General features: G+C 40.1%; 58 protein-coding genes (2 of these 58 only partly in view). 21 read left to right on the top strand and 37 right to left on the bottom strand.

The genetic code is table 11. From position 1 onward, the window contains the following. The 6 genes from argJ to M3600_RS08040 form a co-directional block, all read right to left on the bottom strand. Window positions 1-1,135 carry the 5' portion of a bifunctional ornithine acetyltransferase/N-acetylglutamate synthase gene (argJ, locus tag M3600_RS08065; RefSeq protein WP_251645312.1) on the bottom strand. Its footprint begins 107 nt before the window's first position, so only the first 1,135 of its 1,242 coding nucleotides appear in the window; it begins with the start codon at window positions 1,133-1,135; its stop codon lies off the left edge, out of view. 12 nt (window positions 1,136-1,147) lie between these two features. After that, window positions 1,148-2,182, bottom strand: coding sequence for an N-acetyl-gamma-glutamyl-phosphate reductase (gene argC, locus M3600_RS08060; protein WP_233316806.1), 1,035 nt, complete (start codon window positions 2,180-2,182; stop codon window positions 1,148-1,150). 238 nt (window positions 2,183-2,420) lie between these two features. Continuing rightward, entirely contained in the window at window positions 2,421-3,671 is a 1,251-nt protein-coding gene (locus M3600_RS08055; RefSeq protein ID WP_233316694.1) for a molybdopterin molybdotransferase MoeA, read from the bottom strand. A gap of 16 nt (window positions 3,672-3,687) precedes the next feature. Further along, window positions 3,688-4,689 (bottom strand): GTP 3',8-cyclase MoaA, encoded by a 1,002-nt coding sequence (gene moaA, locus M3600_RS08050; protein ID WP_237940929.1) that lies wholly within the window; start codon window positions 4,687-4,689, stop codon window positions 3,688-3,690. 91 nt (window positions 4,690-4,780) lie between these two features. Continuing rightward, window positions 4,781-5,089 carry a metal-sulfur cluster assembly factor gene (locus tag M3600_RS08045; RefSeq protein WP_233316692.1) on the bottom strand — a complete coding sequence of 103 codons (309 nt, stop codon included), beginning with the start codon at window positions 5,087-5,089 and terminating at the stop codon, window positions 4,781-4,783. Window positions 5,090-5,235: 146 nt separating this feature from the next. Beyond that, window positions 5,236-6,021, bottom strand: a complete 786-nt coding sequence (locus tag M3600_RS08040; RefSeq protein WP_233316691.1) for an alpha/beta fold hydrolase — start codon at window positions 6,019-6,021, stop codon at window positions 5,236-5,238. 302 nt (window positions 6,022-6,323) lie between these two features. Between M3600_RS08040 and M3600_RS08035 the strand changes: the two genes are divergently transcribed. From M3600_RS08035 to M3600_RS08025, 3 genes are all read left to right on the top strand, one after another. Then, window positions 6,324-7,142: a Cof-type HAD-IIB family hydrolase gene (locus M3600_RS08035; protein WP_285854747.1), complete on the top strand. Its 819-nt coding sequence runs from the start codon at window positions 6,324-6,326 to the stop codon at window positions 7,140-7,142. 164 nt (window positions 7,143-7,306) lie between these two features. Further along, the gene (locus tag M3600_RS08030) at window positions 7,307-7,459 is read left to right on the top strand and encodes a hypothetical protein (RefSeq protein WP_233316690.1); all 153 of its coding nucleotides are present in this window, start codon (window positions 7,307-7,309) and stop codon (window positions 7,457-7,459) included. Beyond that, window positions 7,460-7,645 (top strand): DUF3813 domain-containing protein, encoded by a 186-nt coding sequence (locus M3600_RS08025; RefSeq protein ID WP_233316689.1) that lies wholly within the window; start codon window positions 7,460-7,462, stop codon window positions 7,643-7,645. 42 nt (window positions 7,646-7,687) lie between these two features. On the opposite strand, the gene M3600_RS08020 is transcribed toward M3600_RS08025, so the two are convergent. Beyond that, window positions 7,688-8,404, bottom strand: coding sequence for a BsuPI-related putative proteinase inhibitor (locus M3600_RS08020; RefSeq protein WP_251645309.1), 717 nt, complete (start codon window positions 8,402-8,404; stop codon window positions 7,688-7,690). Window positions 8,405-8,421: 17 nt separating this feature from the next. Then, complete coding sequence (locus tag M3600_RS08015) at window positions 8,422-9,246, bottom strand: YitT family protein (RefSeq protein ID WP_233316687.1); 825 nt, start codon at window positions 9,244-9,246, stop codon at window positions 8,422-8,424. 190 nt (window positions 9,247-9,436) lie between these two features. Here M3600_RS08015 and M3600_RS08010 point away from each other — a divergent pair, with 190 nt between their 5' ends. Beyond that, window positions 9,437-10,291, top strand: a complete 855-nt coding sequence (locus M3600_RS08010; RefSeq protein WP_251645299.1) for a DegV family protein — start codon at window positions 9,437-9,439, stop codon at window positions 10,289-10,291. Between the two features lie 102 nt (window positions 10,292-10,393). Then, window positions 10,394-10,525: a DUF3941 domain-containing protein gene (locus M3600_RS08005; protein ID WP_233316685.1), complete on the top strand. Its 132-nt coding sequence runs from the start codon at window positions 10,394-10,396 to the stop codon at window positions 10,523-10,525. A gap of 30 nt (window positions 10,526-10,555) precedes the next feature. On the opposite strand, the gene M3600_RS08000 is transcribed toward M3600_RS08005, so the two are convergent. Then, window positions 10,556-11,431, bottom strand: coding sequence for a CvfB family protein (locus M3600_RS08000; protein WP_233316684.1), 876 nt, complete (start codon window positions 11,429-11,431; stop codon window positions 10,556-10,558). 134 nt (window positions 11,432-11,565) lie between these two features. Between M3600_RS08000 and M3600_RS07995 the strand changes: the two genes are divergently transcribed. The 5 genes from M3600_RS07995 to M3600_RS07975 all read left to right on the top strand — a co-directional run bounded on the left by M3600_RS07995 (window position 11,566) and on the right by M3600_RS07975 (window position 17,592). Next, entirely contained in the window at window positions 11,566-12,057 is a 492-nt protein-coding gene (locus M3600_RS07995) for a YajQ family cyclic di-GMP-binding protein (protein ID WP_233316683.1), read from the top strand. 120 nt (window positions 12,058-12,177) lie between these two features. Next, the gene (locus tag M3600_RS07990; RefSeq protein ID WP_233316804.1) at window positions 12,178-13,047 is read left to right on the top strand and encodes an SDR family oxidoreductase; all 870 of its coding nucleotides are present in this window, start codon (window positions 12,178-12,180) and stop codon (window positions 13,045-13,047) included. A gap of 239 nt (window positions 13,048-13,286) precedes the next feature. Continuing rightward, the gene (locus M3600_RS07985; protein ID WP_233316682.1) at window positions 13,287-14,690 is read left to right on the top strand and encodes an L-cystine transporter; all 1,404 of its coding nucleotides are present in this window, start codon (window positions 13,287-13,289) and stop codon (window positions 14,688-14,690) included. 126 nt (window positions 14,691-14,816) lie between these two features. Then, complete coding sequence (locus tag M3600_RS07980) at window positions 14,817-16,577, top strand: glycoside hydrolase family 13 protein (RefSeq protein ID WP_251645297.1); 1,761 nt, start codon at window positions 14,817-14,819, stop codon at window positions 16,575-16,577. A 112-nt stretch (window positions 16,578-16,689) separates the two neighbouring features. Then, window positions 16,690-17,592, top strand: coding sequence for a DMT family transporter (locus M3600_RS07975; protein ID WP_233316680.1), 903 nt, complete (start codon window positions 16,690-16,692; stop codon window positions 17,590-17,592). A gap of 39 nt (window positions 17,593-17,631) precedes the next feature. Here M3600_RS07975 and M3600_RS07970 read toward each other — a convergent pair whose 3' ends face one another. Further along, window positions 17,632-18,717 carry a DNA alkylation repair protein gene (locus M3600_RS07970; RefSeq protein ID WP_233316679.1) on the bottom strand — a complete coding sequence of 362 codons (1,086 nt, stop codon included), beginning with the start codon at window positions 18,715-18,717 and terminating at the stop codon, window positions 17,632-17,634. A gap of 70 nt (window positions 18,718-18,787) precedes the next feature. Then, on the bottom strand, window positions 18,788-20,782 hold the full coding sequence (locus tag M3600_RS07965) for a glycoside hydrolase family 127 protein (protein ID WP_251645295.1): 1,995 nt from the start codon (window positions 20,780-20,782) through the stop codon (window positions 18,788-18,790). 276 nt (window positions 20,783-21,058) lie between these two features. Between M3600_RS07965 and M3600_RS07960 the strand changes: the two genes are divergently transcribed. Continuing rightward, on the top strand, window positions 21,059-22,015 hold the full coding sequence (locus M3600_RS07960; RefSeq protein ID WP_237940917.1) for an AraC family transcriptional regulator: 957 nt from the start codon (window positions 21,059-21,061) through the stop codon (window positions 22,013-22,015). Between the two features lie 27 nt (window positions 22,016-22,042). Here M3600_RS07960 and asnB read toward each other — a convergent pair whose 3' ends face one another. Further along, window positions 22,043-23,890, bottom strand: coding sequence for an asparagine synthase (glutamine-hydrolyzing) (gene asnB, locus M3600_RS07955; RefSeq protein ID WP_233316676.1), 1,848 nt, complete (start codon window positions 23,888-23,890; stop codon window positions 22,043-22,045). Window positions 23,891-24,142: 252 nt separating this feature from the next. Between asnB and M3600_RS07950 the strand changes: the two genes are divergently transcribed. After that, a complete protein-coding gene (locus M3600_RS07950; protein WP_233316675.1) occupies window positions 24,143-24,706 on the top strand; it encodes a DUF2777 domain-containing protein in 564 nt (187 codons plus the stop codon). 42 nt (window positions 24,707-24,748) lie between these two features. On the opposite strand, the gene M3600_RS07945 is transcribed toward M3600_RS07950, so the two are convergent. Both M3600_RS07945 and M3600_RS07940 read right to left on the bottom strand, forming a co-directional pair. After that, window positions 24,749-25,246 (bottom strand): GNAT family N-acetyltransferase, encoded by a 498-nt coding sequence (locus M3600_RS07945; RefSeq protein WP_251645294.1) that lies wholly within the window; start codon window positions 25,244-25,246, stop codon window positions 24,749-24,751. Continuing rightward, the gene (locus tag M3600_RS07940; protein WP_237942245.1) at window positions 25,243-25,731 is read right to left on the bottom strand and encodes an NUDIX hydrolase; all 489 of its coding nucleotides are present in this window, start codon (window positions 25,729-25,731) and stop codon (window positions 25,243-25,245) included. The genes M3600_RS07945 and M3600_RS07940 overlap by 4 nt, the downstream gene beginning before the upstream one ends. Before the next feature lie 250 nt (window positions 25,732-25,981). Here M3600_RS07940 and M3600_RS07935 point away from each other — a divergent pair, with 250 nt between their 5' ends. Then, a complete protein-coding gene (locus M3600_RS07935; RefSeq protein ID WP_233316673.1) occupies window positions 25,982-26,884 on the top strand; it encodes an ArsR/SmtB family transcription factor in 903 nt (300 codons plus the stop codon). Window positions 26,885-26,916: 32 nt separating this feature from the next. On the opposite strand, the gene M3600_RS07930 is transcribed toward M3600_RS07935, so the two are convergent. The 12 genes from M3600_RS07930 to M3600_RS07875 all read right to left on the bottom strand — a co-directional run bounded on the left by M3600_RS07930 (window position 26,917) and on the right by M3600_RS07875 (window position 36,589). Continuing rightward, window positions 26,917-27,222: a DUF3243 domain-containing protein gene (locus M3600_RS07930; protein ID WP_233316672.1), complete on the bottom strand. Its 306-nt coding sequence runs from the start codon at window positions 27,220-27,222 to the stop codon at window positions 26,917-26,919. 100 nt (window positions 27,223-27,322) lie between these two features. After that, window positions 27,323-28,174, bottom strand: a complete 852-nt coding sequence (locus tag M3600_RS07925; protein WP_251645286.1) for a pentapeptide repeat-containing protein — start codon at window positions 28,172-28,174, stop codon at window positions 27,323-27,325. A 46-nt stretch (window positions 28,175-28,220) separates the two neighbouring features. Continuing rightward, a complete protein-coding gene (locus tag M3600_RS07920; protein ID WP_251645284.1) occupies window positions 28,221-28,691 on the bottom strand; it encodes a DinB family protein in 471 nt (156 codons plus the stop codon). Window positions 28,692-28,706: 15 nt separating this feature from the next. Next, window positions 28,707-29,297 carry a DJ-1/PfpI family protein gene (locus tag M3600_RS07915; RefSeq protein ID WP_251645276.1) on the bottom strand — a complete coding sequence of 197 codons (591 nt, stop codon included), beginning with the start codon at window positions 29,295-29,297 and terminating at the stop codon, window positions 28,707-28,709. A 117-nt stretch (window positions 29,298-29,414) separates the two neighbouring features. After that, a complete protein-coding gene (locus tag M3600_RS07910; RefSeq protein WP_233316668.1) occupies window positions 29,415-30,503 on the bottom strand; it encodes an ABC transporter permease in 1,089 nt (362 codons plus the stop codon). Beyond that, window positions 30,500-31,765 (bottom strand): ABC transporter permease, encoded by a 1,266-nt coding sequence (locus M3600_RS07905; RefSeq protein WP_251645274.1) that lies wholly within the window; start codon window positions 31,763-31,765, stop codon window positions 30,500-30,502. Before M3600_RS07905 ends, M3600_RS07910 begins: the two co-directional genes overlap by 4 nt. 11 nt (window positions 31,766-31,776) lie before the next feature. Further along, a complete protein-coding gene (locus M3600_RS07900; protein ID WP_233316666.1) occupies window positions 31,777-32,709 on the bottom strand; it encodes an ABC transporter ATP-binding protein in 933 nt (310 codons plus the stop codon). 153 nt (window positions 32,710-32,862) lie between these two features. Further along, window positions 32,863-33,342 (bottom strand): DinB family protein, encoded by a 480-nt coding sequence (locus M3600_RS07895; protein WP_251645272.1) that lies wholly within the window; start codon window positions 33,340-33,342, stop codon window positions 32,863-32,865. A 76-nt stretch (window positions 33,343-33,418) separates the two neighbouring features. Next, window positions 33,419-34,063, bottom strand: a complete 645-nt coding sequence (locus tag M3600_RS07890) for a response regulator transcription factor (RefSeq protein ID WP_233316664.1) — start codon at window positions 34,061-34,063, stop codon at window positions 33,419-33,421. Next, window positions 34,060-35,166 (bottom strand): sensor histidine kinase, encoded by a 1,107-nt coding sequence (locus M3600_RS07885; protein ID WP_233316663.1) that lies wholly within the window; start codon window positions 35,164-35,166, stop codon window positions 34,060-34,062. The genes M3600_RS07890 and M3600_RS07885 overlap by 4 nt, the downstream gene beginning before the upstream one ends. Before the next feature lie 118 nt (window positions 35,167-35,284). Continuing rightward, window positions 35,285-35,626: a YisL family protein gene (locus M3600_RS07880; RefSeq protein WP_233316662.1), complete on the bottom strand. Its 342-nt coding sequence runs from the start codon at window positions 35,624-35,626 to the stop codon at window positions 35,285-35,287. Between the two features lie 66 nt (window positions 35,627-35,692). Continuing rightward, complete coding sequence (locus M3600_RS07875) at window positions 35,693-36,589, bottom strand: fumarylacetoacetate hydrolase family protein (protein WP_237940907.1); 897 nt, start codon at window positions 36,587-36,589, stop codon at window positions 35,693-35,695. A 230-nt stretch (window positions 36,590-36,819) separates the two neighbouring features. On the opposite strand from M3600_RS07875, the gene M3600_RS07870 reads away from it, so the two are divergent. Genes M3600_RS07870 through M3600_RS07845 form a run of 6 tightly spaced genes read left to right on the top strand, consistent with a single transcriptional unit; the run spans window position 36,820 to window position 38,866 of the window. After that, window positions 36,820-37,041: a spore germination protein gene (locus M3600_RS07870; protein ID WP_144451981.1), complete on the top strand. Its 222-nt coding sequence runs from the start codon at window positions 36,820-36,822 to the stop codon at window positions 37,039-37,041. Window positions 37,042-37,074: 33 nt separating this feature from the next. Further along, window positions 37,075-37,317: a spore germination protein GerPB gene (locus M3600_RS07865; protein ID WP_233316803.1), complete on the top strand. Its 243-nt coding sequence runs from the start codon at window positions 37,075-37,077 to the stop codon at window positions 37,315-37,317. Between the two features lie 24 nt (window positions 37,318-37,341). After that, window positions 37,342-37,974 (top strand): spore germination protein GerPC, encoded by a 633-nt coding sequence (gerPC, locus tag M3600_RS07860; protein ID WP_233316660.1) that lies wholly within the window; start codon window positions 37,342-37,344, stop codon window positions 37,972-37,974. Continuing rightward, window positions 37,971-38,150, top strand: a complete 180-nt coding sequence (locus M3600_RS07855; RefSeq protein ID WP_233316659.1) for a lipocalin/fatty acid-binding family protein — start codon at window positions 37,971-37,973, stop codon at window positions 38,148-38,150. The genes gerPC and M3600_RS07855 overlap by 4 nt, the downstream gene beginning before the upstream one ends. 2 nt (window positions 38,151-38,152) lie before the next feature. Beyond that, window positions 38,153-38,602 carry a spore germination protein GerPE gene (locus tag M3600_RS07850; RefSeq protein WP_233316658.1) on the top strand — a complete coding sequence of 150 codons (450 nt, stop codon included), beginning with the start codon at window positions 38,153-38,155 and terminating at the stop codon, window positions 38,600-38,602. 45 nt (window positions 38,603-38,647) lie between these two features. Then, entirely contained in the window at window positions 38,648-38,866 is a 219-nt protein-coding gene (locus tag M3600_RS07845) for a spore germination protein (protein WP_233316657.1), read from the top strand. Window positions 38,867-38,885: 19 nt separating this feature from the next. Here the strand turns inward: M3600_RS07845 and M3600_RS07840 are convergent, their stop codons facing one another. The 7 genes from M3600_RS07840 to M3600_RS07810 all read right to left on the bottom strand — a co-directional run bounded on the left by M3600_RS07840 (window position 38,886) and on the right by M3600_RS07810 (window position 51,221). Next, window positions 38,886-39,194, bottom strand: a complete 309-nt coding sequence (locus tag M3600_RS07840; RefSeq protein ID WP_233316656.1) for an HNH endonuclease — start codon at window positions 39,192-39,194, stop codon at window positions 38,886-38,888. A 111-nt stretch (window positions 39,195-39,305) separates the two neighbouring features. Continuing rightward, window positions 39,306-43,031, bottom strand: a complete 3,726-nt coding sequence (gene addA, locus M3600_RS07835) for a helicase-exonuclease AddAB subunit AddA (protein ID WP_251645270.1) — start codon at window positions 43,029-43,031, stop codon at window positions 39,306-39,308. Further along, window positions 43,018-46,515 (bottom strand): helicase-exonuclease AddAB subunit AddB, encoded by a 3,498-nt coding sequence (gene addB, locus M3600_RS07830; RefSeq protein WP_251645267.1) that lies wholly within the window; start codon window positions 46,513-46,515, stop codon window positions 43,018-43,020. Before addB ends, addA begins: the two co-directional genes overlap by 14 nt. A 137-nt stretch (window positions 46,516-46,652) precedes the next feature. Then, window positions 46,653-47,207: a signal peptidase I gene (gene lepB / locus M3600_RS07825; protein ID WP_233316653.1), complete on the bottom strand. Its 555-nt coding sequence runs from the start codon at window positions 47,205-47,207 to the stop codon at window positions 46,653-46,655. Between the two features lie 31 nt (window positions 47,208-47,238). Further along, window positions 47,239-47,865 carry a TVP38/TMEM64 family protein gene (locus M3600_RS07820; protein ID WP_233316652.1) on the bottom strand — a complete coding sequence of 209 codons (627 nt, stop codon included), beginning with the start codon at window positions 47,863-47,865 and terminating at the stop codon, window positions 47,239-47,241. A gap of 141 nt (window positions 47,866-48,006) precedes the next feature. Beyond that, the gene (locus M3600_RS07815; protein ID WP_233316651.1) at window positions 48,007-48,951 is read right to left on the bottom strand and encodes an LCP family protein; all 945 of its coding nucleotides are present in this window, start codon (window positions 48,949-48,951) and stop codon (window positions 48,007-48,009) included. Between the two features lie 284 nt (window positions 48,952-49,235). Next, complete coding sequence (locus M3600_RS07810) at window positions 49,236-51,221, bottom strand: alpha/beta hydrolase family protein (RefSeq protein WP_251645265.1); 1,986 nt, start codon at window positions 51,219-51,221, stop codon at window positions 49,236-49,238. Window positions 51,222-51,442: 221 nt separating this feature from the next. Between M3600_RS07810 and M3600_RS07805 the strand changes: the two genes are divergently transcribed. Continuing rightward, window positions 51,443-51,805 carry a YhjD family protein gene (locus tag M3600_RS07805; RefSeq protein WP_233316649.1) on the top strand — a complete coding sequence of 121 codons (363 nt, stop codon included), beginning with the start codon at window positions 51,443-51,445 and terminating at the stop codon, window positions 51,803-51,805. 38 nt (window positions 51,806-51,843) lie between these two features. On the opposite strand, the gene M3600_RS07800 is transcribed toward M3600_RS07805, so the two are convergent. Beyond that, window positions 51,844-52,341 carry a competence protein ComK gene (locus M3600_RS07800; RefSeq protein WP_233316648.1) on the bottom strand — a complete coding sequence of 166 codons (498 nt, stop codon included), beginning with the start codon at window positions 52,339-52,341 and terminating at the stop codon, window positions 51,844-51,846. 209 nt (window positions 52,342-52,550) lie between these two features. Between M3600_RS07800 and M3600_RS07795 the strand changes: the two genes are divergently transcribed. Beyond that, window positions 52,551-52,787, top strand: coding sequence for an IDEAL domain-containing protein (locus tag M3600_RS07795; RefSeq protein WP_233316647.1), 237 nt, complete (start codon window positions 52,551-52,553; stop codon window positions 52,785-52,787). A gap of 120 nt (window positions 52,788-52,907) precedes the next feature. Here the strand turns inward: M3600_RS07795 and M3600_RS07790 are convergent, their stop codons facing one another. From M3600_RS07790 to M3600_RS07780, 3 genes are all read right to left on the bottom strand, one after another. Continuing rightward, window positions 52,908-54,185 (bottom strand): M48 family metallopeptidase, encoded by a 1,278-nt coding sequence (locus M3600_RS07790; protein ID WP_237940897.1) that lies wholly within the window; start codon window positions 54,183-54,185, stop codon window positions 52,908-52,910. Between the two features lie 139 nt (window positions 54,186-54,324). Then, complete coding sequence (gene lplA / locus M3600_RS07785; RefSeq protein ID WP_233316645.1) at window positions 54,325-55,314, bottom strand: lipoate--protein ligase; 990 nt, start codon at window positions 55,312-55,314, stop codon at window positions 54,325-54,327. A gap of 206 nt (window positions 55,315-55,520) precedes the next feature. After that, on the bottom strand, window positions 55,521-57,671 hold the 3' portion of the coding sequence (locus M3600_RS07780) for a YhgE/Pip domain-containing protein (RefSeq protein ID WP_251645263.1). It continues 57 nt past the right edge of the window; 2,151 of the gene's 2,208 nt are visible here — the last part of the coding sequence; its start codon lies off the right edge, out of view — the gene reads right to left on this strand; it ends in the stop codon at window positions 55,521-55,523.

The raw sequence follows: 57,671 nt of genomic DNA, 5'->3' as shown, positions 1-57,671 counted from the left end.
AGTCCTTGCTCAAATAGTCAATTGCTTCTTCTTCCGAAAAGCTTTGCGGCTCACTGTTCTTCAGCATAGTAATCGGTCCGATTGCAATATCTACAGAAGCTGGGTTTACATCCGTTTTCGTTTGGCCGATAGCTGTAATGATTCTGCCCCAGTTTGCATCAGATCCATACATCGCTGTTTTCACGAGGTTGGAACCGACAATCTGTTTAGAAATAACTCTTGCTTCTTCCTCTGTCTTACAGCCCTTCACATTTACTTCGATTAATTTCGTAGCACCCTCGCCATCTTTGGCAATTTGCTTTGCAAGACTTTCACATGAAGCAGATAACAAGTCAACAAATACAGGATAATCAGGGTGGTCTAAAGTAAGCTTTTCATTTTTTGCACATCCGTTTGCCATTACAAGCACTGTATCGTTTGTGGATGTATCTCCATCAACAGTGATTTGATTAAAGGATGTTGGAATCACTGTACTTAATGCTGTCTGCAGCACATCTGAAGATATATTCGCATCTGTTGTCAGGAAGCCAAGCATTGTCGCCATATTAGGATGAATCATGCCAGATCCTTTGGCAGCTCCGCCGATAGTAACTGTCTTGCCACCAATTTCAGCTGTAAAGCAGCATTTTTTCATGACTAAATCTGTTGTTAAAATAGCCTCTTGGAAACTGTCTGCATCCTCTTGTGTATTTCCAAAGATAAGCTGACTGATTCCTGCTTCGATTTTATCCATCTTCAAGTATTCGCCTATAACACCCGTTGAGGAAACAGCTACATACTCTTGTTTTGTTCCGAGATGATTTGCCAGCAATTCGCGCATTTTATAAGCATCAATTAAGCCTTTTTCACCAGTACAGGCATTTGCACAGGCGCTGTTAACAACAACTGCTTGAATGAGCTTTTCTGATTTAATAGACTCCTGTGTCACCTTTAGCGGCGCTGCTTGGAAATGACTCATTGTGTAAACTGCTGCACAGCTTGCAGGTACTTCGCTCACAATCGCTCCCAAATCTTTTTTATTGTAACGCAGCCCAGCGTGCAAACCTGCCGCTTTAAAACCAGCTGGTGTGACAATGCTGCCATTCACTAGTTCTTTTATTTGAGAGGTTTGCTCTCCATTTGATACAACCTGCATAAATACTCCTCCTTATGGATACATCGGCACAAAATTCAAGCCCGTACATTCATCCAAGCCGAACATAATGTTCGCGTTTTGTACTGCTTGCCCTGCAGCGCCTTTCATTAAATTGTCAATTACTGATATAATAGTTAGTCTTTTAGTTCTTTCATCAAGATGAATGCCGATATCGCAATAGTTGGAACCATTAACCTCTTTAATGGAAGGATAATTACCTATTGGCCTCACCCGCACGAAAGGTTTGTCTTTATATGCCTCCATAAACAGTTCATGTATTTGCTCTGCTGTATTTTCTTCCTTTAGAGAAGCATAAATAGTCGCCATAATTCCTCTGTTTACAGGAAGCAAATGTGTCGAAAAAGTAACAGGACGGATAGAGTCATTCCAGTCTGTCAGCTGCTGCTCTATTTCAGGAATATGCTGATGTTCATTCACTTTATATATCTTTAAATTTTCATTCATTTCTGCAAGCATAGTCCCCCTAGACGGTGTCCTGCCTGCACCAGAGATTCCTGATTTCGCATCAATTATGATGCTGTCCGGCTTAACAAGATTTTCTTTAATAACAGGTGCTAACCCAAGCAATGTTGCAGTCGGATAACAACCCGGATTAGATAACCAATCTGCCTTTGCGATTTTTTCTTTATTCCACTCAGACAAACCATAGACAAACTTGCTGACCACTTCACTAGAAGCCGGCTGTTTTTTATACCAGTTCTGATAATCATCTAAATTTCGAAGACGCATGTCACCAGATAAATCAACGATCTTGATTGGTTTATCTGCAAAATCACTAATAAGTTTGCTTGATACACCAGACGGCGTAGCAAAAAAGACAACATCACAATTCTCTGCAATAAGAGAGGAATCTACTTTTTCTAATTTATTTTCAACGATGCCATATAAATGGGGATATTCATTCCATACAGGGACTTCATCCCTTGTTGTATGGACAGAGTGAATAGAAAATTCAGGGTGATTAGCTAAAACCCTCATCAATTCAGCTCCGCCATATCCAGTTGTGCCGATAATTGCAGCTTTCATCATTTCCTCCTTCTACAGGAAACTCTGTATATTTAATCATTTTTATTTATAAATATTAATATTCGATTCTCTTATTATAAAAACTTAGCATTATAAAATCAACCGTTTTTCAAAAAAGAATTAATTTTCTATTTTCTTTACTAATGATATGTGCCATGGTGTTGTCTTGCCCTTTCTTTTTACATAAAAAAAGAAAAACACCTATTCTTAAAAAGAACAGGTGTTTTAACGTTATTTATCAATTAACATTTCCTTCTAACATTATCACTTGCACACGATCTCCGGCCTTGTAGCCAGTTTGTCCTCCTGGCAGGACAGTCAACGCATTAGCATGGCTAAGGCTGCTGACAATATTGGACTTATCTGTCCCGCTTGGTCCAGTATATAATACATCTTCATCCAGGAAGGTTCTGCTTCTAATAAATCTTGTGAACGCATTGGAAGTCAGGAAATCCGCTGTCAGTATGGCAGTCGCAGTTGGCAAATGCGGTTTTTCTGCAAACAGCATCGTTCTGACAATTGGCCGGGCAAAAAGCTCAAAGCCGACGAAACATGCAGATGGATTTCCAGAAAGGCCAAACAGAAGCTTGCCATCAAGGCTTGCCACTGTAGTCACACTGCCTGGGCGCATGGCAATCTTGTTAAAAAGCACTTCTGCTCCTAATTTCTGATAAATAACGGGCAGCAGATCAAAATCACCGACAGAAACGCCTCCCGTTGTCACTAGAATATCGACAGCATTTAAGCTCTCTTTAATAGCTTCATAGCTATCTTCCAATATATCTGCAAGCTTCCCAAAATATACAGCTTCAGCTCCAGCCTGCTTAATTTGTGCCATTACCATATAAGCATTGCTGTTCCTGATTTTGCCCTCCTCTAAAGGTTCATTAACCTCAAGCAGTTCACTTCCTGTTGCGAAAACGCCGATTTTTGGTTTTTTCGCAACAGGTACTTGCTCATAGCCGAATGTTGCCAACAGAGCAACAATACCAGGGTTAATTTTCGTTCCTTTTTGTACAAGGACTTCGCCCTCTTGTACATCCTCCCCTTTATAAGAGATGTTTTCCCCCATTTGCACTTGCTTAGTAACAGTAATATACGGTTTGCCGTCAACTGAAGATTCAGCCACATCCTCCAGCATGACAACAGCATCACAATCCTTAGGCAGCATTGCTCCTGTCATGATTCTGACAGCCTCGTTCTTGCCGATGTTTTTTTTGCATACATACCCTGCACCAATTTCGTCGATTACTTCCAAGATGAGTGGATTTTCCTCTGTACAGCAAGCACTAGCCTTTGATAGAAATGCATATCCATCATATGCGCTTCTATCAAACCTTGGAATATCGTGGTCGGCCTTTATGTCTTCTGCCAGAAATCGGTCACTGCTGTCAAAGATCGAAACATATTCCGTTTTCCCCGCCAGCTTACAATCCATTACTTTCTTTACTGCTTCCTCCACCGCTATCGGAGTTCTTCTTTCCACCATCTCATTTCCCTCTTCTCTAACCGCCAATATAGGACATTTCTATCTTACTGTTGCTTCCCTTTGCCTCAGCTGTTCGCAAATCAGAATATCTGTCTGCTCTTGCTTGCCATATACTTTTAATATAATTCAGCAGTTCCTCATCTGCAGCGCCGTTTCTTATGAAGGATTTTAAGTCATGACCATTACCATTAAACAGGCAAGTATATAATTTTCCGTCTGCTGATATCCGTGATCTTGTGCAGCTTGAACAAAAAGATTCTGTCACAGAAGTAATGAATCCGACATATGTACTGCTTCCTTTATATAAATACTTTTTTGCCACTTCCCCATAATAATCAGGCTCTGCTTCTATTAATTCAAACTCTGTTTTTAATATATCTATGATTTCCTTTTTTGAAACAACTTCATCCCATTTCCAGCCATTCGTGCTGCCAACATCCATATATTCAATGAAACGCAGCTCAATCTCCTCTTCTCGGCAAAACTTCGCCATCGGAATAATTTCTGACTCATTCAGTCCCTTTTTGACGACCATATTGATCTTAACTCCAAGCCCGGCTCCTTTAGCTGCTTCAATCCCCTTTTTAACAGGATTGGTACCAACATTTCTGCCATTAATACTCCCAAACAGCTCATCATTCAAACTGTCTAGGCTGATATTAACACGTTGTAAGCCCGCCTCTTTAAGTGCTTTAGCATGCCGCGGCAAAAAAATTCCATTTGTCGTTAAAGCAATATCCTTGAGTCCGTCAATCTGCATGAGTTTTTCGATGAACAAGTGGAGATCCTTCCGAAGCAAAGGCTCCCCTCCAGTCAGGCGGATTTTCTCCACACCAAGTGACACAAAAGTCTTGGCCAACCGCTCCAGCTCAGTGAATGAAAGCAGTTCTCCTTGCGGCAGAAAGGCATAATCCTTCCCAAATATTTCTGCAGGCATGCAATAACTGCAGCGCAAATTACAACGGTCAATCACACTTATTCTCAAATCTCTGAGCGGCCTATTAAGCAAATCCTTCATTTGATGACAGTCACCTCCGGATTATTATATTCGCCGAATATTCCAAAAAAATATAATAAAATAAGGGAGACATCTCTCCCTTACGACATTCTTATTGCACGCCTAATGCGATTTTTGCATATCTTGACATTCTGTCTTTCGTCCATGCTGGCGTCCAGACAATGTTTACTTCAGTTTCCTTTACTTCAGGTATGTCTGTCAATGCTGCTTTAACTTGATCAACAATTACTCCTGCAAGCGGACATCCCATTGCTGTAAGTGTCATCGTTACTGTGAGCACCCCTGATTCATTCAAGTCAAGGTCATATACTAGACCAAGATTAACAATATCCACACCTAATTCTGGGTCGATTACAAGCTCTAATGCACCCATAATATTATCTTTTAATGCTTCTTCCATTTTACACCCACTCCTTTATACTTCTTTATATAACAGACCCCATCTATTGGATCTTATTTCCTTCTTACATACTTCTATCTTATCATAACAGAGATTAACTATAGAGAAAAAGAATTCGCATAATCTAGAGCTAAAATAACCGTTTTTTACAAGGAGGCCTGATTTTGCAGGAACTCCTCAAACCATTCAATCGTTCTCAGCATCGCCTTTCTGCTCACCTTATGGCCTGTATGTTCTTCCGTAATATAAGATAGTTTCTCTGGTGTTTCTTCATATAATGGAAGAATTGTTTCATAAAACTGGCGGGAATACATATATGGCACCGTTTCATCCTTCTTTCCATGCCAGAACAGCAACGGTCTGTTTTCCAGCTTTTCAGGCTGTTTGCTTAAATCAAGTTCTCCAAGCCTTTTCAAAAGCCTATCAATTTCCTCTTCAGAAAGTGGAAGCTCATAACCCCGTTTCTTTACTTCCTGAATCGTGTAATTTGCGAACTTCTCATAATACGGCATCCCCATCAGACAAACAGCAGTATTAATCCATGGATAGCGGCTTAAGGCACCTAATGTAACAATTCCGCCCATGCTTGTTCCAACAAGACCAATTTTATCTTCTTGTATAAGTCCTTTTGCTTCAAAATAATGCTTAACATGCTCAATGTCTTCGATTGTTTGCAGCACAATATCCCAAAACTGCATATTCAGCTGCATTCCTGACAGATTTGCCTCTCTTTCGCCATGATAAAGGGCATCAGGCAGAACAATTCGAAATCCTTTTTCTGCTAGGTTATAAGCAAAATGGAGATTATGCTCCTTTGCACTCGTAAAGCCATGTATAAATTGGATAAAAGGAAGGGGCTGATCATAACTTTCTTTTGCGACAATATGCAGGATTGGTACGTCATTAATTTTTATTTTTTCGATAATAATCATTTATATGCCTTCCTTTGCTTATATTTTTTTGAAAATCCTTTTTTATTGCGTTAACATATAATTAAAAGCAAGCTAGCAAGCTTTTATGGTTAGCTATACAAGTTCTTTATTGATTCTTAACATTTGAGCATTACAATAAATGCATATATTCCAATCATCAACGATATGTATAAACTAAGACTTAGCATTATTAAGTTTATCACGAAGTCTTTCTATTTACTAAATATTGCTACTTAAAAAGCTGATGGTGACTCACCATTAACTTTTTATAAATAATATAAACAAACTTTTAAGGAGAAATTATGACAGAAAAACATCTAATTGCTTTAGACCTTGATGGAACATTACTTAAAAACAATAAGACGATTTCCCCTTTAACAAAAAAAGTAATCGCAAAAGCAAAAGAAGCCGGTCATATTGTAATGATTGCAACTGGAAGACCTTATCGGGCAAGTGAAGCTATCTATAAAGAATTGGATTTGGATACACCAATTGTCAATTTTAACGGTGCTTTCATCCACCATCCTCGCTCACAAGAATGGGGCGTTTATCATTCTCCATTAGATATCGCTACTGTGAAAGACATTGTAGAGGCTTGTGATAATTTTGACTATCATAATATCGTTGCAGAAGTAATCGATGATATATATTTTCATTATCATGATGATAAATTGCTTGATATCTTCTCATTAGGAAATCCGAAAACGACTACAGGCAATTTGTTGGAATTCTTAGAGGCACCGCCAACATGCTTGCTTATCCATGCCGAAGAAAAGGATGTAGTTAAAATACGTCAGCATTTAACTGATGTTCATGCCGATTTAATTGACCACCGTCGTTGGGGAGATCCTTACCATATAATCGAAATTGTCAGGACAGGCCTCAGCAAAGCTGTCGGACTGCAAAAGGTTTCTGATTATTACAATATTCCGCAGAAGAATATTATTGCTTTCGGTGATGAAGATAATGACTTTGAGATGATTGAATATGCAGGAGTCGGCGTAGCGATGGGAAATGGCTTGCAGGAATTAAAATCACGGGCTAACCATATAACATTGACAAACGAAGAAGACGGCATCGCTGTGTTTTTAAATGATTATTTAAATTTACAAGCACTATGATAAATACAAAGAGCCTGGTAACAGGCTCTTTTTTTTGGTTAACATTACCGCCTATTTAATTGCTGCTTTGACCAATACTATTTTATAGAAGCAGTTTGCAGCTGTTTCCACCATGAAATGATCGCGCTGTCTCTAAAAAACAACTTGCGGAGGGATTATCTGCTATGGGAAAACGAAATAAATCAAAACGCTTCGTACAACAGGGTGTAGACTCAGTATCTAAGCATGATCAACGTATTCCATATCATATGACATATGCAGAGGCCGAAAGCTATAAAATGGCTAATTCGAACGAATCTACTCACGGAGGACTTTAAATGGGAAACCGATTATTTCAAGAAGCACGACAAGCAGTAGAAATGGCGAAGTCTAGTGGCAGTGATAGTGAGATGATTGCTAAAGCCAAAAATGCATTAAGTTCCGCCTATGCCAATACGACGAGTGCTGAACAAGAGCAGCTGTCTGATTTGCAAAAGGAGCTTGAGCAGCTAGAATCCCGTTAAGCTAATAAGCTAGCCATCCACTAATGGAGGCTAGCTTATTAATTATGAAGGAAACCGTTCCAATATTACTGGATCGCTTTGTTTTCCATTTACTTCTTGAAAATAAAGAAGCAATGTCCCATTTTCCGGCAAATCTTCTGTTTTTATCTTCACATTCACCTTAAAACTCCCAACGTCTGTAACGGCAACAGGCTGCTTTGACAATAATTCTTTATGTCCATCTTCTACTGTAAATGTTAACCGCTCTTTCGTATGAGCAATTCCTTCTATTGTATATATTCCCTTTTGGCCGGTAGTCTTAATATCCGTAACGAAAGGAACAACTAAAGTTGTCTTGGCCGTTATGGTCTCTCCCTTGTTTTTCTTTCCTAACAAGGCTGCTTTAACAGCATATTCGCCACTCGGTACTAGCTCACCGTTATTTTTTCGGTAATTCCATTTCTCTACCCATGTATGTGACTCATTGGATTTGAGCTTTAGCTCCTGCAGTGCTTGGAGGAAGGACTTATCTGCTGAATAACGGTAAACTTCTTTTCCTCCCTTTGCTCTAATCGAAAATTCATATTTTTGCGAGGAGGAAAAAACAAGTTTAACGGCTTTATCCCCAGTGTTTAAAACAGTCATTCTGATTTCCGCATAGTCTTTATTCGGTTTTGCAGAAATCTCAAACTGCAGATTATTTCCCTCTGCATGTATTCGATCACCGCCAAAGGAAAAAAGGCTAAAAGCGAGTGCTGCTGCAATTATGACACGAAGCACTATACCGACTACCTCCTTTATTCTTTTCTGAAGAAGCCGAATATTTCTGTTGTTTGCACGATATTAGTAAATGCTTGCGGGTCTACCTCTTTAATGGTTTTTTCCAAGTCATATAATTCATACCGTGTAACAACTATCATCATCATATCCCTATCTTCATTGGAAAAGGCTCCTTTTGCTGGAACCATAGTAATCCCTCTTACTAGCTTCTCATGAATTGCCACTTTTAATTCATCGGATTTTTTTGTGACTATCATCGCTGTCAATTTTTGATGCCTTGTATGTATCGCATCAATCACCCTTGTGGATGCGTACAGTGTAACAAGGGTGTACAGAGCTTTTTCCCATCCATAAAGATACCCTGCTGTTATGATGATAATGCTGTTTAATGTAAAAAAATATGTGCCGACAGGCTTGTCCTGCATTCTCGAAAGAATCATTGCAACAATATCCATTCCGCCTGTGGATGCACCGATTTTCAACGTAATCCCGACACCGACAGCTGCAATAACACCGCCAAAGACAGCATTCAGCAGTATATCATCTGAATAGGAATAAACCGGAAGAAGTTCAAGAAATAAAGACATGAATGCAACACTTAGAAAGCTATAGCATGTAAATGATTTCCCAACCTTAATCCAGCCTAGTATGGCAATAGGCACATTGAGAATAAACAGCAATATTCCTGTCGTAATAGGTGTAATACTTGAAATAAGCTGTGCCACACCGGCAAACCCGCTTGCATAAACATCTGCAGGTATTAAGAAAAAGTTCATTGCAACAGCGTTCAAAAGAGCCCCAACAATTACTACAACTAACTTCTTCGTTAATGTCCAATACATAATAATCCCCCAGTACTATATTTGCTCCTAAGCTTTTTAGGATTCATTGTTTTTTTGAATAAGATTCTATAAACTAATAGTATGCAACACCTAAATAATGCATATGTATACATACCAGCAATCAATATACCATAATTTTCACTAAGTGAAAGTCATATAATGAAAAAAAACACAGAAAGAAGATGAGCTTATGACATATAAAATATTAGCGGACAGTGCTTGTGATCTGCCTCTTTCTTATTATGACGATAATGATGTCATTCTATTTCCATTAAAGGTAAATTTGGAAAACAAAGAGTATGAAGACTTAAAGACAATCCAGCCGAATGCTGTATATGACGCGATTAGAAACGGTGAAGTACCAAAGACCTCCCAGGTCTCTCCATCCCTTTTTGAGGATGTTTTTACGGAAATGGCTAAAAACGGCGAAAGCGGCATTTATGTTGCCTTTTCTTCGCAGCTTTCTGGCACCTTTCAAACAGCTAAGATGATTTATGAGCAAGTGAAAGAGAATTATCCTGACTTCCACCTCACTATCATTGACAGCAAATGTGCTTCTCTTGGAGCAGGGCTTGCTGTGCAAGAGTGCGTAAAACAGCGCAGTCTTGGCAAAACTCAAGAAGAGGCTGAAGCTCGAGCGCGCTTTTTTTGTGAACATATGGAGCATCTCTTTACTGTGGAGGATTTAGAGTACTTAGCTAAAGGCGGCCGCGTTTCTAAAGCATCTGCTTTTGTCGGAGGGTTGCTGCAAATCAAACCGCTTCTTCATGTGGAAGACGGCAAGCTTGTTCCGCTTGAAAAAATCCGCGGTAAAAAGAAGCTGCTTCGCCGCATGCTTGATGTGATGGAGGAGCGCGGAAATAGTCTTAACACACAGACAATTGCAATCAGCCATGCTGATGATTTAGCGACTGCAACCGAACTCAAAAATACCATTATGGAGCGTTTCCAGCCGAATGATGTGTACATATCCTCTATCGGAGCCGCTGTCGGCTCCCATACTGGTGCAGGAACGATTGCATTGTTCTTCCTAAACAGCAAGTAAGACAAATCAATCCAGTAAGGCTGTGCCTGCATACTCCCTTCTCCTTTCAGTCATACTAATAATGTTCTACAGAACAGCTAATGAATGGAGGAGTATACAGACATGCCAAATACTTCTGATAATAATAAAAAGCCAAAAGACAATAACGCCCGCTTAGAGCAAAAGAATTTGCTTCGCGAGAAAAATCGCAAATTGGGCAAACACCAATATAGCAAAAAGACAGATCATCTATAAGAAAAAGAGCAGCCCCATGGCTGCTCTTTTTTATTCGTCTTCTTTCTTCAAGTGTGTCCATCCATGTTCTTGGTAGATTTTATTTTCCTTCATCAATCTGCCAAGAGCCCTCTTGAAGGAGCCTTTGCTCATCCCAAATCTCTCTTGGATTTCCTCTGGCATACTTTTGTCTGTGTATGGCATCTGACCTTTTCTTTGCTCAAGATATGCAAGCACTGTTTTTGAGTCCTCATCAAGTGCTTCCTCTTTTCGTGGCAATAAGGACACATTGATTGTACCGTCTTCCTTCACATCAATGATACGGCCATTTACCTTTTCTCCAAGACGCGGCTCTACTTTACGCTCTGACTCATGGATAAAGCCTTTAAAGCCTTCAGCCGTGTAAATCCAGCTTCCAACCTTTGCTGTTCTGTAAATATGGCCGTGAATGTTTTTATTATAGTCTTTTCGTGTAGCCTTAGTCGAAATGCTCTCAATAACAGGATCTGTCGCAGGCTTAACATAAAGGAAATTATTGCGGTCTACCCTTAATGTAATATAGAGCAAATCCCCGACTTCCGGCCAAACTTCTTCATGAACAGGCAGATCATCCTCGCCAAGAAGCATGTCCTTTTTCAATCCAATATCAAAAAAGCAGCCAAGCCCTTCTTTAATATCCGTTACTTTCACCCAATCATATTCTCCAACTGAAATGGACGGTATATTTGTGCTTGAGCACGCTCTGCCTTGTGAATCCGTATAAATGAATACACGGACCTCATCCCCAATTTCAAATTTCTGATCTGTTTCACTAAAATGAAGCAGAACATCTTCACCTTCTTCTTCCAGTGTAAGAAAATATCCAAATGTTGCTTCCCTTGCGACCGTCAATATTTCTACTCGGCCTATGTAATCTCTTAAAGACACTATATTGTCCTCCTTGAATTATATCTATCGTAAACTGTTTTGTACCCTAAAGTTGTTACAACTGCTATATTTTACTATAATACAGACATAAAAGGAAATGGGTGAAAGCCCCATAATAACCAGGAGGTATTTCTATGTCTAAAGAAAGTTCATTCGACATTGTCTCAAAAGTAGATATGGCAGAGGTTTCGAATGCGGTACAAATCGCAATGAAGGAAATTCAAACACGCTATGACTTTAAAGGCAGCAAAAGCAATATTACATTAGAAAAGGAAGAGCTTGTTCTACTATCCGACGACGAATATAAGTTGGAGCAGCTAAAAGATGTGCTGATCAGCAAAATGTTCAAGCGCAACATTCCTATTAAAAACTTGGATTACGGAAAAATCGAAGGAGCATCTGGTGGCACGGTCCGTCAGAGAGCGAAATTGGTTCAAGGGATTGACAGAGACAATGCTAAAATTATCAACACTCTTATTAAAAACAGCGGCTTGAAAATTAAAAGCCAGCAGCAAGACGACCAAATCCGTGTAACAGCAAAAAGCCGCGATGATCTGCAAAAAATCATCGCAGCTGTTAAAGAAGCAAAACTTACAATTGACGTTCAATTTGTAAACTATCGCTAAAACACAGCCTGACCATTTTTTTGGTCAGGCTTTTTTTATCTCCTGAATTTTCCATGTTTATCCTTGTCTATAAGGGAAAAATAGACAACAAACAAAGAAATAAAAAAGGAGTTGTTTATGATGAGTTCAAACAGCCAACAAAACCAAACATTTCCACCACAGCATCAAAATCAGCAGCCAGGTATTCAAACTGAAATGAATCCATTACCAACGGATGTGAGCCCCAACTATAAAGGCTCTGGTAAGCTTAAAGGCAAGACGGCAATCATAACTGGCGGAGATAGCGGGATTGGTCGTTCTGTTGCCATCTATTATGCAAAAGAAGGAGCTAATGTTGCTGTTGTGTACTTAAATGAACATGACGACGCTGAAAAAACGAAGGAATTAGTCGAAGCAGAAGGTGTTAAATGCATCACCTTAGCAGGGGATGTCGGTGAAGAAGATTTCTGCCAAAAGGTTGTTGCAGAAACAATTAATGCATTCGGATCATTAAATATACTCGTTAATAATGCCGCTGAGCAGCATCCACAGGACAGTCTGCTGGACATAACAGCTAGCCAATTGGAGAAAACGTTCCGCACAAATATTTTCTCTATGTTCTTTTTAACAAAAGCAGCGTTGCCGCATTTAAACGCTGGCGACAGCATCATCAATACAACTTCCATCACAGCCTATAAAGGAAATGAAACACTGCTTGATTACTCATCAACTAAAGGTGCAATCACTTCCTTCACCCGTTCCTTATCCCAATCACTTGCAAAAGATGGCATTCGGGTGAATGGTGTCGCGCCAGGTCCAATCTGGACTCCGCTGATTCCATCAACATTTGACAGCGAAAAGGTTTCCCAATTCGGCGCAGATACACCATTTGGACGAGCTGGCCAGCCAAATGAACTCGCTCCAGCTTATGTTTATTTAGCAAGTGAAGACTCCTCTTACGTCAGCGGCCAAATCATGCACGTCAATGGCGGATATGTTGTAAACGGGTAAATGCAAGGAACACATCTGTGTTCCTTTTTTATATGGTTGTAAAAAATTTATTTATGGCAAGGTACTTTGGAAAACCTCTTCTTTCAAAATAAAAGTTTTCACTGTTTAGACATTTTAACTAAATTATTTAATTTTATTTATTTACTTTTACATATAATCATGTTATTGTACTTTTAGTAATTCCTATTTAACCGATAGGATTTAAATGAACTTATACATAATTATAGGGGGAAACTACAATGGACATATTTTTAACCGTTGTTAATATTGTCGTTTTACTAGTTTTGCTTGGCGTTTTATACTACATGCAAAAGAAACACGTATCCTTTTCAAAGCGTGTATTTACCGGCTTAGGTCTTGGTGTTTTATTTGGTATCATTCTTCAATTAATATATGAACCTACTTCAGAAGTAGTAATTCAATCAAATGACTGGTTCAGTCTTATTGGAAGCGGATATGTGAAGCTTCTGCAAATGATTGTTATGCCGCTAGTGTTCATCTCCATTATTTCTGCTTTTACTCGTTTGAAAAAAGCAAGCAATATTGGGAAAATCAGCGGTCTTGTTATCGGAACATTATTATTGACTACTGCAATTTCTGCAGGAATTGGGATTGCTTCTGCAGTCGGATTTGACTTAAAAGCAATTGACATTACTTCAGGTGATGCTGAAACTCTTCGTGGGCAGCAGCTTGAGGAAAGCTTGACACAAGTGGAAAGCACAACTATTCCACAAAAAGTTCTTGAATTCTTGCCAGCTAATCCATTCTCAGATTTAACTGGTGCTCGTCCTACTTCAACGATTGCTGTTGTAATCTTTGCAGCCTTTATAGGTGTGGCATTGCTTGGCATTAAACGTAAAAATCCAGAACAGGCAGCATTCTTCGAGAAAATGATCGAAGCTGTCTACACAATTATCATGCGTATCGTTACACTAGTATTGCGTTTAACTCCGTACGGAATTCTTGCCTTAATGGCAAAAACAATGGCAGGCAGCAATCTTGATGCTATCGTTAAACTTGGTAAATTTGTAATTGCATCATATGTTGCTTTAATAGCAATGTTTATCGTTCATTTGATTATCCTTGCTGCTTTAAAATTAAGTCCAGCAAAATATGTGAAAAAGGTGCTTCCTGTGCTTTCATTCGCCTTTACTTCACGCACGAGTGCAGGAACACTGCCTTTGAATATTGATGCTCAAAAATCTAAACTTGGTGTTTCTGAAGCAATCGCTAACTTCTCTGCTTCATTTGGTGTTTCTATCGGACAAAATGGCTGTGCAGGAATTTACCCTGCTATGGTGGCTGTTATGATTGCACCGACTGTAGGGATTGACCCGTTATCACCTGGTTTCATCACATCTTTAATCCTTGTTGTTATGCTTAGCTCCTTTGGTGTTGCCGGTGTCGGCGGCGGAGCGACATTCGCTACATTAATCGTTCTGTCTACATTAAATATGCCTGTTGCATTGGCTGGATTATTGATTTCTGTTGAACCGCTAATCGATATGGGACGTACTGCTTTAAATGTGAGCGGCTCAATGGTTTCTGGAGTTGTTGCAAGTAAAGCACTAGGTGAATTGGACACTGATACTTATAATAAAGATATTGATGTTAATACTCCTACAAGCAGCACAGCTGTTTAAAGAGTAAATTAACCAGACATTGAATGTTCAATGTCTGGTTTTTTTTTCGCCTTCTTTTCCCTTATAGGTTTTCAGCAAATTGGCTACACTGTTGAAAATGACTTGTAGGAAAGGGAGTGTGGGGAAATGATTGATTTTGCTTCCATTTATCATCGGACTGGAGATAATTTCTGCTATCTTTACAAGGAAGATATACTCCATATCCGCCTCCGGACAAAAAAAGACAACGTCCATGCTGTCACCTTGATTTATGGCGACCAATATAAAACCAGCAACTACAGATGGCAAAATTCATTGCTTGAGATGCAAAAGACAGGCTCTGATCAGCTTCATGATTACTGGCAAGCCTCTGTTACAGATTGTCTTAAACGGCTTCGCTACGGTTTCATTATCAAACAAGGAGATGAACAGATTACCTTTACAGAAAAGGGCTTCTTTCCTTTTTTGCCCGAAGATCCAGGCTATTACTTCTGCTTGCCTTATATACATGAAACAGAACTATTCACACCGCCAGATTGGGTGAGAGAAACAATCTGGTATCAAATATTTCCAGAACGATTCCGCAATGGCGATCCTGACAGAAACCCAATCGAAACCGCTGTTTGGGGGCAAGAGGCACCTGGCTTGACGAATTATTTCGGGGGAGATTTGCAAGGCATCATCGACTCATTAGATTATCTGCAGGATTTAGGAATTACAGGCATATACTTAACACCGATCTTCTATGCCAATTCCAATCATAAATATAATACAATTGACTACTTGCAGATTGATCCCCATTTCGGAGATGTCAGCATTTTAAAACAACTTGTGAGCGAGTGCCATATGCGGGGAATTCGCGTCATGCTTGATGCTGTATTTAATCATTGTGGTTATATGTTTCCGCCATTTCAGGATGTGCTGAATAATGGAGAGAGATCTCCTTATAAGGATTGGTTTCATGTCCATCAATATCCATTAAAGGACAGCTCTGGCTTTCATTACGAGACCTTCGGCTTCTATGAGGATATGCCAAAGTTCAATACAGCTAATAAAGCGGTAAGAGATTACTTGCTGCATGTTGCTGAATATTGGATCAAGGAATGTGATATTGACGGCTGGCGGCTAGATGTTGCCAATGAAGTCGATCATGCCTTTTGGCGGGAATTCAGGAAGCGTGTTAAGGTGGTAAAACCAGATTGTTTCATCTTAGGAGAAATTTGGCATGATTCCATGCCTTGGTTGAGAGGCGAACAATTTGATTCTGTTATGAACTATCCCTTGCTTTCCAAGTCTTTGCAGTTTTTTGCTTATGACATGATTTCTGCTAAAGGATTCGTCGAGGATATGACCTCCATTGTCCATGCATATCCAGACAATGTTAATAAAGTCCTCTTTAACATTATCGGCAGCCATGACACACCTCGGGTTATGCAGGAGTCCCATTATAGACCTGAACGAGTTAAGCAGCTGTTTACTTTTCTATTCACTTTTCCTGGCACACCATGTATTTATTACGGCGATGAAATTGGTCTTGATGGCGGAAGCGATCCTGGCTGCAGAAAATGCATGGAATGGGATAAAGAAAAACAGAACGTGGAAATAAAGGAATATTTAAAAAAACTGATTTCGATTCGAAAGTCTGCTGCTATCCTCTCGGGAAACGCAAGCTTTGCCTTCCTTCCTGTCCTAAATAATTGCATTGCTTATTGCCATAGGAACGAAAATGAAATATTTATGACTGTGATGAATAACAGTCCAGACCAAGTAAGTTATCCATTGCCTTTCTCACTAAAGGGAAAAAAGTTAACAATGCCACTAACATGTCAGGAATATGCTGCCGAATCAGAACATTTAAACGTGAATCTCGGTGCTTATGAAAATATTCTTCTCCATTTTTATATTTAGCTGGCTGAACTCATCGCCCTTTCATCCAGCTTCTTAAACTTGGAAAAAACCTCTTGTTTAACTGAATAGATAGTACTATCATTTACTTATTATGTAATGAAGGGGGTAAATTGTGGAACAGACAACAGGCACAAAATCAATTGCCATCCCATTGGCAATTTCCATTATAGCTATCTCCTTCTCTGCTATTTTTGTCAAATGGTCGGATGCTCCAGCAACAATACTGAGCATGTACCGCATGTGGCTCGCAGGAATTTTGATGCTTCCAATGGTCTATATAAACAGAAAAGAATTTAAGAAACTATCAAAAAAAGACTGGTGGTTCCTCCTGTTCTCAGGAGCTTTCCTTGCTCTCCATTTTGCACTGTGGTTCGGTTCTTTGAAGCTGACAACAGTAGCTAGCTCTACTATCATTCTTGCTCTTCAACCGCTCGTGTCATTGGCGGGAGGATTTCTCCTTTACCGTGAAAGGACAACGTCAAGCGCCATTATGACAATGGGGATTGCTATAATCGGCGCCATGATGATTGGCTGGGGCGATATTGGCTTAAGCAAGGCAAGCTTGCTTGGCGATTTACTTTCCTTCTTAAGCGTGATAGCAGTTGTCGGCTATTTGTTAATTGGCCAGTCTATTGTGAAAAAGGTGTCCCATTGGGTTTACACTTCCACTGTATTTTTATTTGCTGCCATGCTGCTGACTATTTTTAATCTATCTTCTGGGGAAGCATTTACAGGCTATCCGCCAAAGGAATGGGGCATCTTCTTGCTGCTTGCAATCGTCCCATCACTTAGTCATGTAATTAACAATTGGCTGTTAAACTATGTAAATGCGACAACTATTTCGATGAGTATTTTAGGAGAACCTGTCGGAGCAACCATTCTTGCTGTAATTCTTTTAAATGAAAGACTTTCCGGTTCACAAATTGCCGGCGGACTATTAGTGCTGGCAGGTGTTTTTTACTTCCTTCTGCAACAGCAGAAACCGAAGCCAGTTCAGCATGAAAAAACAATATAGCAGATTGAAATTAAAAAAACTGGAGGCTCTCCAGTTTTTTTACGTTTGTATAAGTTCAAACTCAAGGGCAGCCTTCTCTGTTCCATTGACAATAATGGCAATACGGTGAACACCAGGATAATGTCTTCTTGTCGTCAAGTCTTTAAAGGAATGGTTCTTTGCGAAGGTTTTCTTCATGCTGCCCCTCCACTCCAGCTCAGAAAGATGAAAAACCTTCCTGCTGCGAGTGCCGTTTGCTTTCACATAATCTATGGCATATTCTACTCTTACTTTATGTGGTGTTTCAATCCTCGATATTAAAGTGAATGAAAAAGCAATATTCTCACCCCATGCAAGCTTTTCAGGTGTTATCGTAAAGTCCGCCAAGCTTAAGCTGTCACTGCTCTCATATCCAAAGATTTGCAATACACGAGGATCACCCTTCTTGAGCAGCGACCTGCTTGCATGTTTCACAATCCAATCCGTTTTTTGACTGTTGCCATACCAGCTCTGTGCAATAGTTACTGCCAAATCAGGATTAATTCGCGAAATATCATTTAAATTATTGGCTACGCTCTTTCTGACATATAATGCTTCATCTTCTTTTAACTTCTCCAAAATAACCAAAACAGGAGTAGGATCTTTTTTTAGAGCAGGCACTGACAGTCCCCATGGCAGTCTCGGACGGCAGCCCTCACTTGCAAGCCTGCGAATATGCTCATTCTCGCTTTCAGCCCATTCTTCCATCTGTGCAAGCATTCTCGTCTGGTTCTTGATAAGAAAAGGCCTTACTGCAAACTCTGACGTAGAGAATTCTGTAAAGAAGGCAAGGGTTTCAACAGAAAGCTCCCATTCCTCCAGCCCGTATTGCTCCACAAAATCGGGGAAAATAATCCCGCCTAATCCAGTAAAGGACGGAGCGCATTTGCGCAAGATTTCGATTGCTTGCTTGTAATCCTGGGGCAAAAACGGAGCAAGCGACAAGGTAATCTGGCGCATCCTTTCCTTAAGTGCTAGCTCCTCCCAATCAGCCTCAAACAACTTGGTGCGGAACGCTTCCCTTTCGAATGCAGGGTAATTTAATGTAATAACATCCTCTAGTTTAGTGATAAACTGCAAATTATAAATATTTTTTAATGGCTCCATAAAGACCTCTTAAACTCTTTTTTCTAATCATATAAGTAAGCGGCCTAAATATCAAATTCTCAAGCTTCCTTCATTCTTTAGCAAGCCAAACCTGCATTTCCCCAACCGAGCGGTTTGCCCAAGCATAATAAGGAATCAGTGTAAGAGATGCTGCTTCATAAAGCTCCGCCATCCCTTGGCTGTACAACTGACTTTCCCATTCCTGCTCCACAACTCTTTTTTCTGCTGTAACATCAATGAGTCCCGCTCCACCAAACAGTTCTGAATCGTACCGATAATGATATTGTTTGTTCTTTGGCAGGCGGAAAAGATGAAGGCACTTCCCATTGTCTGCTTCCTCCATACAATAGACGATTGGGCCGCGCTGGATGGCAATCTTATTTAAATCTGCTTTAACATGAGGATTTGCTGACCATTCCTGGATGCTCATATCCAAGGTGACACAGATTTCATCTCCAGTTTTCCAAGTCCTTCGTATCACCATATAACCATTCATCAAGCTGTCACTTATTTCGATGCCATTAACAGTAACTTTATACGTTTTCGACCATGCTGGTATGCGCAGGCAAAAGCCGAATTCAGCTGGCTCTTCCAGCTGAAACTGAAACTTAGCCTCTCCCTCCCATGGATAGTTTGATTCTTGCGTAATCTCTATCTGCTTACCATTCCAATCGATTTCTGCCTTATTGGCAATATATAAATTTGCATAAAGACAATCGCCTTTTTGTGAGTACAAATACTTATGAATGGATGCAAGCAGGCGGGCCAGATTAGGCGGACAGCAAGCACATCCGAACCAAGCTGGCCTTGTCGGCTTCACATGGCTTTTTCCCGGGTCCTTCAAGCTGTTCTCAGGATTAGACTCCAGGGGATTAACATAGAAGAAATGCTTCCCATCTAAAGCCATTCCGCTGATCACACCATTATAGAGTGCTCTTTCTAATGTATCACTGTACGTACTGTCAGCTTCGTTTTTCAGCATGTTTTGCGCAAAGAAAATCAGACCGATGGAAGCACAAGTTTCGCAATACATCGTATCATTCGGTAAATCATAGTCACTAGTAAATGCTTCTCCATGAACGGTTGAGCCAATTCCGCCTGTAATGTACATTCTTTTAGCTGTAATGCTCTTCCACAATTTTTTGCAGGCTTGCAGCATTTCTTCATCTTTGCTTAAAAAAGCAGCATCCGCCATGCCTGCACATAAATACACAAGCCTAACTGCATGCCCCTCCGCACTTTCTTGCTCAAGGATTGGCTTATGTGCCTGATAATAGCTTAGCGGCAAATGGTTCATTCCCCCAATCACCGCATTCTCGCCAGCTTCCTCTTGCCATTGTCTTTCAAAAAAACTAGTATCCTGTCCTCGCTCGTATAAAAAGAATTGGCAAAGATTTAAGTACCGCTTTTCCTTTGTAAGTTCATACAGCTTAGCAAGGGCAAGTTCGATTTCCTCGTGTCCGTCATAGCCTTTTATTTTTCCTGCCTCATTACCAAAGCTTGCATCAATACAGTCCGCCAATTTGCAGGCAATGGTGAGAGCTTTTTCATTTTTTGTTGCATTATAATAAGCTACAGCTGCTTCCATATAGTGACCGGCACAATACAGCTCATGGCTTTCGGCGAGCCTTTTAAACCGCCGTTCGGGAGCCTCAATTGTAAAATATGTGTTTAAATAGCCATCCTTCTCTTGGGCAAGTGCCAATAAATCAATAACACCATCAGCCAATTCAATCAGCTGTGGATCATGCTCCTGCTCAATAGAATAAGCCACTGCTTCAAGCCATTTATATACATCACTGTCCTGAAATACCCAGCCGTAATGTCGGCCCTCCTTCAGCCCTGCAGCAATCTTGAAGTTCTCGATGGCATGACTTTTTTCAGAAGGAATGTTTTGGTCATTCCGCTCCTTTTCGATTGTTATATCAGCCCTGTCATTGAGCACTTCCCATTGATATGGAATCATTTCTGTTTTCACAATGTCGGCATATCGCTTCCAAAATTGGTCGTTAATTATTACCTTATTCACATGTATCGACTTGTCTGCTTGCACATTGTTTGACATTCTTATTCCTCCTGCTTTTTACGGCTTTTTTACGTACATCCTCCCCTATTGTAATCGCTTTAAGGGTGAGTAAAAACTGCTAAAACAGTAGATTTAGTGGTGAAATCCGACTTCTAAGAAATAACTTTCACAAGATATTTTCGTAGATTGCCTGTCGTTATCTACTGGCATTTATGCTAACATTATTGTTAACGCTTACTCTTTATGTAAAGATACAATAAGGTGAACAAAAACGACATTTGGTAGAAAAAACAATATGCAAGGAGCGAGATGTAGATGGACCAGCTTTGGAAATTCAACATTGAAAGACCGCTTGCTTATTACAAATGCGGCCGTTTTGTCAGCAGTGACGACTGGCAGCATAAACAAATGCGGCTGAAGAAGGATTTTGAGGTTATTATTGGTTTAAACAAATCTGTTTACATCCAAGTGGGCCACCATCAGTATGAAGTCAAGCAGGGGAATGTTCTGCTTATACCACCAGAAATTGACTACTATGGATATGCTCCTTCTCAAAAAGGAGCAAGCTTTTTTTGGATGCACTTTATTCCTTTCTGTGAGACAGATATGTATCCAGTTGAGAAATTTATTAGCCATTTGTTGGCAAGTGATATAGAAGCACATAGGCATGCAATTAATAATGCCGTTTTTTTGCCTGATTATTTTAGTCTTTCATACAGTGATAAACCGTTTATCTTAATGAAGCAAATTTTAGATATAGCAAATGCTTCCTACTACAGCACCTTCTCTGTCGACTACTTGCTGACAGAGTTGTTAATTGAGCTTACTGAACAATACAGCAAACAGCTGCTCCATCAAAATACGATAAGTGAAAAGACGCAAAAGTTCACCCAAATACTTGAATGGATTAGAGTCAATATTCACGAACCCCTTAATGTAAGAGAAGTTGCTAACACTTTTTCCATGAACCCTGATCATCTGACAAGGCTGTTTAAAAAGAATATCGGTATGAGCACAATTCGTTATATCCATACATTAAAGCTTAATAAAGCAAAAGAACTCCTTTGTACAACGAATAAAACAATCAAAGAAATTGCCTTTGAGCTGCGTTTCGATGATGAGAAATACTTCATGAAATTATTTAAAAGCTATGAAGGAATTACCCCAAGTAAATTTCGTGATGCCTACACTAAGACGTATACAAACACAGTGTCTGTCGATCCTGACATTCCTATGCCGCCACACTTGAGAACAGCAATAATCACAAAATAAAGCGGGAGCATCTGCTCCCGCTTTATATTAATCTACAATATTAATATTATAGTCTTTAAACCAATAATGAAGTTGTGCCAAGTGCGCAAGAAGCTGCGGACCTGTCATAAGCTGACCGAACCAAGGCTCTTTGAAGGCTGAGCCACCAGTATTGATAATCTCCTTGAGCTGGTTATAATCAAAGAATTCGTATAAAGCCGAATCCTTTTCTGCCAAAATTCCTGTCAGCATATCTGTGACCGTTTTCGTGTAAACAGGGTTATGTGTCTTTGGATAAGGACTTTTCTTGCGATAGAGTACTTCATCTGGAAGAATCCCCTCAAGTGCTTTGCGGAGAAGCCCCTTCTCTCTGTTTTTGTAGTTTTTCATTTCCCAAGGTACGTTCCATACATATTCTACTAATCGATGGTCTGCGAATGGCACCCTAACTTCAAGACTCGCACCCATGCTCATCCGGTCTTTTCTTTCTAATAGAGTTGTCATGAACCACAGTTGATTCAAATAGAACAGCTCTCTTCTTTTTGCATCCTCTGCACTTTCGCCTTCCAATTTTGGTGTTTCAGCAATAGTTTGATTGTATTTATCATACATATAATCCTCAAGCTGCAGCTTGCTGCTCCACTCTTGTTTTAGCAACCCTTGTCGCTCCTTGATTGAACGCATCCATGGAAATCCTCCTCTTGCAAGATCTGCTTCTCTCCGGAACCATGGATACCCGCCGAAAATTTCATCCGCACATTCACCTGACAAGCTCACGACAAAGTCTTTTTTAATTTCACGGCAAAACCACAGCAAGGAAGAATCAACATCAGCCATTCCCGGCAGATCACGGACAGTAACAGCCTCATGGAGAAATTGGGCAAGCGTTTCCTGTGTGATAATGCAGTTATGATGAATCGTACCGAAAGTGTCCGTCATTTTCTTAATATAAACACCATCAGAATTAGGCTGAAATTCATTTGCTTTAAAGAACTGGTCATTGCCTTCATAATCAATGGAGTATGTGTGCAGCGGTCCTTTGCCTGATTTTTCATATTCCATTGCAGCAATAGCTGTAATCGCACTGGAATCGACCCCGCCAGAAAGGAAAGTGCTTAACGGCACATCTGATACTAGCTGTCTCGTTACAGCATCTTTGAACAGAAAGCGCACCTTTTCAACTGTTTCTTCAAACGTATCCTCATGCTGCTCGCTTTTCACATTCCAATAACGCCATATCTTCAAGCCATCCTGCGAAAATTTCAAGGCATGCCCAGGTCTTAATTCCTTAATGCCTCTGAAAACCCCTGATCCAGGTGTATGGGACGGTCCAAGTGCAAATACTTCCGCCAACCCTTCTCTGTCTAATTCTGCCTTCACTTGAGGATTGGCAAGTATAGCCTTGATTTCCGAAGCAAATAGTAAGCTTGATCCAACCTCTGCATAGAACAGCGGCTTAACACCAAGGCGGTCTCTGGCGATAAACAGTGAATTTCTTTTTTCATCCCAAACCGCAAAAGCAAAAATTCCATTTAAGTATTGTAAGCAATCCTCGCCCCATTCCATGTAAGAAGCCAATAAAACTTCTGTATCAGAATGGCCATTAAATGAATATCCTTTTATTAGTAATTCTTTGCGTATGTCTTCCGTATTGTACAATTCACCGTTATAACAAATCGTATAATCAAAATCTTGTTTTACTTTTGTCATCGGCTGGATTCCACAAAGGGGATCTACCACAATCAAACGTTTGTGGCCAAAGCCTGCATGAAGGGCACTCCATACATTTGTATCATCTGGACCTCTTTTTTCCAGCGTTTCTGCCATAACAGACAAAGTATCCTCTTCTTTTCTCAGATCTTTTCTGTAATCAACCCAACCTGTGATTCCACACATGATGATCATCCTTTCTTCGTGGAATTGTGATTAGATACCAATCAGTATGGAGTATTGTATGCATGATTAGAAAAATGGTTATTTGTCCTGATAAATGAATCTAATAAATCATTCCTGCTGCATCATTTTAGATCTTTGCATGGCAGTTTCACCTAAAAACTAAAACAAAAATAATAATGGCATTCAGTTATAAATTTGAACTTTAATGTCTAAAAAGAATTTATGGGAAGTAATTGGGAGGTTTACAAAGAAATGAACAATCAGCAGAGACTAAAGCTTATAGAGTACCAAACCCGTGCTTTTACACAAGGAACAGTCGAATACATCAATGACCAATGGATATTTTTCGACGATGAAACAGAAGAAGCAACCATGCTAGATGAATATATTCATCAAGAAGTGGAATTATTCTGCTTTAACAAATGGAGAAAAGGAATCCTTTTGGATGAAGGAAGAATCAACAGCTCTGGCTCGATTTATGGGATGTGCACTGAAGATAAAATCAGGATTCGCAAACATCTTGTATTCTCGTTAGAACGTCTTCTTGACGAGATCAGCGATGACAGCTTTTATCAGTTCATCACCACCCTGAATTCCATGAAGTTCTCTATTTATGACTGTATATACTGTTATAACCAATTAACCTTCTTAAGAGATGACAAACGAAAAAATGGTGTGAATATGATGATTTTTGATAATCAGGAAGGCCTGTGCAGTGTCAATCATCATTTCTATTATAATGAGAAAATTACCGACAGATTTGAGTTTACCTTGAATACTGGCAAACGGATGATTATCGAAAAGCTGTCCTCTTAAGAAAAAAAACTTCAGCAGAATATCTGCTGAAGTTTTTTTTCGTCATATTTTTTCCCAGCCATAAACGAGCTCATAAACTGTTTTTTCGCCAATTTTGTCCTCCATCCTGCCGATTTGCTTTCCTCCTATGGCTTCATAAAACCGGCATGCTCCATTGCCTTCTAGTACAAGCACAATCATGCTAGTTAAGCCCATACCCTGTAGATGCTGTTTTACAGCATCTGCGAGCTTTTTGCCAATTCCTTTCCCTTGGTATTCTGCAAGCAAATAAACAGCATATAATTCGCCATCATACCCTACAAACTTGCCGCTCCTTTCCTTGCCGCCGCACGCAAAACCGACAATCTTGCCTGCCCCGGTTTCCGCAACATAAACATGGCCGCCTGGAATAGCTGATATCCACATTTGCTCCCGCTCTTTATAAGATAATTGCTCTAAAAAGGAGTCAGGAATCATGTTCTTATAAGTTGTTCTCCAGCTGTCAACATGTACCTTCGCAATGCCTTTCGCATCAGCTGTAACTGCTTTACGCAACTTCATTTCTTTACCTCCCAAACCTGTAGCTTGTTCACCTTTAAAGGGAAACTCCGCGTTTTCGTCCAGTTTACTGCCTGCATAACCAGCGGAGAGGAATTATCCATCGTTAACTCGTTCAGGTCCATCCATACAGCTCCAAGGGAATCTTGTCCAACAAACTGCTCTGGGGCAGTGATAACCCCACTAAAGTTCCTCACTTCATAAAATACAGCTATATGATGAACATGTGTGAATTCTCTCCATCTCCAGGGAAACATGAAATCCGTGATTCCAATATTTTCTTTGTGACAAATCTCAAGACCTGTTTCCTCTAGAAACTCTCTGTCTATTGCCTCTGCTAAACTTTCCCCTTCCTCCAAACTTCCCCCAGGCAAATCGAAGCGGTTGCGATACGGTCCTTGACTCTTGTGGATAACAAGCAAGTATTCACTATCAAGGCATATACCATATACACCAAAAGCTCTATGAAACTTGGCGTTTTCTTCCATCATACTCCCCCCAATTCTTTTATTATTCTGGGTTTCCCCTTTTTTCCCCTCTTTTTTGACATTCCCTTTCTTCTATTAACTAAAATAAATGAAATAGTAAATTTAACATTGTTCAAATATTATTAAATTAACAAAACAGTTTATTATTAAATTATAAATCTCAATATATTTACAGTAATTAATCTTTATGTTATTTTTATAAAGATAATATAGATTTAATTAACCATTCGTTTCGAAAGAAGGGATTTCCATGCAACTAGGGATCGACAATTCCTCATTAGTTGTTTATGAAGCACTAGCCAGCGAAGTTCGCATCAAGATTATTCAACTCCTCAGCAAAAATAAAATGAACATTAAAGAAATTGCCGAGGAATTAGAAATCAGCAGTGCTATTGTGACAAAGCATATAAAAAAATTAGAAGATGCTGGTTTAATTAAGACAGAAAGAGTGCCAGGAAAATCTGGACTGCAAAAGATTTCGATTTTAAAGGTCGATCATATTGAAATAAATTTTCCCAAAAAGATATTTCACTCGTTTGCATCCTATGAAACTGCTGTGCCAATTGGACATTATACCGATTATGATTTAAAGCCGACATGTGGACTAGCAACAGATAAAGAATTTATCGGCCGTGTCGATGAGCCCCGCTACTTTATGGATCCAAAGAGAATGGATGCAGAAATTATTTGGTTCACTCAAGGTTTTGTGCAATATAATATTGCCAATTTCTTAAAAAAAGATGAAAAGCTGCAGCAATTTGAAATTAGCTTGGAAATTTGTTCTGAATTCCCATTCGCCAATGATGTATGGCCGTCAGATATTACCTTTTCATTGAATGGAATTGAATTAGGAACATGGAGAAGTCCTGGAGATTTTGCTGATACAAGAGGAAAGTTCACTCCTGATTGGTGGCCTCATAATATCAACCAGTACGGGCTGCTCAAAACTATCCGCATCACCAACCATGGCACATATATCGATGGAGACCCTATGTCAGGCATCACAGTCGATGATTTAGATACAAGCACAGACAGATGGACCTTCCGCATAGAAGTGAAGGAAGATGCCGAGCATGTCGGGGGCGCGACTGTATTCGGGAAAAAATTCGGCAACCATGACCAAGATATTAACTTTAAATTGTATTATCTATGAAAAAAACCGCCTTTTTTGGCGGTTTTTTTTCATCAGCTCACAAGCTTTACAAGCATATGAGCCAGTTTATGCTGTTCCTCTTCATTTCCTGCTTTCCAAAGCTCTTGAAGAAGTTTTTCCTCTCTGTTGCGAGGCTCCTCTTTTGCAGCTAAAAAGTCTCCTACCTTCTGGGCAGCTTTTGCAATCTGTTCTTCATTTAAGCCTAGCTTATCTGCTTTTTCCACCTTGTCGGAAAGGTATTCCTTAAATCCTTCAAAGCTTGATAAAATTTCATCCTTTTTTTCACTACTCATATTCTGAAGCTTATCATTTACTTTTGTTTCTACTTTGTTTTCCATTATGACTCACTCCTTTTCTAGTGTTATTTTCTATATTCCCAATGTAAGCCTGTTAAAACTATTATTATTTTATTGGAATATATTACTATCTACTAGAAATTTAGCAAGACCAATGAGCTGGTTTAGATAGTGTGCGAGGAATCTTAGTATGACTATCTCCTTTTGCGGCATTGAGCTGAATTTGAGTCAGAAAAATACTGCCAGTTAAATCAGCTCCCCTAATATCAGCATCGCGTAAGTCAGCACCAATAAAATCAACATTTCTTAAATCAGCATTTCGTAAGTCTGCTGCGATTAACCATGCACCTCTGAAGCTCTCTCCCCGCAAATTTTGATTGCGCAGATTCGCTCCGATCAGGTCGCTCCCTTTTTTCTTTTTCCGTCCTTTTTGAAGCTTGGTTTTTTCAGTCACCTTTTGTCTCATAAGCTCACTCACTTGTATTAGAAGCTCATTAACCACAGCCCGATGTGCGGGAATATATAGCTCCATAATCTCTGCTGGCTCTAATTCCGACAGCCTTTTCGTCTCCTTAAAGGCATTTGTAAGCTCTGCTTTTAATCCTATTGCAGATTTTAGCTGAAGTGCTTCATCTAAATAGCAAAGCATTTCATGCAGCTGATGCATGATTGGGAAAACCTTGAACATATCCTTTGCAACAGCGGGGGAATCCCGCCAAGTCACTCCCTTGAAGGTGAACTGCGAAACCTTCTGACCGGCACCAAAGCACTCGAATACTGTACAGCCTTTATAACCTTTCGGGCGGAGATGCTGGTGAATGCCGCACAGGTAATCTTCCCCGAGATTTTTGCAAGGCTTCCCTCCTTCCTTGTCTTCTGCAAACTCCGCCGATTTACCAAACGGCAAAGCTACACAGCATAAACCAAAACAGTTTTCACAATCTGGCTTATATGAACTATAGTAATCTATTTTTTCCTGAATCCCACTTTTCATTTTTCCACTTCCTAATAATCTACTTTCTATTAGCCCTAATGCACTTTTATTCAAAAAGTGCTATTGGTGGTTCCTTTCTATACATATGAACAAGCATGGCATGTAATTGGCCACGATGATGATAAATATGAGCCAGTATTTCCAACAGCCACTCATACCGCGTATAAACCGCGCCCCAATACGACTTGATTTGCTCGAATAATTGCTCATCAGAAAAGCCTTCATATGTGCTCTTGAGCAATAAGAATGAATGATCAATAGCTGCCTCCATTTTTGAGAGACTGCTAAGTTTATGTTCAACATAAAAACTCTCCATCTCCTCTTTTGACATGCCAGAGGCAATCAATAAATCTGCCTCACATATCAATGAAAGATGCTCTAATAATTCGCCAATGGAGAACTTCGTTAACGTAGGCCTAAAAGTAAGGTCTTCCTCACGTAAAGACATCATCAGTTCCTTTATTGAATCGACCGCAATCCGGATTTGATTTAAGGCTGCTCCACAATATTTATTCATGCCTTTGCACCTCTGCTACAACTCATACTCCATATTTTTGGCTGTATTTATCGCTGCTTCCTTTCCATAAAGCCGGCTAATAAGATGAAAGGACATATTAATACCGGCTGCTATCCCTCCTGATGTAATGACGTCGCCTTCATCGACAAACTTGACACCGCGCTTAACCTTTACAAGTGGAAACTCTCCCTCCAGCCTGTCTATGTCCATCCAATGAGTTGTTGCGCTTCTGCCATCCAGTAAGCCTGCTTTAGCCAGCAGCAGTGCACCTGTGCATACAGAGGCCATCACTTCTGCCTGAATGGATTGCTGCTTTATCCATGCAATGACATTTTGATTATGTATTTCATGTACTTCAGCACCTTTTCCACCTGGCACAAGGACAATATCAACCTGGGGATGGTTTGAAAAGCTGTAATCAGGCTTTACTTTCAAACCATTTCGAGCGTTAATAAGCTCTCCTGTCTCTGAAATGGTCACTACATGAAAGTAATGATTATCATGCTCTTCTGGTGGGGCATATAAGGAAAAGACTTCATATGGTCCGGCAAAATCAAGGACTTCCACTTCATTAAATAAAAGAATACCTACAGTTCGCTTCTTCATGGGAAAGATTTCTCCCTTCCTAAGTCTTTAATACTTCAACATTTGACAACTATTTCCTTCTTTTTCAGAGCTATTTTTCTCCTTAAAAAAACCCTTCCTTTAAGGAGGGGATTGTGCTTAAATATGTCTTCGTTCAATAAGCCGTATACCTATTCCCAGCATTAATGTTCCCATCAGTAAAAGAATGCCGACAGGATACAGCAACTCCATTGGTCCTGCACCGTCAATTACACCTTTCTTCAACAGCTCCATCCCATATGTGACAGGCACAAATTTGGACAGCAACAGCAAAAAGTCAGATGTAACGATTTCCAGTGGCCAGTATGCTCCGCCCAGCATCGCAAAGCTCACTGCAATCAAGGGAATAAAGGCATTAAACTGACTTACTGTTTTGACTAGCCCTGTCAGCAGAATGGCTAATGCAACAATCGCATATAAATACGGAATAACAGCACCGAACACTACGGCAAAATTACCATTGAAGTCAACACCTGTACCGAATTTAAATATATGAAAAATAAGCATTATTTGTAAATATCCTAACAGAAAGCTGAAAAGAAGATGGCCGAGATAAAGCTGTGTTTTGCTTGTGGAGGACAAGATAAATCGGTCCCATATGCCGTTCTGTTTATCACGCAATATTTCTACAACCGTATTTGCTACGGTGTATATACTAAAGAATAAGGTAAATCCGAATAATGCTTGAAGAGATTGATCATAGCTGCTCTCTTCCTGTGATTTGGCAAATTTTATTGGCAGCAGCGGATTTTCCGATATTTCTGCTATTTTTCTCTCCGCTTCCTTTTTATCCTGGGCGCTGCTGAAGATTTGTGCTTGTTTAGAATGATTTTGATAATATTCTTCTAAATAGCGGTGCACTGCCATTGAAGTTTCCGTTTCTGCAGCCTGATAAATGGTATATGAATCGTCCTCCAGCGCTGCCCCAAGATCTGCCTTTCCCTCTTCAATTTGTTCCAATGTTGCTTTTTCAGATAATAATTTAAACTGAAAGCTGTCACTTTCATTTAATTCTTCTACTATTTCCTCTGCTTTTACAGTATCCTTAGCAAACACAGGTATCTCTACCTTTGTGAATGAGCTGGAGCCGAGTAAATAAGCAAAGACAGCACAAATAATTGCGGTAATGAGAAACGACCCAGGTCTGCGCAGAAATTTTCTGAATTTCCCCCAAAGTATCCCCTTCATGCTAAAGCACCTCTTTTCCTCATCAATAACACAACTGAAACAAGCAGTAAGATACCGCTAAAGAGGAGAATCGCTTCCATTTGCCCAGCTATATCCATCAGGCTGTAGCCTTGATATACTTTTAAATAGGCTGTAATTGCAGCCCCTAATGGAGAAAACTCACCAAGTGTCTCCATGAATCCCCCACTAGCACTCAAATCAAAATAACTTCCGCCAGCAAAGGCAAGGATAGGAATCAGCATATTAGTAAACAATGTAGGCACATTGTTGGAATTTGCTCGGAATGATAAAGCTGCCGTAAACACAGCGAAGCTTGCTGCCAGTATGTTCAACAAGAATGTCACAACAAAATAATGAATAAAGCTGGCAAACACAACATCATATACTAATGCAGATAATCCAAATAATAAATGCAGCTGTATAAAGGAAAGGGAAAATGTTGATACAAATATGCCAAAGAAAAAGGTATATGGCGACACATTTGCCAGAAGGATGCGCTGGTACATATACGACTCTTTCTGCTGGTAAGCAAAGCCTGCTACAGTAGAAGCTACAAAAAAGACAAACATGACACACATTCCTATCGCATAATAAGAAAAGGAATCCACTACTTTTTTCTTCGTGACATTTTCTAGCTTTCCGACAGCAGAGCTATTTGTCGGTGTATACTCACTGTTCAATTCGGCAGATATATTCATATAAGAGAGCTCTTTCTGATAGCTCACCAGTATATCTTTTAACACAGTCGCTGCCAGAGATGTGCTGTCTGTCTCTTTAAAGCTCCACTCTGCAGAAATTTCTTTGCCATAAAGTAATTTCTGATAAAACTGTTCTGTAAAGCCCGATGGAATTGTCAAAATCCCTGTATACTCACTTTCCTCTGCTGAAGTACTGTTTTCTTCCTCAACTACGGTCATGGTTACCAGTTTCTTTAGTTCTTTATTTTCTTTTATCTCATGCATAAAAGTTGAAACAGGATCTACTGCATAAACAGTCTCCATTTGCATCTTTTTCTCTTCCGGACTTACAGTGGAAGCCTCTATTTCAGATACTGTCTCCTTTTGGGCGTTTACAGTATCGTCTTTTAGGACGACCAACAGCTTTGCATGTAAGCTGCCAGACTCTTCTCCTCCATCCATGATTGTGCCCAGTGCACTTCCTAATATTGTAATTAATATAAAAGGCATTAAGAGGAGAACCACCAGTTCCCTAGGTCTTCTCCATATCATCAGAATTTCCTTTTTTACCATATGCCAGAACATGTACTCTCCTCCTAATCCCGAAGCTTTCTCCCTGTCAAATGCAAAAACACATCCTCCAGGCTTGGTGTTTCAATATTGACTGCAAGCACATTCACCTCGTGCTCCTCTGCCAGACGGAAGATATCTTTCAATAGCTGGATTTCCTTCGGCACAATTATAGTAATAGTTGATTGATTAATAGAGAGCTGCTGAACATTAGGCAGATTCCTTAACACCTCCACAAAGGGATGCTTAATCATTTCGACATGAATATTAATCGCTGTTTCTGCAGACAGGATATTTTTGATTTCCTCCTTTAAGCCTGAAGCGATAATCTTGCCATGATCCATAATGTACAACCGATTGCATAGGTATTCTACTTCCTCCATGTAATGGCTCGTATAAAGGACCGTAATATTCTTTTCATTGTTCAATCGCTTTACTGTCTCTAATATGTGATTTCTCGATTGAGGGTCAATGCCGACTGTCGGTTCATCCATTATGATAATTTCCGGCTCATGAATAAGGGCTACCCCGATATTTAGCCGTCTTTTCATTCCTCCGGAAAATGTCTTCACAAGGTCCTTCTGTCTGTCCTTCAATCCAATAATATCCAGCACTTCGTCCACCCTTGACTGCAGTACACTTTTAGGAATTTTGTGCATCTTGCCAAAAAAGATCAGGTTTTCTCTTGCCGTCAGCTCCATATACAAGGCGATTTCTTGCGGGACAACGCCAAGTATTTTGCGCAGCTTTTCCGGTGTCTTTAATATGCTTACATTATGCAGCCGAACATCACCGCCGCTTGGCGCAAGGAGGGAAGAAATCATCGAAATTGTCGTTGATTTCCCAGCACCATTCGGACCAAGAAGACCGACTGTCTCTCCCTTTTCCAAATACAAATTAACAGAATTGACCACTTTGTTATGTTTAAACTGTTTGGATAAATCAATCACTTCAAGCATTGTCATCATCCTTTCTAATGACAGCATAATGTTTTTACAAGTTTTTTCCTATACCTAAAGGTCATTTTATGTGCTGCTTACTAAGTGACTTAAGTCATTTTTTTCTCCATAAAAAAAACGTCCCTATTATATAGAGACGTTTTTTAGGCTGATTTAGCCTTTTGCCTGCATTTCCTTTGTTGGTCCAAGTACACCTGGAACAGGCAGGCCAGCTTGACGAAGCAGAACCGTCATTTGTCCTCTGTGATGAACTTGATGTTGAATCAGCAATCCAAGAACAGAACCTTTTGTCATCGGTTTTCCAAACTGGTCGACTGTTTCGCTAAGTGTTTCATCTGTTAAAGACTTTGCAGCTTCAGCGATATCAGCTGCAATCGTTTTGTAAGCTTGTACTATTTCAGCTGCAGTGATATTTTCTGCTTTTTTATCTGTAGCAGGTCTTACCTTAATACCGGCAACTCCTGCAAAAAAAGCAGGACTTGTAGCTAAATGCCAGCCAAGCCAGCCAAGTGTGCTGTGACCCTCAACAATTGCCTGACCTAGCTTCTCATCTGTAAGTGACTCTAATACTTGTACTGTTCCGTGAGCAGAAGCAGTCCAGTCTGCAATAATATCTTCTGTTTTTCTGTACATATAAACACCTCTTCAACATTTATGTAACACACTAAATCATCATAACATTTTTAGTTCTGTTAAACCAAAACTATGGCTATATAAGGTCATTTTTCACAGCAAAGATAGCCAATTGTGTTCTATCCCTTAGTTCAAGCTTCTGCAGGATTTGTGTAAGATGATTCTTTACCGTACCGACAGACAAAAACATATTTCCTGCAATTTCTTTATTTGTTTTCCCAAGTCCGACATGCTTAACGACTTCTATTTCTCTTTCTGTAAGGGTATCAATTAGGTCTGTCTGCATATAGGGTCTCGTTTCCTTCAGCAGCTTAGGCATGACCTTTGCTGCAACGTCCGCATGTATGCTCATGCCCCCAGCAAGACAGCTTTTAATGCTGTTAATAAGGGCAGCACTATCAGCGTTTTTCAGCAAAAACCCATTTGCTCCTTCTCGGAAAGCCTTAATTGCATACTCCTCATCATTGAAAGTAGTTAAGATTAGTATCTTAATATGCGGATAGCGCCCCCTTATTTGCTTTGTTGCTTCAAGTCCATCCATTACAGGCATGCGGACATCCATTAAGATAAGATCTATGGCAGGAACAGTTTCAAGCAAGCAGAGCGCCTCCTTGCCATTCTCCGCTTCAGCTGCCACCAAAATATCAGCATCCTGTTCAATTATCATTTTCAGTCCATTCCTGACAATTGCCTGGTCTTCTGCAATCATTACGTTAATCATTTTTTTATCTCCTCTGTCGGCAGACTTCCTGCCAAGATAAACTGTTGATTCAGCTGCTGGATGGCAAGCTTTCCTCCCGCTTCCTCCAGCCTTCTTGACATGTTGTCAAGACCGAACCCTTTGTGTATGGGATGCTTATGGTTAAAAGCATTTTTTATTTCAAATGTAAGGTGGCCGATTGGCGACACTCCAATTGAAATAAAAACATCTCTCGTGCTTCCATACTTCATTGCATTTGTCAGCCCTTCCTGGATCGTCCGATAAAGAACTGCATTTTTCATATTGCTGAGCTGTGCGTGAAGCGCTCCTTGTTTAGCTGTAAAATGAACATGGACAGCATTCTCACTTTCCAGCTTTTTGATTAAATGAACAAGTGCGGAAATCCCCTGAAGTTCCTCTGCCTGCATGAGGCGGACAGCTCTTCTCGTTTCCTCCAGACATTCAGAGGCTATTTCCTTAATGATGGAATAAGAACTGCCAGGAAGTTCTCGGCGCATTACTTCAACCTGCATAACAAGCGCTGTCAGCTTATGGCCAACAGCATCGTGCATTTCCCTTGCTATCATTGTTCTCTCTTCCGCTCTCGCAGTCCTTTCATTCTGAAAAGCTCTCCGCTTATGCACCCTGAAGTCATTTAATAAGGAGGCATATGCTTCTCTAATATGCCTATACTCTCTGTTCGTTTCGCCAAAATAGTAAAGCACGAGCCCTGCAAATCCATTTACAGCAAGCACAAGCAAGAGTGGATAATTATACAAAGCATATCCTGACAAGCAGTTCAAGCAGGAAATCACAAGGAGCGCCACACCGCTAATTCTTCCCGCCATCTCCTGATTCATTTCCAGTATGTAAAAGAAAGATAGTGCATAAAGGTAAAGAGGATTTTGGCCCTCTCCAAAAAAGATTAACCCTTGTATCCAAACGAGAAGAGCCAAATAGATAAAAACCTTTCTGCGAAGAAGGGGTAGAAGAAAATAAAGAGCAAGCAGGATGCTGCAGGAAAATAAATAGATGTAAAATACATTTTTGTTTTCATACGATGCAAATAGCGCCCCTGCCCACATAGAAATTAATAGCGCAAGCTTTACATAAAATGATTGCAATAAACTCTCTCCCATTCACGTAATCTACTGATAACTTACCAGATAATTCTTTTCATGGTCAATACTGGAACAAAAAGAAGGCTCTGCTTTTTTTGTTAAGCAGAGCCTTCCTTAAACATTATAACGCAGCATACCCAATATACAATACAAGCACAAGAGCGACTGCAAACTGCCCCCACAGGATTCTGACCTTTCTCTCCTGTTCAAGCCGGACCAATATCATCTCCATCATGCTGATGACCCAAAACCCGACAAGTGCCTTCAGCATGTACAGGGCAGTAAAAGTTTCTACACGAAACAGCATAATAGCACCGGAAACAATGATAAAGATATACAAAAGCCTTGCAATCATATGTACGATTTTTCTCGTTCTTTTTTGGTCTGTTTTTCTTAAAAACAAGACTGCAACAAAAAGAACTAATGTGAGCATCCATGAAATAAAGTGGATTTGGCCAAACATATGCCCACCTCCTTCTTTCATAGGATGCACGTTTCTTGCTGTTTATAAAATGGTTTCCGTCAAATCTTATCCAACCGTGTTGCGCAGCACACCGATTCCTTCTACTTCTATTTCTATCGTATCGCCAGCTTTCAAAAATCGCGGCGGTTTGAAGCCTTTGCCGACTCCAGCTGGTGTTCCAGTTGCAATCAAATCTCCTGGCTCAAGCGTCATGCCTTTTGATAAAACACTAATCACTTCTTCTATAGGAAAGATAAAGTGAGCTGTATTGGAATTTTGTCTGACTTCTCCATTGATTTTAGTCGAGATATTCAATTTGTTTGGATTTGAAATAGCTGATTTCTCCACAATTACTGGTCCAAGCGGTCCACTGCCATCCAAGCTTTTTCCGATGAAAAACTGCTTATGCCTTGCCTGCAAATCCCTTGCGGTAATATCATTAAGAATCGTATAGCCAAACACGTACTCCAACGCCTTATCCTGTGGAATCGCCTTACCCTTTTTACCGATGACTACGCAAAGCTCTCCTTCATAGTCCAGTTGCTCTGATACATCTGAATGATCAGGAACTGTTTCATCTGGTCCGATTACAGTAGTCGGGGCTTTCGTAAACACCATCACATGCTCAGGTATATCATCCTTACTCCCCATCTCAATTGCATGCTCCTCATAATTCTTCCCTACACAAAATATATTTTTCCTTGGTGTTGGTATTGGTGCAAGGAGCTTCACTTCATCCAATTCAACTAAATTGCTGCTGTTCTCATTGGCCCAATTAGTCGCCTCTCTTGCTTTATCAATAAAGTCATTTCCCATCTCTATACATTGAATCAAGTCATCTGGAAAAGGACGGCTGCCTGTTCTCTGTTCTTCTGCATCATTAAGCGGAATTATCGTTTTATTCTTCTCATTTAAAACCGCAACAACTTGTCTGCCTTGCAGTAATACTGTCGCAAACTTCATACTATCTCCATCCCTTTGCAAAAGATTTATAGTTTAATATTTATGTTAATTATAAACTTTCAGATAATACTATTCAAATCTATCACATTAAAGTGGAGCAACAGGCATAGGCCAACCTTGCTGTTGAATAGGCTAAAAAGAGAGAAGGCTAACAACTGCTGGGCTAATGTATCACACTCCACAGAACCCCCACATAGAATGTTAAGAATCTTATGTAAAGGATGTTGATTATGCCAGCTATTGTAGGAGTCGCACAGGTTATTTCCATAGGAAGCAGCTCCATCTTTAATATTGGCGATGTCTATAAAATCATGCCGATTTCTAATGCCAAAACATTCTCTGGTTCCGGTTCCTTCAACACTGGTGATGGGTTGAATATAACTAACTACCGAAGTGCCACGAACACAACAGACAATGATGGCATTGATCAAGGAAATTTCCTGAATGCTTAAATTGATTTTCTGACTTTGAAAAAGGTGATAATGATGAATTTTTTCATTCAACAATCTATAACAATAAACACCATAAAAATCGGCGGTATTACAAACTCTTCCGTTTTTCAGATTGGCAGCTCTGGTATCATAAAGCCTAATTCTTATCTATATAATACCGGAGGCTTCACCGAGGCTGCTCCAAGTCCCGTTGAAGAATCAGAGCCGTTTACTGGTGTTAATGTGGCAGACGACAGTGTCGTCATGTCACCTTCTGTTCCATTGACAGCACCTTAAAGACAGATGAAGGAGGTACGAAGGATGTCCCAACAATTCTACCATTATGGCGATCAGATGCAATCCTATCTGCAATACCTGGAAAAAAGAATCGTATCATTGGAGCAAGCTGTCACCGAAATGACCAAAGAAATAACCGAACTGAAAAACAGGCCTTCCGTTCGAGTCGATCGCATTGAATACAGCTTTGATCAGCTAAAAGTGGAAACATTGGATGGGACGCTGAACATCGGTTTAAATCCAGCAGATTTGCAAAAAATCGAAGAACTGGCAATTAATCCAGGTAATTCTGTTCAGCCTGGCGGTCCTTTATATCCAATAGACCCTAAACAAATGATGACAAGATCGATGGAACTGGAAGAAACACTCCTCTCCTATATCCAGCTTGAGCTTCCTGAGATAATTGTCCAAAAACAAGCCGAACTAGGCTTGGAGGAGGATGAAGCTTATATTTCCTTCATTCAGGAAGATGTTACAAAGCAGCTGCCTACAAGAATCCAATATTATTTACAGCAAAGAACCGGCGGTGAAAAAGCAGAGGATACACAACAGCAAAATGAAACGATTATAGAAGCATTAAAGCAGGAAATTGAAAATGGTGTCAAAATATTCTTAAGCAATATTCCAGACAATATGAAGGGAAGGAACAAGGAATGAACTTTCAGGTTTATAATAGAGAGCTGGCAGTTGGTGATATTAAAATCATCGGTGTATCAAGTTCATCTGTCTGCATTGTCGGCGACGTTCAGACAATTCAGCTTGCGTCCACTTTTGACACACCTGCAGAATCACTGATTATCGGACCATTTGTCCCTTTGTTCCCTAAAGGATAAATATGCTTACAAGGACTTCTGTTGTTAATCATATACGTCTAAATATAGCATCATTTTCATCTACACTAGAATTTGGTGATATCTCTTTTTATCAAGCGTTTTCGAGGGCACTTGCTGTACAACGAGAGAAGAAGATTTTCTTCGGCGGAGAAGGTTCCTTTGACCAATATCCGATTTTTTCCGAACCAATTCCCATTCCTCCTATCACTGAGAGCATCAATATAATGTACCATCAAATAAAGCCGGTTATTAAAGTGAAAAACCTTGATATTACTGCCGTCTCAGCCTCATCCCTGCTTCAAGTCGGAAGCACCCGTCATATTTATGCAGAAACGAGGATAAAGCATATAAGACAGCTAGAGAATCACTCTGAGGAGTTAAATAATCAAACTATCATCCCCCTTGAGGAAATACATTCATCACCTGGAACCGCTATTGTTAACGGCAGATGATTTTTTTGGTGCCAGGCTACTATATAAATAAAGGAGGAGGTTCTTTTGCCTGCTATTGTAGGACCTGTTCAAATTGTTAACGTCGGAGAAGGGATTGTTCAATTCGGTGATTCCTTGTTTATTTCCCCAAAGGGAAATTCGAAAGTCTCTTTAGGTTCCGGGGCATCAAACACTGGAGCATTTATTATTACCAACAATGGATTAAGCGCAACGAATTATGTAGACACAAGTCTGCTTGACCAGCCGACAACAGCCAATAACTGACAGACAAAGGGAAGAAGCCTCATTTTCTCCCTCTTCTGTCCTTTGATTTTTTCACCTTCTGCAATTTTGTAGAAGGCTGTTTTTTTATCCAAGCCAAATACTTCGCTATCTTAGGATCATCTTGCAGCAATTCAACCTTGTTCAATCTTACTGCCAGCTCTTCATTTGTATACAGTGCATGGATTTGTTTATGGCAAGGAATGCATAAATCAGCTGTGCCTAAGAATGCCCCGCCCATTTCCCGAGGTGTTAAATGATGGGCTGTCGTCTCTACATCTTCTCTTAAACATAACTCACATGTTCCAATTTTTTTATTCGCTTTTGCCATTTTTCTTCCCTCCTGCCTATTAGCATGTGATTTCTTACCCCAATAAATTAGCAATTCATAAAAAAACTAATAATAAAGGCTGCCCGATATAATTCGGACAGCCTTTTTGTCTTACATCGGTAAGATATTCGCTCCATCAAAGAAGAATAAATATTTTTCATCGATTTTTTTCTTAAGAATTTTCTCCAGTGAATCAGCATACAAGTCAATTTGAACACGATAGCGCGCTTCTAATACTGGCTTGGCCTCCATATATCCGCCTTTAAACCGGTCTAGAATAGAATCTGTCTTATAATCAAGCAGCACTGTGCCTTTTTCATCCTCAAAATAGACGTCGATGATACCTTGGACTAAAACTGGCTCGTTCTCTCCTTGCCAATCCTTATACACAGAGCTTGACGGATAGGCAATGTTGAATGGAATCTCACGAACAAGCTTTTTTGCATTACGCATGCGCTCTCCAAGTTCTGACCGGAAGAAGGAGACAATCTGCCCTGCTTCAATTGCCTCTGCTTGTTCTGGTGTCAGAAGCTCCTTTGTCTGCATTTCATCAACAAGCTGCCTGATACTGTCTTCTGTTATAGCTTCATCCAATCGGATATGCTGCATCACCATATGCATGGCTGTTCCTTTTTCTGCAGGACTCAGCTTTTTCTCCTGCATAAACTTCGGTCTGTTCCAAATCGTTTTGCGACGTGGCTGAATTTCTGTGCCGCTTTGTTCATCCAACCGTTCACTTTGCCTTTTCAACTCGGACACGGACTGTTTGGAACGATATAATGTGCCATGCGGGTACAAATACTTCCAGGCGAGAGTTTTTTGGATTTGCTCTTTATATTCAGAGGAAATGTCCATCACTTTTCCGCTTGTCACCTTTTCCAGCCAGCTCTCTTGTTCTTCCAAATCGTCTACAGTAAGTTTAAGAATATCTTCTTTTTGAAGAATTCGGATTTCCCATGCTGAAGGATGGACAGACACTTCTCCTTTTTCCATCCATGTTTCCAGATGTATGCCAGATGCATCCTTATGTCTTACAAGGGCTGGCCCAATCCAATCTAAATAAGAGCGGGCAGATGCTCTGTCGAACTCATTTAACAGCCAATTGGAATGTCCAGCAGCTTGTGCCCATTTTTGTTTAGACTTCTCGATATCCTTAACAGAGCCGATCAGCACTAATTTTTCCTTCGCTCTTGTCAGCGCTACGTATAGCACCCGCATTTCCTCTGCTAAAAGCTCCATTCGCTTCTTCTTCGTAAATGCTATTTGTGCAAGAGACGGGTAAGAGATTCGTTTTTGAGCATGAATATACTTTGTCGCAAACCCGAGATCTTTATCAAGCAGGAACGGCTTGCGCAAATCCATTGTGTTGAATTCTCTACCAATGCCAGCAAGGAAAACAAACGGAAATTCCAGTCCCTTGCTGCTGTGGATTGTCATGATTCGGACAACATCTTCCTGCTCTGTTAAGGCCCTGGCTGCCCCCAGGTCATTCCCTCTGTCTCTCATCCGTTCAATAAACCGTAAAAAGCGGAAAAGCCCGCGGAAAGAGGTTGCCTCGTATTGACGGGCCCGGTCAAACAATGCCCGCAAGTTAGCCTGGCGCTGATTGCCTCCAGGCAATCCGCCGACAAAATCATAAAAATGCGTATCTCTATAGAGCCTCCAAATCAAATCTGACAAAGCTCCACGCCTTGCCTCTGTTCTCCATTCATTCAATAATTCAAAGAATGGTGCAAGCATCTCCTGCAAGGCGTCATTTTTGTTAACACTCATATATGCTTTAACAGCATCATAGAATGCTCCTTGCTTCTTTTCAATTCTAATTCTGCTCAAGTCTTCTTCTGTTAACCCGACTATAGGGGAACGGAGCACAGCAGCCAACGGAATATCTTGATATGGATTGTCTATTACTTTAAGCAATGACATCATGATGTTGACTTCCGTTGATTCGAAATAGCCTGTCGTCAAATTAGCATATGTCGGAATATTAAATTGCTTTAATTCTTCCATGATGGCTGGCGCCCATGTCATCGAACGAAGCAGAATCACCATATCCTTATACATAGCTGGACGGTACGATTTCGTTTTTGCATCATATACTTCCTGCTTGTGATCGAACAGCTCTCTTATTTTTTGGGCAATCACCCGTGCTTCAAGCTGAGACTGCTCCATTTCCTGTGCATCGAATTCACCAGTCTCTCCGTCACCTTCTTCAGTCGTGGCTGCAGAATTTTGGTTAACAAGAGCCAATTCAATTGGAAAAGCAGCATCCTCTGGATAAGCAGCTCCCTTTGCCAACTCAGCATCTTTGTCATATTCAATTTCGCCGACTTTGACCCCCATTATCTGCTTGAACAGATAGTTTGTACCGTCCAAAACCTCTTTTCTGCTTCGGAAATTTCTGGCAAGGTCAATCTTATAGCCTGTATTCTCATCTGCTTGATAACGATTATATTTAGATAAAAACAGGTTTGGTTCTGCAAGCCGGAATCGATAGATAGATTGTTTTACATCGCCAACCATAAACAGATTTCCCGCTGTTTCACTGTCTGCCGTAACAAGCTGCAATATGGACTCCTGCACCATGTTGACATCCTGATACTCATCTATCAGCACTTCCTTAAACTGCTTGCGGTATTGCACTGCTGCCACAGACGGCACAAGCTCTTTTGCTTCAGGCTCACGTAAAATCTCCAAACAGTAATGCTCTAAGTCAGCAAAATCGACTAAGCCTTTTTCCGATTTCATTCTTTGGAAACGATCGGAGAAGGAAGCTACAAGTCTCGTCAATGTTTCCACATGGACTTTCATTTCTCGCATGTCTTTTATAAAACCTTCAGGCAGCCTGCCGAATAATTCACTCTGCAGCTCCTGCAATATTTTTTTCGCTCTATCTCTGACCTTTTGGGCTTCTTCAATTAAAGCAGGATCATACTCATCCCCTTTGCATGCCTTAGCTCTTGAGAATTTCAATGTTTGCATCGCGTCATACATCGTTTTCCATGAGTCGTCTTTCGCCTTTTGAATAATGTCCAAAAGATGTAAATCATCAACAAAATTGCCCGCTCTTGGCGCAGGACCGAAAGGACGCTTCGTCAATTCTAATCCATATTCCAAAAGCTGCCGAACTCCGTCCAATTGAAGCCCTATATCTGCAAGCAGCTCTTTTGCAAATGGAAGGTCTTCAATTGCCGCCGTTTCCTCGATGTCATACATATTTGCTAAAGACTCCAAATACGCCGACGGAGAAGGATTTGCCCGTGAAAAATCATACACTTCCTGTATGATTTTCTGAAGTGCATCATCACTTCTATCATTTGTGAAGGCATCAACTAAATCAAAAAATGCCGAATTTTCACTTTGTCCATATTCTTCCTCAAATAAATCTTCCACACATTCATCCCGCATCAATTGTGCTTCTGTCTCATCAGCAATGCGAAAGCCAGGGTCCAGGTCAATCATATAATAATATTTGCGGATTACTTCTAAGCAAAAAGAATGAATAGTTGATATATGGGCCTTATTCAATAGAACTAATTGTTTTTTCAAGTGCTGTGATTTTGGATTAGCATTTATCTCCTTTTCAAGCACATCTCCAATACGATGCTTCATTTCTGCCGCTGATGCATTAGTAAATGTAACAACAAGCAGCTCATCAACATTTATTGGATTATCAGAAACAATCTTGCGTATCATTCTTTCTACAAGAACGGCTGTTTTTCCTGATCCTGCCGCAGCTGCCACTAAAATATCATTTCCGCTCAAGCTGATTGCTTTCCATTGATCATCTGTCCAGGTCGCATCAAGCGGTTTCGGCGGTATATCAATACTCTTCATGTGTGTTTGCCTCCTTTCTGATCAAATCAAGTGCTTCTTCCTTCGAGAAGGTTTGCAGCTTTCGATATTGGTTTGATTCAAGACCTTCATCGAACTGACAGACAGACTTGAATGAACAAAATGTACATGGTGATTTTTCTTTTAATTGATACGGAGAAATATCAACATTGCCGCCAATTATTTTATTGCCTGTTTCCACATATTTATGGCGAACAAATTTCTGAAGGGAATAAAAGTCCTCCCTGCTTGCAACTTTAGAACGTTTCGTTAATGTTCCGTCTGTTTTCACACCTGCTGGAACAATAGGTGAATCGCCTTTTTCAAGACTGCCGTCCATCAGCTTAATAACTTCCTCTTTTCCAAGCATTAATCCATTCATCTTAAACTTTTTAAACAATTCCTCTTCGATTTCATCAAGCGTCAAGATTTTCTTGCTGCTCAAGATTGGATTATGGACATGGAAGTATAGCACTCCTGCAGGATTTGCTTCTTTATCAACAAGAATGCTGCTGTTGGAAATAATCAAATCTAAATATGTCAGCATTTGCAAAGACAGGCCGTAATATACTTCATTCATATTGAGTTCATGTGCACTTGATTTATAATCGATTACACGCAAATATACTTCATTATCAAGCTCAGCTTTGTCAACACGGTCAATCCTGCCGACAAGCTCCATTTTCGTGCCATTCTTTAACGAAAAGGCCATTGGCGGAAGCTTGCCTTTCGGCCCAAATTCCAGCTCCAAATCAATCGGTGCAAAGCCGCTGTATTTGGCATGCTCGCTCAGGATGAAAGAAGCTCTGCTAATAATCTGCTCCAGCTTTCTCTTAATATAGTGATGTCTGTTTGTGCTCAGCAATATCTCATTTTGCAATTTAGGAGCAAGCATTTCGACAGCATCTTTTGCTAGAACCTCACATTGCTGTCTCGTCAAATCCGACCACATCATATTTTCATGAAGCACTGTTTCAGCAATATATTTCAAGGCAGCATGAAATAAGTCTCCAATAGCAGGCGCCTCAAGTCTGTACACTTGTCTCTCTCTAAGCTTTAAGCCATGTGTGGCAAAATGAGAAAACGGACATGACTGGAACAATTCCATCCGTGAAACACTCGCTGTTATGCTTTCCCCATATAAATCGCTGCTCGTTTCTTCTGTGAGCTCACTCGTCCTGTTTTGATAGGTTAAGCTTGAGAACACTTTTTTCGCGATTGGCTGGAATTTAGGGTCTTCTATATAGGTGTTATAAACATCCCACCAAAAATCATAAATTTGGTAATTTCTTTTCTTCAGCTGCAGCTGGCCATTTAAGTAAGACAAGCTTGTTCTCATATCAACTGCATAATCGAGCTGTCCGAGACTGGAAAGATCCTTAGGATCAGCCATAAAGTAGAGCGTTTTTGCTTCTGGCACAAAATCGCGCATCCGTTTTACATACACAGATGGCAGCAGAGATTTGCCTTCATCATTTGCCAGCGGGTATGTTAAATACAATCTGTCAGACGGTGTTGTAAATGCTTTGTATGCAAGAAACTCTTCATCAAGCAATCTAGTTTTGCTTGTAGGTGCTAGCTTCATTCCAGCTTCTACAAGACTTTCCCTGTCACTGTCTGCAAAAATCCCTTCATCTGTAAACTTGGCAGGAAAAACCCCTTCATTCATCCCGATAACAAAGGCAGCCTTTATGGTGCCAAGCCTGGAGTTCTCAAGATCAGCAATAAGCACCTGATCTATTGCTGGCGGAACTAAAGAAAACTTAAGGGTATCAAGCCCAGCATCCAATATGGTCGCAAATTGTTTTCTTGCTATCTCCTCGTCTCCTAAAATCTCAACAAATTGATCGAGAAGGTCTATGATGCTGTTCCACGCTTGGTCGTGTTCACCTGCTTTAACAAGCTCCCCCTGCTCTTCAAGCTCCACTTTCCATAATTCCATTTTTTCTGGAACCTCTAGTTCTTCCAAGTAGAGATATAGAGCCTCACATTTTGCTCTTCCTGATTTTGCTCTCTTCAGCCTGGTGGCCAGCCGTGTAATCGGTGCAGCCAATGAAAGGCGAAGCTCATTCAGCTCCTGCTCCATTTGTCTTTCACTGTCTGTCTGTACCCCTTGATCCCATTCTAGCCCTTGAAATCTTCTATATTTCCAGCGTTCCTTGCTCGTCCATTTTTCTCCCTTTATTCCATATGCTAAGCAGTAGTTTTCTAGCTTGTCCACATTTTCTCTGATGTTGCGCTTTTGCATATGCATTGGAAACAGCAGCTCTGTCTTAATTGCCCTGAAAACAGGCTCGTACCGCCAGTTTGTTTCTATTATTTCCAAGGTAGAGCGAATCAGCTCGACAAGCGGATGGAAATGCATCGTTCTTTTCTGGTCAATAAAAAAAGGAATTTCATAATCGGCAAAGATAGTTTCTATTATATTTTGGTATTCTACCGTATTCCGGGATAAGAGACTAATATCACGATAGCGGTAGCCGTTTTTTCTAATAAGCTTTTTAATTTCCCGAGCAATGCCCTCTATTTCTGCCCTCGGATTAACGCTTTCTGCAAACAACACAGCACTTTCTCCAAAAAACGGGAGAGCTGGCCTGCTGTCAAAATGTGCCTCGATATGTTGAAGGGAGTGGTGCATATTTTTATGCACTTCAGCAAAATTTTCCTCCTCTACTTCCACACCGATTTGTCTTGCCATTTCATAAACAGTTGCGTAAGTTTCCTTTGACATCCGGAAAAGGTCTAATTCATCTGCAAAACTGTTTCGGTCAGGCTTGTCCATAGTAAAAGTAATCGTTACATTCTCACAAACCTGGATAAGCTCCTGAATAATTAAATATTCCTGCGGTGTAAAGCTGTAGAAACCGTCAATGTAAACTTCTGCTTTCTTTAAATATTCAGAGCTGTTGATTTTCTCTGCAAGGAGGCGGAAATAATCTTCTCCATCAATATACTTGCCCAGCATATTTTCCTCGAAGCTTTGATAAATAATTTCCAAATCATGCAGTTTGTCCAAAAGAGCCTTGTCGCCATCTCCAGCTCCCTCTATGTCTTGCTGCCTGCTGTCAAGCTCCTCTGGTGTAACGCAATATCTTCTGAATTCTGTTACAAGCTGTTCGACTTGTCCAATAAAGCCGTTCTTGTCTGCCACCTTCTTAAACAGGAACAACTCTTCTTTCTTTTCTTCGATAATGCTGCGGATGAGCATGCTGATTCCGACGCTGTTAATATGCTGTCTCGAGATGCCTCCAGTCTCCTGCAAAACCCTCCACGCAAGTCTTGTAAAGCTGTAAACTTGGGCACGGAACATGCCGCCAAGCCCTTCGCTCGCAGCCAAGCTTTGGTCTGACAGAAATGTCATTTGATCTGGCACTAAGTAAATAATTGGATTGCCTTCAGGATCTGCGAACAGTTTCTCCCGAATCGAATCTATACAAAAGGCAGTCTTTCCGCTGCCTGATCGTCCGGATAATAATCTAACAGACATAATTGCCTCCTCGAACTTAATTTCTCTCTTTATAATATCATAGAAACAAACGTTTCCGTATGAAAGAGTACTTGGATTCCACTTGCCAATATTTTCACGGTTATTCCATAAAAAAAAGGCTCTAAAAGAGCCCATTCTTAAAAGGAAAATTGAGTATCACGGAGCGGCCAGTAACGTAAAGAAACTTTGCCGACTACCTGATCGATATTTATAAAACCAAAATGTCTGCTGTCCCAGCTGCCCAGCCGATTATCACCGAGCACAAACAGCTTTCCTTTCGGCACTGCTTGTTCTCCAGTAATTTCCTCAAGGGTAAAATCCCCTGTCAGCTTTCCAGCACTTACTTGACTACGGTAAGCATCCAAAAAATTCTCTTCATATTTTTTTCCGTTAATATACAGGTGATCATCCTTATACTCAATCTTATCCCCTGGAACACCTATCACCCTTTTTACATAGTCTTCTTTATCATTCGCGTGGAAAACAATCACATCAAAATGATGAAAATCACTGACTTTATAGCCAATCTTATTAACGACTAATTTATCTCCATCCTGCAATGTAGGCATCATCGATTCGCCCTCAACCACATAATTGGAGAAAAAGAATGCGCGAATGATAACAAAGATGATGATTCCGATAGCAAATGCTTTAATCCATTCTATGCTTTCTCTTTTTATTGCTTCTTTCAAATGCTATCTCCTCCATGCATTGTTTGGAACATTAATTTCCATGTTCTCTTTCTCTTTCTTTTTCTGCCGTAACATTCATTCTTGCCTCGACTCTTTTTCCTACATACCATAGGATAAAAATCGCGATTGCAACTGGAATTGTCCGTATCGGATGTGTAATCATCGACTTCAAGTCATAACCAATAAAGCTTATGGTGCTGATCATGACTAGCTTGCCTGCCACAACAGCAAGAAAATATTGTTTTACACGGATACGGGAGAGACCTGCCACAATATTTACTAAAGCCGACGGGGTGAAAGGAAAACACAGCAAGATAAACAGCGGTCCAAACCCATGTCTCTCTATCCAAACCATGAGCTTTTGCACTTTTTTATGGTTACGAATAAAGCGCAAAAGCCTCTTTTGTCCATATTTTCTAACAAGCAAAAATACGAGCAGCGCCCCTCCGCAAGTTCCTATCCATGAAAACAGGAAGCCGAGCCAAAACCCAAAGGCATTCACATTTGCCAAAATGAACAAAAATAGCGGCAGAAAAGGGACAAACGATTCTAGTAAAGGCAGCAAAATGCCTGGCAACGGACCGAACGCCCGGTAGCTCTCTATTAATTGCATGATATTATCTAGTGTAAACCATTCTTTTATTGTAGCTATATCCATAAACGAAAACTCCTTGGCATATCATTTCAAGCAGGTTTATGTTTCTCAGCAGACCAATACGAAACGCTAGTTAGCGCTAAGGTTACTTAACAAAAATCCGCTTATCGTCCCTAAATACAGTATATTTGCTTTAGTCTCCCTTTATTTAGATAAAAACTCATGTATTTCTTCTTTATTTGTGTCTATATCTACATCAAGCACAGCAGAACCATTGACTCGAAGATCTTGATAAGTCCCATCAACAGGAACTCTCAATGTCTCTACTTCTTGGTCTTTATTGCGAATTAAATCAGACCCAATATACAAGATGTCTTTTGTACTCATGCTCGTATTAATATACGGCATCATAACACCAGCCAATTTAGGGAGTTTAGCAACTGTCTGCACCCCTGAAATTTGTGAAGCAAGTGCTTCAAGGGTTTTTTGCTGTCTTTCTACCCTACCGAAATCAGAGATAGCATCATGTCTAAAGCGCACATAACCAAGCAGCTGCTTTCCGTTCAGCTTTTGCAGGCCAGGCTCCAATGTTACCCCAATATTCTCTGACATCCTCTTTTCGACGTCTATCTCCACCCCATCTGGGAATGTCTCATCAATAAGCGCCTCAAATCCTTGGAAATTGACAATTGCGTAATATTGAAGGTCTATATCAAAGTTCTCCTTGATTGTTTGCCGCAACAGCTCTGGTCCGCCAATTGTGAAAGCTGTGTTAATTCTGCCCTGACCGTTTCCAGGTATATCAACATACATATCACGCATTAAGGAAATTAGTTTATATGTGCCCTTGTCCGGATGAAACTGGGCTACCATAATCGTGTCTGTGCGGTATTTTGTATCTCCTTCTCTAGCATCACTACCTAATAAAAGGACATTAGTCCCGCCATACTGGTCTTTTTCCCCATTAAATTCATATTCAACCTTTTCTATTGCACCATTTTCCAGTGCCTTTTTTTTCCCGGCATTATATTGAACAAATATGTATACAGCCGCAAATATTATCAACAAAACAAGAAACAAGAAAAAGACTCTGCCTTTTCTCAGCTTTCTTTTTTTCTTTCTGGTTTGTCTATACTCTGATCGCTCCATCCTCCATTGTTTCCTTTCTTAGCTTTTATCTATTCTAACGTTTTATGATAAACATAAGTTTCTTTTCCATTGTTACCCTTAAAAGAATAAAATACTCTTACGTATAAAGGATACGTATTATCTATTATCATATCAGATAAATAGATATGCAAACATTTAATTTCCATATTTTTAATTACATTTAAGGAACTTAAGATGATTTTAATATTAAAAGACTCTTTTCTCATCAAAGCTTATTTCGCATAAAAAAATCGCCTGCCTATTAGGGCAAGCGATTCTTTATATTACAAATAATCAATAAACCAATTATTAATATAATTCAAACGGGAAATGCGCAATGTTGGTTTGCCGCTTCTAGATAATTCATGATTGGATTCTGGGAAGCGGACAAATTTCGTTGTCTTTTTCTGCTTTTTAAGTGCAATAAACAACTGCTCTGCCTGCTCAATTGGACAACGGAAGTCCTTTTCACCGTGCAAAATTAACAGCGGAGTTTCAATATTATTGGCGTATGCTAACGGTGAATGCTTCCATAATGTTTCGATATCATTCAAGTCTGCTTTAATTTGCCAATCAGAGAAATAATAGCCGATATCACTAACACCATAGAAGCTGATCCAGTTGGAAATCGAACGCTGTGTAACTGCAGCCTTAAAGCGATTTGTATGGCCGACAATCCAGTTTGTCATAAATCCGCCATAGCTTCCTCCTGTTACTCCAAGGCGGGTTTCATCTATGAAATCAAAGTTTGCACATGCGTAGTCAACAGCATCCATTACATCCTCATAGTCCTTGCCGCCATAATCGCCTCTAACCGCATCGACAAAATGCTGACCATATCCGTGGCTTCCGCGCGGATTAATGAACAGCACGGCATAACCATTTGCTGCAAGTGTTTGAAACTCATGAAAATAGGAATTAGCATACATTGCGTGCGGACCGCCATGAATTTCAAGAACAAGAGGATATTTTTCTCCTTCCTTATAATCAGCAGGCTTCATCACCCAGCCATGTAATTGCCAGCCGTCTCTTGATGTCAGCTCGATTGGTTCTGCTGGTGCAAAGCTATGTGTTTCTGTAAATTCCTTATTCACATCTGTCAGTTTAACTGTTTCGCCTGTTTCTAAGTTCAGGCTGTATAAATCACCTGGTTCTGTCGGTTTGCTGATTGCAACAATCGCCTGCTTTAAGCTTCCGCCAGTAGACAGCCCGTACACATGCTGATTGTCAATCAGACTTGGATAGATTGCTCCCTCCTCATTGCCAAAATAAACAATAGTATTACCATGGTCTGTCGCAAGAAAAACAAAGCTATTATTATCCTCGCCCCATAGAATTCCTGGTGTAACTGCTCCTTGCTGAAAATCTCCAATCGCAAAATCGCCGACATTCACATCCCAATCTTCTGTTAAGCAGCGGAGCTCTTCCCTGTTCAAATCATAAACCCAGATTTTATACAAGGTAGCATTTTCGTATTCTCTACCGCTGCCAATAATGCCGATTTTTTGGCTGTTAGGCGACCAAGTTACTCTTCCAAATTGGCCATTGCTTTCTGTGATTTTCTTCCATTCTTTCGTTTCTAAGGCGTACAGATATACATCCGATTCGAAACTGAAGTCTTTATCCTCACTTTCATCTGCTGTAATAGCAAGATACTTTCCATCTGGAGACCAGCTTTCTAAGTAATAGTCATTTTCTCCTGAAGTGACTTCCTTCAGTTCTGCTGTTTCTTTATTTACGATTGCGATATGGCTGTAACTGCCATTCCAAAAGCCTGCACTGTCTGATTTATATTTCATCATATCCACTTCTAATGCTTGTGGTTTCTCTTCCGTCTTTTCGGTAATTTCCTTATCCTGAAGGCTTTCCTTTTTACCAATGCTCGTTTGGAACGCAATCTCACTGCCGTCAGCAGACCAAACAGGGTTAGAAGCACCATTGCGCACAAATGTAAGCTGCTTTGCTTCTCCGCCGTTTTTGTTCAGCACGTAAATTTGGTTTTTTCCGCTTCGATTCGAAACAAATGCGATTTCCTCGCCGTTTGGCGACCATCTTGGCGATGTGTTGCGATGCTCTCCAAACGTCCACTGATAGCTTTTGCTGCTGTCCTCTAAGCTCTGATAATAGATATTGGAGTAATAAGCATCCTTGTCTTCCGAAATGCCTGTCACTACATATAGAAATCCCTTCCCATCCGGGCTTGCTTGCGGATCAACAATTGATTTTAATTTGTATAAATCCTCAGACGTTACTTTTCTCGATTCTCCCATGTCACAATTCCTCCCTTTATTAGCTATATCTTATTTCGACATTAGAAATAAATTTCCTTCAGGAGCATTGCATTTAATTTCTTTTTTGAAAGAAAATAAGCGAAGGCCAAAAAAAGAGCTGCAGGATTTTTTATTTTACACAGCTTGAAAGGATCAGGCAAATATTGTACTATCTAAATAGAACATTTGTTCTTATAAAGATTTCAAGGAGAAGATTGACTATGACGCGCATACCGGAGAAGGATAGATATATTATGGAGCAAGCCATTTATCTTCCCATGCTGTTAACCGTTCTAAACCGCGACCTCCTGACAATCAAGCAGAGCAGTTTTAAACTAAAACAGCCTTATATTGACCTTGTGGAAATTACGATGAAGACAATTCATACAGAACTTCGGGAAACAAAGGAATATATGCAAAAGCATAAGATGAAGGTGGAAGAGGTAAAAAGGGATGAAGCCTTCACGATGTATTTATTCCTATACAATGGTTACGAAGAATATCATAACTATTTCAACCCAAGGCTTCGCAATCGTGTCCAAGAGCTATTGGAATATTATCTGTACAAGCGGCATACCGGATGAGAGCAGTTTAACTTGTCTTATTACAGGGTATACATACTTTACAACGGATTTTCACTGTCTTCCTGATTGTGGCGGATTTTTGTTTGCAGCAAATTTGTTCTTAATATTTGGTTATTGAAGGTATGGAAAGATACATCGATAGACAGTCTTCGGTCATTGCGGAATATAACAGTCGTTTTACCTTCTCCCTCTACTACTCTGTCTGAAATATGATGAAGAAAAAACCACATGCATGCATGGTTTGAAGGAGAATGAGTGGGAAATGCATAAATAGTGCTTTTCGAATCAATGGATATCGGCAATTTATGCTGATAATTCATCAATGCCCTCGTACCCTTTCGTTTCCCCTCATATGTGCATCCGAAATACTCACAGCTTCGCTTAATTATTTTACCTGGCGCTAGTTTGCACATATAAATATTGGCTCCTTCATATATTTTAGAATAAACTTCGCCATTCTTCTGTAATTCAGGCAGGATTGCAAGCGTGTGATAATTCACTTCATACAGGTCGATATTTTTCCGTTTTTCAGCCATTATTGTTTCTCCTTTCTGGTAATTAGAGCACTGCTGTATTAACTTACATCGGTTGCATTATAGCATGTCAATTCCTAGAAATGTAAGCGGTTAGCGAATCGTCTTAAATAGTTCAAAAATCCGCTTTGTTTTCAAAATTTTTAAATTATTTTATTGATATTTTCTTATTTTTGCCATATAATATTAAAAAGGCATCAGGGGTGAGTCCAATGAATGAAAAGTCGTACACAGAGTTAACTAAGTTAAGTGCTATGAATAGACACAAAGCGAAAGAGACTTATGTGAAAGAACTTTACATCGACATGCTTCTTACTGAAATTCAATGGAATTTAGAGAAAGCCAGTTTAATGACTCAAATTGATCACGCCATAGACGAACGAAATGAAGCTGAATTTATTCGGCTGAGCAAACAATATACGGATTTATGTAAGCGCTTCGATAATTAAATTCCGCAGTAGGGCATCTATTTAGGACTTGTTAAGCATTCCTGATAGATGCCTTTTTTTGTGATTTTACTCATATAAAAAAACGCTATCCCTTCATTAGAGATAAGCGTTTTTTTTTGCCTAGTCAGTATTGTTCTTGATTAAAATACTCTTCTCTTCCAAGGCAGATATTCTTTCAAGCATCGTTGGATGGCTGTAGCGAAATACTTTAACAAGCAATGGCGGATTAACTTCGCTGAGGCCGGTTTTTGCAAGCTTTTGAAAGGTTGTTATTCCTGCTTCAGGATCTTCCGTTAAAGCAACTGCATAATTGTCTGCCCTCTTCTCCTCATATCTCGAAACAACATTAGCAAACGGATTTGCAATAAACAGCAGCATCGAAATAAGCAGTAGGACTAAAGGGAAGGATTGAATATCCTCAACCTTAGAAACTTTTAGAGCAGGACCGCACCTATTAATAATTAGGTTCATCAGCCTGTAAATGAGATAAAGGCCGAAAAATGACAGCACAAGAGACAAACCGATTCCAAAGTAAATATGCTTTTCAACATAATGTGCCATTTCATGGGCCATGACAAACAGAATCTCATTGTCTTTTAGTTCCTGAAGTGTAGTATCCCAAAGTACGATTCTCGAATTACTGCCAATTCCCGTTACATAGGCATTTAAGGCATTGGTTTTGTCTGACATATTCACCTCAAACACATGCTCTGCAGGGATGTTGGACTCTTTAGCCAATGCGAGGATTTTCTCCTCCAGCTTCTCATCACTTAAGGCAGTAAAGTTGTTATACAGCGGGTCAATGATGACTGGCTGGATAAATGTCATAAACAATGTGAATGGGACAGACAGCAGCCACGCATAAAGCCACCAGCGCTTTTTGCTTTTGCTCATCAGCCAATACAGGACGGTAAAAATAACAAAAACAGTTGCATAATTGACCCAAAAATCTATCAGCTCGTCTTTCATCCACGAAGGAAAGCTTTGTGTGGAAATATGATAATCTCGTGAAAGCTTATAGCCCAAATAGCTTAAAGGAAAGGAAACTGCATAAGCCATTAAATGGAGCCAAAACAAATAAATCGCTTTTTGGATGATTTTATATTTTCCTGACTCCTCTCCCCATTTGCGGAAGGCTTTTGAGAAGCCAAACAGCAGAATAAACAGATAGATCAGCCATTCAAAGGGAGTGGAAATAAAGAATAAAAAGTTCTTTAGTTTAGAATATTCCTCACTTAATCCCAGCTCTCTGCTATTCAGAAAGGTGGATGGATCTGCGGCGGATCCTTGGTATTCAAAAGGGAGCTTTGAATCTGCGAAATAAAACAAATACCAATAAAAAAATAAGCCGTACATGATGAATAATAATACTGAGTAAAAACCTATTTTTCTTGCCATTATTCCCCTCCTTGCCTTGTACAACCCTTGTTACTATTAATAAGACTAAAAGACGACATTTAGAACAAGAAGTTTTAAATGGACTAAACAACACCGCTAAACAAAAAAAGCACTGGGCTAATAAACCCAGTACAGCGGATTAATATATTAAATGAAGGAAGTCTTCCTTCGTGATATTGCCGAAATAATGCTTGATTGATGTTTCCTCAAGAGCCTTTTCTAGTTCACTGCGGTCATAGCGCAAACCAATCAGCTTGTTCTCAATGTCAGAAACATCGCCGACTCCAAAGAAATCACCATATATTTTACAGTTTTTAATGATTCCTTTTGCGACATCAAAGCGGACATCAACTTGTCCAACAGGGAAACGATGGGAATGCTGCAAATTGAACTTTGGTGATTTTCCATAATTCCAATCCCAGTTTTGGTAACGTTCCTTTGAAAGAGCATGGATGTTTTCCCAATCTTTTTCTGTTAGAACGTATTCCTGGATATTTTCTTCCCCTTCAAACAGGTAAGCCAAGATAAGGCGTTTAAATTCTTCAATTTCCATTTTCTCTCTCAGGAATTCTGTAATATTAGCAACACGGCTTCTGACAGATTTAATCCCTTTTGATTCGATTTTATCTTTTCTAACTTTTAATGCAGAAACAATATGATCCATTTCTGAATCGAACAACAGGGTGCCATGACTGAACATTCTCCCTTTTGTGGAGAATTGGGCATTCCCAGAAATCTTTCTGCCTTCTGCCAGCAAATCATTGCGGCCGCTTAACTCAGCATCAACACCCATGCTTTGCAGTGCCTTGACAACAGGCTCTGTAAATTTGCGGAAATTATGAAAACTGTCACCGTCATCCTTTGTGATAAAGCTGAAGTTCAAATTACCTTTATCATGGTAAACAGCCCCGCCGCCAGAAAGCCTTCTGACTACGTGAATTCCGTTTGACTCGACATATTCTGTGTTAATTTCTTCAATTGTGTTCTGGTTTTTGCCGATGATGATAGATGGTTCATTTATATAAAATAATAGGTATGTTTCATTAATATCGAGATTTTTCAGCGCATATTCTTCAATCGCCAAGTTAATGCGCGGATCTGTAATGCCCTTATTATCAATAAACAGCATATGTACACCCTCTTTTCCGTTATTCTGATTAAATATAGCATATCTTCTATTAAAAGAATAAACTAGCCCCTTTATACTATAACTAAAATTCGTCGAATTAGCACTTTATTTGTATCCTTTTTTCTTGTGGTAAAGTCAGGAATCTAAAACCTACTATCTAACTCAAAGAAAAGGCCGGGCTCCTTGCCCGGCCTTAACTCACAGGTTTATTCTGCTGCAGTCTCTGCAAACTGGCGTTTATGAGCAACTATGAAGTATAGAAGCGTACCAGCAATAAAGAAGATTGGGTACATTGCCAAAATCCTCGCATTATGCCACATAAAGTCGAAGTCTCCTGTCGAAATGACCGCCCTTAAGCCTGATACTGAATAAGACATTGGCAGCAATGCATGGATATGCTGCATAAAATCAGGTATAAGCTCTAAAGGGAATGTTCCGCCGCTTGTTGTCAATTGGAAAATCAAAAGAAGGACAACGATGAAACGTCCTGGATTCCCCAAAATTGTCACAAAGAACTGAATGATAGAAAAGAATACGAGACTCGCAATAACCGTAAACAGAATAAATAATGGGATGCTCTGCACTTCCATTCCAAGCACCTTAAGCAGCACAAATGAAGCTACAAGTGCCTGCAGAATTCCCACCCCAGCAAGAATGACCGCTTTACTTAAGAACCAGCGCAGTCCGTTTTTAGGAACTCCTTCCGGCTCATTGAATGAGAACACGATAGAAAGCATTAATGCACCAACAAATAATCCTAATGAGATGAAATAAGGAGCCAATCCTGTTCCGTAGTTAGGAACATCTGAAACTTTTTCATCTGACACAGTAACTGGTTCTGCCATCATATCATACGTCTTATCATCAGAGTGGATAGAGCTTGCATCATCAGCACCATCTGCCAGCTTATCTGACAGCTCCTTGCTGCCTGTTGATAAGGAAGCAGTTCCATCTGCAAGATCCTTCGATCCGGATTCTAGCTTACTAGTCCCTTCAGATAAAGCACTAGAACCTGAAGACAATTGATTCATACCTGTCAGCAATGAATTAACTCCTGTCACAAGTTCATTAGAACCACTTGCAGCTTTAGAAAACTCTGTAGAGTATTGGTTCATGCCTGCAATAAACTGCTCCTGGCCTGCAACCTGCTGTTTAGAGCCATCCTCCAGCTGTGCAGTTCCATCTGCAAGCTGCTGAGCTCCAGCTTGAAGCTGCTGTTCTCCGTCACTTAACTGATTCAAGCCGGCAGATAAGCTTTGTCCTCCTTGAGCCAATTTATCTGCTCCTTGCTGAAGAGCTTGCGTGTTTGTCGCAATTTGGCCACTGCCGTCTACAAGACTTTGAAGTGCTGCCTGAACTTCTTGCTTCTTATCCTCAGGCAACCCGTCAAGCATTGGCAGGATGGAATTTACTGTTTCCTGCACTTGTTTTGCTCCTTCATTTACTTGCAAGGCTCCGTCAGCTAACTTTTCAGAGTTGCTGCTCCACTCCTGCAGTCCTGAAGTAAGAGAGTTTGCGCCTGTTTTCAACTCATCTGTTCCTGCTATTAACGAAGGGATGCTGCTTTGTAGCTTTTCCGCTCCTTCTTTTGTTGAAGTGATACCATTTAAAATCGATTGGTCTCCGCCTTGCAGCTTAGCTGCTGCATCAGCGAGCTCTTTATGGCCGTCTTGCAGCTGACCTAATCCATCTGAAAGGCTTTCTGCTCCAGTCAGAAGCTCCTTTGCTCCAGAATTGGCTGTATTGATTCCATCTGTAAATTCAACCGATTTCTCGGCAAGTGTTTGCAAATTCTTATAAACTTCCTGTGTACCTTTATTGACCTTATCTGTTCCGTCACTAAGGTCCTTTGCTCCAGTGCTCGCATCTTCAAGCCCTGATGCCATTTTGCTTATATTTTCAAAAACAGATTCAGCATATGTCTCTGTTACTTCCTTGCCGACACCCTCCTTTATCTTTTCAACAGCTGAATTGCCGATTTGGGAGGAGATAAAATTAAAACCTGGATTAGAGACATATTTTAAATCCAATTTTTTCGGATTATCATCAAGCAATGTCGTTGCATTTTCAGAGAAATCCTTTGGTATTTCAATCAGCATATAATATTTCTGATTTTCTAACCCTTTGTAACCTTCCTCTTTATCTACAAACTGAAAGTCGAAATCCTTGCTGTCCTTCAGGTTGTCGACTAAATCTTTGCCGACCTCCAGTTTTTCATCATTCATTTCTGCACCGCTGTCCTCATTAACGACAGCAACTGGGAGCTTCTCTAAATGTCCATATGGATCCCAAAACGCCCATAGATAAATTCCTGCATATAATATCGGAATAAATATAATGGCCAAGATGGAAATAAG

It is taken from the genome of Niallia sp. MER 6 (assembly GCF_023714395.1).
In the GTDB taxonomy this organism is placed as follows: Bacteria; Bacillota; Bacilli; order Bacillales; family Cytobacillaceae; genus Niallia.
This window is presented reverse-complemented; position numbering and strand designations above follow the sequence as displayed.

Bases quoted from the DNA above. Each gene is read 5' to 3' on its own strand.
- argC (WP_233316806.1), bottom strand. From the start codon at position 2,182: ATGAAAGCTGCAATTATCGGCACAACTGGATATGGCGGAGCTGAATTG.
- M3600_RS08055 (WP_233316694.1), bottom strand. From the start codon at position 3,671: ATGGTGGAAAGAAGAACTCCGATAGCGGTGGAGGAAGCAGTAAAGAAA.
- moaA (WP_237940929.1), bottom strand. From the start codon at position 4,689: ATGAAGGATTTGCTTAATAGGCCGCTCAGAGATTTGAGAATAAGTGTG.
- M3600_RS08045 (WP_233316692.1), bottom strand. From the start codon at position 5,089: ATGGAAGAAGCATTAAAAGATAATATTATGGGTGCATTAGAGCTTGTA.
- M3600_RS08040 (WP_233316691.1), bottom strand. From the start codon at position 6,021: ATGATTATTATCGAAAAAATAAAAATTAATGACGTACCAATCCTGCAT.
- M3600_RS08035 (WP_285854747.1), top strand. From the start codon at position 6,324: ATGACAGAAAAACATCTAATTGCTTTAGACCTTGATGGAACATTACTT.
- M3600_RS08030 (WP_233316690.1), top strand. From the start codon at position 7,307: ATGGGAAAACGAAATAAATCAAAACGCTTCGTACAACAGGGTGTAGAC.
- M3600_RS08025 (WP_233316689.1), top strand. From the start codon at position 7,460: ATGGGAAACCGATTATTTCAAGAAGCACGACAAGCAGTAGAAATGGCG.
- M3600_RS08015 (WP_233316687.1), bottom strand. From the start codon at position 9,246: ATGTATTGGACATTAACGAAGAAGTTAGTTGTAGTAATTGTTGGGGCT.
- M3600_RS08010 (WP_251645299.1), top strand. From the start codon at position 9,437: ATGACATATAAAATATTAGCGGACAGTGCTTGTGATCTGCCTCTTTCT.
- M3600_RS08005 (WP_233316685.1), top strand. From the start codon at position 10,394: ATGCCAAATACTTCTGATAATAATAAAAAGCCAAAAGACAATAACGCC.
- M3600_RS07995 (WP_233316683.1), top strand. From the start codon at position 11,566: ATGTCTAAAGAAAGTTCATTCGACATTGTCTCAAAAGTAGATATGGCA.
- M3600_RS07990 (WP_233316804.1), top strand. From the start codon at position 12,178: ATGAGTTCAAACAGCCAACAAAACCAAACATTTCCACCACAGCATCAA.
- M3600_RS07985 (WP_233316682.1), top strand. From the start codon at position 13,287: ATGGACATATTTTTAACCGTTGTTAATATTGTCGTTTTACTAGTTTTG.
- M3600_RS07980 (WP_251645297.1), top strand. From the start codon at position 14,817: ATGATTGATTTTGCTTCCATTTATCATCGGACTGGAGATAATTTCTGC.
- M3600_RS07970 (WP_233316679.1), bottom strand. From the start codon at position 18,717: ATGGAGCCATTAAAAAATATTTATAATTTGCAGTTTATCACTAAACTA.
- M3600_RS07965 (WP_251645295.1), bottom strand. From the start codon at position 20,782: ATGTCAAACAATGTGCAAGCAGACAAGTCGATACATGTGAATAAGGTA.
- M3600_RS07960 (WP_237940917.1), top strand. From the start codon at position 21,059: ATGGACCAGCTTTGGAAATTCAACATTGAAAGACCGCTTGCTTATTAC.
- asnB (WP_233316676.1), bottom strand. From the start codon at position 23,890: ATGTGTGGAATCACAGGTTGGGTTGATTACAGAAAAGATCTGAGAAAA.
- M3600_RS07950 (WP_233316675.1), top strand. From the start codon at position 24,143: ATGAACAATCAGCAGAGACTAAAGCTTATAGAGTACCAAACCCGTGCT.
- M3600_RS07945 (WP_251645294.1), bottom strand. From the start codon at position 25,246: ATGAAGTTGCGTAAAGCAGTTACAGCTGATGCGAAAGGCATTGCGAAG.
- M3600_RS07940 (WP_237942245.1), bottom strand. From the start codon at position 25,731: ATGGAAGAAAACGCCAAGTTTCATAGAGCTTTTGGTGTATATGGTATA.
- M3600_RS07935 (WP_233316673.1), top strand. From the start codon at position 25,982: ATGCAACTAGGGATCGACAATTCCTCATTAGTTGTTTATGAAGCACTA.
- M3600_RS07930 (WP_233316672.1), bottom strand. From the start codon at position 27,222: ATGGAAAACAAAGTAGAAACAAAAGTAAATGATAAGCTTCAGAATATG.
- M3600_RS07925 (WP_251645286.1), bottom strand. From the start codon at position 28,174: ATGAAAAGTGGGATTCAGGAAAAAATAGATTACTATAGTTCATATAAG.
- M3600_RS07920 (WP_251645284.1), bottom strand. From the start codon at position 28,691: ATGAATAAATATTGTGGAGCAGCCTTAAATCAAATCCGGATTGCGGTC.
- M3600_RS07915 (WP_251645276.1), bottom strand. From the start codon at position 29,297: ATGAAGAAGCGAACTGTAGGTATTCTTTTATTTAATGAAGTGGAAGTC.
- M3600_RS07910 (WP_233316668.1), bottom strand. From the start codon at position 30,503: ATGAAGGGGATACTTTGGGGGAAATTCAGAAAATTTCTGCGCAGACCT.
- M3600_RS07905 (WP_251645274.1), bottom strand. From the start codon at position 31,765: ATGTTCTGGCATATGGTAAAAAAGGAAATTCTGATGATATGGAGAAGA.
- M3600_RS07900 (WP_233316666.1), bottom strand. From the start codon at position 32,709: ATGCTTGAAGTGATTGATTTATCCAAACAGTTTAAACATAACAAAGTG.
- M3600_RS07895 (WP_251645272.1), bottom strand. From the start codon at position 33,342: ATGTACAGAAAAACAGAAGATATTATTGCAGACTGGACTGCTTCTGCT.
- M3600_RS07890 (WP_233316664.1), bottom strand. From the start codon at position 34,063: ATGATTAACGTAATGATTGCAGAAGACCAGGCAATTGTCAGGAATGGA.
- M3600_RS07880 (WP_233316662.1), bottom strand. From the start codon at position 35,626: ATGTTTGGCCAAATCCACTTTATTTCATGGATGCTCACATTAGTTCTT.
- M3600_RS07875 (WP_237940907.1), bottom strand. From the start codon at position 36,589: ATGAAGTTTGCGACAGTATTACTGCAAGGCAGACAAGTTGTTGCGGTT.
- M3600_RS07870 (WP_144451981.1), top strand. From the start codon at position 36,820: ATGCCAGCTATTGTAGGAGTCGCACAGGTTATTTCCATAGGAAGCAGC.
- M3600_RS07865 (WP_233316803.1), top strand. From the start codon at position 37,075: ATGAATTTTTTCATTCAACAATCTATAACAATAAACACCATAAAAATC.
- gerPC (WP_233316660.1), top strand. From the start codon at position 37,342: ATGTCCCAACAATTCTACCATTATGGCGATCAGATGCAATCCTATCTG.
- M3600_RS07855 (WP_233316659.1), top strand. From the start codon at position 37,971: ATGAACTTTCAGGTTTATAATAGAGAGCTGGCAGTTGGTGATATTAAA.
- M3600_RS07850 (WP_233316658.1), top strand. From the start codon at position 38,153: ATGCTTACAAGGACTTCTGTTGTTAATCATATACGTCTAAATATAGCA.
- M3600_RS07840 (WP_233316656.1), bottom strand. From the start codon at position 39,194: ATGGCAAAAGCGAATAAAAAAATTGGAACATGTGAGTTATGTTTAAGA.
- addA (WP_251645270.1), bottom strand. From the start codon at position 43,031: ATGAAGAGTATTGATATACCGCCGAAACCGCTTGATGCGACCTGGACA.
- addB (WP_251645267.1), bottom strand. From the start codon at position 46,515: ATGTCTGTTAGATTATTATCCGGACGATCAGGCAGCGGAAAGACTGCC.
- M3600_RS07820 (WP_233316652.1), bottom strand. From the start codon at position 47,865: ATGGATATAGCTACAATAAAAGAATGGTTTACACTAGATAATATCATG.
- M3600_RS07815 (WP_233316651.1), bottom strand. From the start codon at position 48,951: ATGGAGCGATCAGAGTATAGACAAACCAGAAAGAAAAAAAGAAAGCTG.
- M3600_RS07810 (WP_251645265.1), bottom strand. From the start codon at position 51,221: ATGGGAGAATCGAGAAAAGTAACGTCTGAGGATTTATACAAATTAAAA.
- M3600_RS07805 (WP_233316649.1), top strand. From the start codon at position 51,443: ATGACGCGCATACCGGAGAAGGATAGATATATTATGGAGCAAGCCATT.
- M3600_RS07800 (WP_233316648.1), bottom strand. From the start codon at position 52,341: ATGGCTGAAAAACGGAAAAATATCGACCTGTATGAAGTGAATTATCAC.
- M3600_RS07795 (WP_233316647.1), top strand. From the start codon at position 52,551: ATGAATGAAAAGTCGTACACAGAGTTAACTAAGTTAAGTGCTATGAAT.
- M3600_RS07790 (WP_237940897.1), bottom strand. From the start codon at position 54,185: ATGGCAAGAAAAATAGGTTTTTACTCAGTATTATTATTCATCATGTAC.
- lplA (WP_233316645.1), bottom strand. From the start codon at position 55,314: ATGCTGTTTATTGATAATAAGGGCATTACAGATCCGCGCATTAACTTG.